Source organism: Serratia proteamaculans (genome assembly GCF_949794035.1).
Classification (GTDB): Bacteria; Pseudomonadota; Gammaproteobacteria; order Enterobacterales; family Enterobacteriaceae; genus Serratia; species Serratia proteamaculans.
Genome location: NZ_OX461105.1, coordinates 3781695 through 3837902 on the forward strand (window position 1 = coordinate 3781695; position 56208 = coordinate 3837902).

General features: G+C 55.7%; 55 protein-coding genes, 1 tRNA gene and 2 pseudogenes (2 of these 58 running past the window's edge). 18 read left to right on the plus strand and 40 right to left on the minus strand.

The annotated features are described in order from the left end of the window. Together QOT07_RS17600 and QOT07_RS17605 are read right to left on the minus strand one after the other, a co-directional pair. Window positions 1-185: the beginning of a protein-disulfide reductase DsbD family protein gene (locus tag QOT07_RS17600; RefSeq protein WP_283603657.1), read on the minus strand. The gene continues 1852 nt to the left of window position 1, outside the view; 185 of the gene's 2037 nt are visible here — the first part of the coding sequence; its start codon is at window positions 183-185; its stop codon lies off the left edge, out of view. Between the two features lie 49 nt (window positions 186-234). Next, window positions 235-600, minus strand: coding sequence for a copper resistance protein (locus QOT07_RS17605; RefSeq protein ID WP_099061639.1), 366 nt, complete (start codon window positions 598-600; stop codon window positions 235-237). Between the two features lie 178 nt (window positions 601-778). On the opposite strand from QOT07_RS17605, the gene flk reads away from it, so the two are divergent. Next, window positions 779-1807 (plus strand): flagella biosynthesis regulator Flk, encoded by a 1029-nt coding sequence (gene flk / locus QOT07_RS17610; RefSeq protein WP_283603658.1) that lies wholly within the window; start codon window positions 779-781, stop codon window positions 1805-1807. A 4-nt stretch (window positions 1808-1811) separates the two neighbouring features. Here the strand turns inward: flk and QOT07_RS17615 are convergent, their stop codons facing one another. Next, window positions 1812-2267 carry a rhodanese-like domain-containing protein gene (locus QOT07_RS17615; protein WP_099061640.1) on the minus strand — a complete coding sequence of 152 codons (456 nt, stop codon included), beginning with the start codon at window positions 2265-2267 and terminating at the stop codon, window positions 1812-1814. 92 nt (window positions 2268-2359) lie between these two features. On the opposite strand from QOT07_RS17615, the pseudogene QOT07_RS17620 reads away from it, so the two are divergent. After that, window positions 2360-2541 (plus strand): annotated as a pseudogene (locus tag QOT07_RS17620) (GntR family transcriptional regulator); the annotation flags it as partial. A 130-nt stretch (window positions 2542-2671) separates the two neighbouring features. Here the strand turns inward: QOT07_RS17620 and QOT07_RS17625 are convergent. Further along, a complete protein-coding gene (locus tag QOT07_RS17625) occupies window positions 2672-3568 on the minus strand; it encodes an endonuclease/exonuclease/phosphatase family protein (protein ID WP_283603660.1) in 897 nt (298 codons plus the stop codon). 267 nt (window positions 3569-3835) lie between these two features. Next, a pseudogene (locus tag QOT07_RS17630) lies at window positions 3836-4965 on the minus strand (RNA-guided endonuclease InsQ/TnpB family protein). Between the two features lie 107 nt (window positions 4966-5072). Between QOT07_RS17630 and pepT the strand changes: the two are divergent. Continuing rightward, entirely contained in the window at window positions 5073-6305 is a 1233-nt protein-coding gene (gene pepT / locus QOT07_RS17640) for a peptidase T (RefSeq protein WP_099065670.1), read from the plus strand. A 45-nt stretch (window positions 6306-6350) separates the two neighbouring features. On the opposite strand, the gene QOT07_RS17645 is transcribed toward pepT, so the two are convergent. Then, window positions 6351-7463, minus strand: coding sequence for an SLC13 family permease (locus QOT07_RS17645; RefSeq protein WP_283603663.1), 1113 nt, complete (start codon window positions 7461-7463; stop codon window positions 6351-6353). A gap of 155 nt (window positions 7464-7618) precedes the next feature. On the opposite strand from QOT07_RS17645, the gene apbE reads away from it, so the two are divergent. Then, window positions 7619-8650, plus strand: coding sequence for an FAD:protein FMN transferase ApbE (gene apbE, locus QOT07_RS17650; protein WP_283603664.1), 1032 nt, complete (start codon window positions 7619-7621; stop codon window positions 8648-8650). Window positions 8651-8699: 49 nt separating this feature from the next. Here the strand turns inward: apbE and QOT07_RS17655 are convergent, their stop codons facing one another. The 7 genes from QOT07_RS17655 to fabB form a co-directional block, all read right to left on the minus strand. Continuing rightward, window positions 8700-11819, minus strand: a complete 3120-nt coding sequence (locus tag QOT07_RS17655; protein ID WP_099065667.1) for an efflux RND transporter permease subunit — start codon at window positions 11817-11819, stop codon at window positions 8700-8702. Continuing rightward, entirely contained in the window at window positions 11816-13267 is a 1452-nt protein-coding gene (locus QOT07_RS17660) for an efflux RND transporter periplasmic adaptor subunit (protein WP_283603665.1), read from the minus strand. The genes QOT07_RS17655 and QOT07_RS17660 overlap by 4 nt, the downstream gene beginning before the upstream one ends. Continuing rightward, window positions 13264-14523: a TolC family protein gene (locus QOT07_RS17665; protein WP_112348808.1), complete on the minus strand. Its 1260-nt coding sequence runs from the start codon at window positions 14521-14523 to the stop codon at window positions 13264-13266. The genes QOT07_RS17660 and QOT07_RS17665 overlap by 4 nt, the downstream gene beginning before the upstream one ends. Window positions 14524-14533: 10 nt before the next feature. Continuing rightward, entirely contained in the window at window positions 14534-14857 is a 324-nt protein-coding gene (locus QOT07_RS17670; RefSeq protein ID WP_261427962.1) for a copper-binding protein, read from the minus strand. 68 nt (window positions 14858-14925) lie between these two features. Then, window positions 14926-15348 carry a hypothetical protein gene (locus tag QOT07_RS17675; RefSeq protein WP_099065663.1) on the minus strand — a complete coding sequence of 141 codons (423 nt, stop codon included), beginning with the start codon at window positions 15346-15348 and terminating at the stop codon, window positions 14926-14928. 206 nt (window positions 15349-15554) lie between these two features. Next, window positions 15555-15776, minus strand: coding sequence for a putative periplasmic lipoprotein (locus tag QOT07_RS17680; protein ID WP_283603666.1), 222 nt, complete (start codon window positions 15774-15776; stop codon window positions 15555-15557). 209 nt (window positions 15777-15985) lie between these two features. Further along, entirely contained in the window at window positions 15986-17200 is a 1215-nt protein-coding gene (gene fabB / locus QOT07_RS17685; protein WP_012146081.1) for a beta-ketoacyl-ACP synthase I, read from the minus strand. 170 nt (window positions 17201-17370) lie between these two features. On the opposite strand from fabB, the gene mnmC reads away from it, so the two are divergent. Continuing rightward, complete coding sequence (gene mnmC / locus QOT07_RS17690) at window positions 17371-19392, plus strand: bifunctional tRNA (5-methylaminomethyl-2-thiouridine)(34)-methyltransferase MnmC2/FAD-dependent 5-carboxymethylaminomethyl-2-thiouridine(34) oxidoreductase MnmC1 (RefSeq protein ID WP_283603667.1); 2022 nt, start codon at window positions 17371-17373, stop codon at window positions 19390-19392. A 44-nt stretch (window positions 19393-19436) separates the two neighbouring features. Here the strand turns inward: mnmC and QOT07_RS17695 are convergent, their stop codons facing one another. From QOT07_RS17695 to prmB, 6 genes are all read right to left on the minus strand, one after another. Then, window positions 19437-19718, minus strand: coding sequence for a YfcL family protein (locus QOT07_RS17695; RefSeq protein WP_099065661.1), 282 nt, complete (start codon window positions 19716-19718; stop codon window positions 19437-19439). 31 nt (window positions 19719-19749) lie between these two features. Next, window positions 19750-20307, minus strand: a complete 558-nt coding sequence (locus QOT07_RS17700; RefSeq protein WP_283603668.1) for an elongation factor P hydroxylase — start codon at window positions 20305-20307, stop codon at window positions 19750-19752. Window positions 20308-20370: 63 nt separating this feature from the next. After that, the gene (locus QOT07_RS17705; protein WP_261425381.1) at window positions 20371-21171 is read right to left on the minus strand and encodes a sulfite exporter TauE/SafE family protein; all 801 of its coding nucleotides are present in this window, start codon (window positions 21169-21171) and stop codon (window positions 20371-20373) included. A gap of 3 nt (window positions 21172-21174) precedes the next feature. Then, on the minus strand, window positions 21175-22002 hold the full coding sequence (gene mepA / locus QOT07_RS17710) for a penicillin-insensitive murein endopeptidase (RefSeq protein WP_099065658.1): 828 nt from the start codon (window positions 22000-22002) through the stop codon (window positions 21175-21177). Between the two features lie 5 nt (window positions 22003-22007). Beyond that, on the minus strand, window positions 22008-23093 hold the full coding sequence (gene aroC / locus QOT07_RS17715; protein ID WP_219016708.1) for a chorismate synthase: 1086 nt from the start codon (window positions 23091-23093) through the stop codon (window positions 22008-22010). 62 nt (window positions 23094-23155) lie between these two features. Beyond that, entirely contained in the window at window positions 23156-24088 is a 933-nt protein-coding gene (gene prmB / locus QOT07_RS17720) for a 50S ribosomal protein L3 N(5)-glutamine methyltransferase (RefSeq protein ID WP_037423765.1), read from the minus strand. A gap of 170 nt (window positions 24089-24258) precedes the next feature. Here prmB and smrB point away from each other — a divergent pair, with 170 nt between their 5' ends. Continuing rightward, entirely contained in the window at window positions 24259-24789 is a 531-nt protein-coding gene (gene smrB / locus QOT07_RS17725; RefSeq protein WP_099065657.1) for an endonuclease SmrB, read from the plus strand. Window positions 24790-24853: 64 nt separating this feature from the next. Here smrB and sixA read toward each other — a convergent pair whose 3' ends face one another. The 4 genes from sixA to QOT07_RS17745 all read right to left on the minus strand — a co-directional run bounded on the left by sixA (window position 24854) and on the right by QOT07_RS17745 (window position 29708). Continuing rightward, window positions 24854-25336, minus strand: coding sequence for a phosphohistidine phosphatase SixA (gene sixA, locus QOT07_RS17730; RefSeq protein ID WP_099065656.1), 483 nt, complete (start codon window positions 25334-25336; stop codon window positions 24854-24856). 406 nt (window positions 25337-25742) lie between these two features. Continuing rightward, complete coding sequence (gene fadJ, locus QOT07_RS17735) at window positions 25743-27908, minus strand: fatty acid oxidation complex subunit alpha FadJ (RefSeq protein WP_283603669.1); 2166 nt, start codon at window positions 27906-27908, stop codon at window positions 25743-25745. Further along, window positions 27908-29218, minus strand: coding sequence for an acetyl-CoA C-acyltransferase FadI (fadI, locus tag QOT07_RS17740; RefSeq protein WP_099065654.1), 1311 nt, complete (start codon window positions 29216-29218; stop codon window positions 27908-27910). The genes fadJ and fadI overlap by 1 nt, the downstream gene beginning before the upstream one ends. Window positions 29219-29411: 193 nt before the next feature. Continuing rightward, complete coding sequence (locus tag QOT07_RS17745; protein ID WP_099065653.1) at window positions 29412-29708, minus strand: YfcZ/YiiS family protein; 297 nt, start codon at window positions 29706-29708, stop codon at window positions 29412-29414. Window positions 29709-30115: 407 nt separating this feature from the next. On the opposite strand from QOT07_RS17745, the gene fadL reads away from it, so the two are divergent. Continuing rightward, window positions 30116-31438: a long-chain fatty acid transporter FadL gene (gene fadL / locus QOT07_RS17750; RefSeq protein WP_112348796.1), complete on the plus strand. Its 1323-nt coding sequence runs from the start codon at window positions 30116-30118 to the stop codon at window positions 31436-31438. A gap of 114 nt (window positions 31439-31552) precedes the next feature. Here the strand turns inward: fadL and mlaA are convergent, their stop codons facing one another. From mlaA to ccmA, 10 genes are all read right to left on the minus strand, one after another. Next, window positions 31553-32311, minus strand: a complete 759-nt coding sequence (gene mlaA, locus QOT07_RS17755; protein WP_129936593.1) for a phospholipid-binding lipoprotein MlaA — start codon at window positions 32309-32311, stop codon at window positions 31553-31555. A 34-nt stretch (window positions 32312-32345) separates the two neighbouring features. Next, a complete protein-coding gene (gene ccmI / locus QOT07_RS17760) occupies window positions 32346-33557 on the minus strand; it encodes a c-type cytochrome biogenesis protein CcmI (RefSeq protein WP_283603671.1) in 1212 nt (403 codons plus the stop codon). Continuing rightward, window positions 33557-34030: a cytochrome c-type biogenesis protein gene (locus tag QOT07_RS17765; RefSeq protein WP_085117898.1), complete on the minus strand. Its 474-nt coding sequence runs from the start codon at window positions 34028-34030 to the stop codon at window positions 33557-33559. The genes ccmI and QOT07_RS17765 overlap by 1 nt, the downstream gene beginning before the upstream one ends. Then, a complete protein-coding gene (locus QOT07_RS17770; RefSeq protein WP_112348792.1) occupies window positions 34027-34578 on the minus strand; it encodes a DsbE family thiol:disulfide interchange protein in 552 nt (183 codons plus the stop codon). The genes QOT07_RS17765 and QOT07_RS17770 overlap by 4 nt, the downstream gene beginning before the upstream one ends. Beyond that, window positions 34575-36545, minus strand: coding sequence for a heme lyase CcmF/NrfE family subunit (locus QOT07_RS17775; RefSeq protein ID WP_283603673.1), 1971 nt, complete (start codon window positions 36543-36545; stop codon window positions 34575-34577). The genes QOT07_RS17770 and QOT07_RS17775 overlap by 4 nt, the downstream gene beginning before the upstream one ends. Then, window positions 36542-37036, minus strand: a complete 495-nt coding sequence (gene ccmE, locus QOT07_RS17780; protein ID WP_012146100.1) for a cytochrome c maturation protein CcmE — start codon at window positions 37034-37036, stop codon at window positions 36542-36544. The genes QOT07_RS17775 and ccmE overlap by 4 nt, the downstream gene beginning before the upstream one ends. Continuing rightward, window positions 37033-37269, minus strand: a complete 237-nt coding sequence (ccmD, locus tag QOT07_RS17785; protein WP_012146101.1) for a heme exporter protein CcmD — start codon at window positions 37267-37269, stop codon at window positions 37033-37035. The genes ccmE and ccmD overlap by 4 nt, the downstream gene beginning before the upstream one ends. Continuing rightward, a complete protein-coding gene (locus QOT07_RS17790) occupies window positions 37266-38003 on the minus strand; it encodes a heme ABC transporter permease (protein WP_012146102.1) in 738 nt (245 codons plus the stop codon). Before QOT07_RS17790 ends, ccmD begins: the two co-directional genes overlap by 4 nt. Window positions 38004-38120: 117 nt before the next feature. Then, window positions 38121-38780 carry a heme exporter protein CcmB gene (gene ccmB / locus QOT07_RS17795; RefSeq protein WP_099063697.1) on the minus strand — a complete coding sequence of 220 codons (660 nt, stop codon included), beginning with the start codon at window positions 38778-38780 and terminating at the stop codon, window positions 38121-38123. Next, window positions 38780-39412, minus strand: coding sequence for a cytochrome c biogenesis heme-transporting ATPase CcmA (ccmA, locus tag QOT07_RS17800; RefSeq protein ID WP_283603674.1), 633 nt, complete (start codon window positions 39410-39412; stop codon window positions 38780-38782). Before ccmA ends, ccmB begins: the two co-directional genes overlap by 1 nt. 253 nt (window positions 39413-39665) lie before the next feature. Between ccmA and QOT07_RS17805 the strand changes: the two genes are divergently transcribed. The 4 genes from QOT07_RS17805 (at window position 39666) to dsdC (ending at window position 42656) form a co-directional block, all read left to right on the plus strand. Beyond that, window positions 39666-40595, plus strand: a complete 930-nt coding sequence (locus QOT07_RS17805; RefSeq protein ID WP_283603675.1) for a formate/nitrite transporter family protein — start codon at window positions 39666-39668, stop codon at window positions 40593-40595. A gap of 130 nt (window positions 40596-40725) precedes the next feature. Next, window positions 40726-40800: transfer RNA gene (locus tag QOT07_RS17810), tRNA-Arg, on the plus strand. A 169-nt stretch (window positions 40801-40969) separates the two neighbouring features. Beyond that, on the plus strand, window positions 40970-41509 hold the full coding sequence (locus QOT07_RS17815) for a DUF2058 domain-containing protein (protein WP_261141461.1): 540 nt from the start codon (window positions 40970-40972) through the stop codon (window positions 41507-41509). A gap of 217 nt (window positions 41510-41726) precedes the next feature. After that, on the plus strand, window positions 41727-42656 hold the full coding sequence (gene dsdC / locus QOT07_RS17820) for a DNA-binding transcriptional regulator DsdC (RefSeq protein ID WP_283603676.1): 930 nt from the start codon (window positions 41727-41729) through the stop codon (window positions 42654-42656). Between the two features lie 323 nt (window positions 42657-42979). Here the strand turns inward: dsdC and QOT07_RS17825 are convergent, their stop codons facing one another. Both QOT07_RS17825 and QOT07_RS17830 read right to left on the minus strand, forming a co-directional pair. Beyond that, window positions 42980-43903 carry a DMT family transporter gene (locus tag QOT07_RS17825; protein WP_099063691.1) on the minus strand — a complete coding sequence of 308 codons (924 nt, stop codon included), beginning with the start codon at window positions 43901-43903 and terminating at the stop codon, window positions 42980-42982. A gap of 90 nt (window positions 43904-43993) precedes the next feature. Beyond that, window positions 43994-44284, minus strand: coding sequence for a hypothetical protein (locus QOT07_RS17830; RefSeq protein WP_261427954.1), 291 nt, complete (start codon window positions 44282-44284; stop codon window positions 43994-43996). Between the two features lie 421 nt (window positions 44285-44705). Between QOT07_RS17830 and QOT07_RS17835 the strand changes: the two genes are divergently transcribed. After that, window positions 44706-45857 carry a porin gene (locus QOT07_RS17835; RefSeq protein WP_207978895.1) on the plus strand — a complete coding sequence of 384 codons (1152 nt, stop codon included), beginning with the start codon at window positions 44706-44708 and terminating at the stop codon, window positions 45855-45857. A 274-nt stretch (window positions 45858-46131) separates the two neighbouring features. On the opposite strand, the gene mltB is transcribed toward QOT07_RS17835, so the two are convergent. Next, window positions 46132-47217 (minus strand): lytic murein transglycosylase B, encoded by a 1086-nt coding sequence (gene mltB / locus QOT07_RS17840; RefSeq protein WP_283603677.1) that lies wholly within the window; start codon window positions 47215-47217, stop codon window positions 46132-46134. Window positions 47218-47509: 292 nt separating this feature from the next. On the opposite strand from mltB, the gene QOT07_RS17845 reads away from it, so the two are divergent. Then, window positions 47510-47950: a DUF805 domain-containing protein gene (locus QOT07_RS17845; RefSeq protein ID WP_099063687.1), complete on the plus strand. Its 441-nt coding sequence runs from the start codon at window positions 47510-47512 to the stop codon at window positions 47948-47950. A 78-nt stretch (window positions 47951-48028) separates the two neighbouring features. Then, a complete protein-coding gene (locus tag QOT07_RS17850; protein WP_283603678.1) occupies window positions 48029-48478 on the plus strand; it encodes a type II toxin-antitoxin system HicB family antitoxin in 450 nt (149 codons plus the stop codon). 264 nt (window positions 48479-48742) lie between these two features. On the opposite strand, the gene QOT07_RS17855 is transcribed toward QOT07_RS17850, so the two are convergent. After that, on the minus strand, window positions 48743-49507 hold the full coding sequence (locus QOT07_RS17855) for a CDP-diacylglycerol diphosphatase (protein ID WP_283603679.1): 765 nt from the start codon (window positions 49505-49507) through the stop codon (window positions 48743-48745). Window positions 49508-49871: 364 nt separating this feature from the next. On the opposite strand from QOT07_RS17855, the gene ypdK reads away from it, so the two are divergent. Then, the gene (ypdK, locus tag QOT07_RS17860) at window positions 49872-49946 is read left to right on the plus strand and encodes a membrane protein YpdK (RefSeq protein WP_112349011.1); all 75 of its coding nucleotides are present in this window, start codon (window positions 49872-49874) and stop codon (window positions 49944-49946) included. Between the two features lie 75 nt (window positions 49947-50021). Here ypdK and QOT07_RS17865 read toward each other — a convergent pair whose 3' ends face one another. From QOT07_RS17865 to QOT07_RS17875, 3 genes are all read right to left on the minus strand, one after another. Then, a complete protein-coding gene (locus QOT07_RS17865) occupies window positions 50022-50546 on the minus strand; it encodes a cytochrome b (protein ID WP_099063684.1) in 525 nt (174 codons plus the stop codon). Between the two features lie 111 nt (window positions 50547-50657). Next, complete coding sequence (alaC, locus tag QOT07_RS17870; protein ID WP_112348774.1) at window positions 50658-51878, minus strand: alanine transaminase; 1221 nt, start codon at window positions 51876-51878, stop codon at window positions 50658-50660. A gap of 121 nt (window positions 51879-51999) precedes the next feature. Further along, a complete protein-coding gene (locus QOT07_RS17875; protein WP_099063682.1) occupies window positions 52000-52539 on the minus strand; it encodes a GNAT family N-acetyltransferase in 540 nt (179 codons plus the stop codon). Window positions 52540-52727: 188 nt separating this feature from the next. Between QOT07_RS17875 and QOT07_RS17880 the strand changes: the two genes are divergently transcribed. The 3 genes from QOT07_RS17880 to QOT07_RS17890 all read left to right on the plus strand — a co-directional run. Next, window positions 52728-53972 (plus strand): DUF1479 domain-containing protein, encoded by a 1245-nt coding sequence (locus QOT07_RS17880; protein ID WP_283603680.1) that lies wholly within the window; start codon window positions 52728-52730, stop codon window positions 53970-53972. A gap of 109 nt (window positions 53973-54081) precedes the next feature. Then, the gene (locus QOT07_RS17885; RefSeq protein WP_221345010.1) at window positions 54082-55773 is read left to right on the plus strand and encodes a sensor histidine kinase; all 1692 of its coding nucleotides are present in this window, start codon (window positions 54082-54084) and stop codon (window positions 55771-55773) included. Continuing rightward, on the plus strand, window positions 55770-56208 hold the 5' portion of the coding sequence (locus tag QOT07_RS17890) for a LytR/AlgR family response regulator transcription factor (RefSeq protein ID WP_283603681.1). It continues 296 nt past the right edge of the window; the window shows 439 of its 735 coding nt (coding positions 1-439); its start codon is at window positions 55770-55772; the stop codon falls past the right edge of the window. Before QOT07_RS17885 ends, QOT07_RS17890 begins: the two co-directional genes overlap by 4 nt.

Consider the following 56208-nt stretch of genomic DNA (forward strand, 5'->3'; position numbering starts at 1 on the left):
CAGCCTTTTTGCAGCTCTATGCCCAGCAGCAAACGGGTTTCCCCATTGTGCGAAGTGTCGGCACGCAGCCGCACCTTGGCGTGATCGTTAGTCGGACTTTGTAGCCAGCCGCTGTCCGCCGCCTGCAAAGCAGGTAGCCACAGCAGTAACAGGCAGGCTAATGCCGACCTGATGATATTCAACATGTTTTTTCTCCATAAATAAGCCAATCACCAAAACAGACGGGTGATTAACTCATTCACGGAACACGCATAATCGCAGATGCACCCTGAGGGTGGTGGGGGAAATAACTCTGGGAGGGGGAATGCGCAGGCGCGCGGCCACGGTGGGTGCCAACAGCACCAGTAACAGACCCAGGCCGAACAGCAGGGTTTCGAACATCACCGGCGGCGAGGCCAACAACGATTTGGCACTCAGTTCGCAGGGCGTGGGTTGCAATTCGGCGGTGTCATCGGCGGGGGATTGAGCGGCGCTGGCGGCAGGCAGACCCGTCACTTGCTGCAACGCATGCAGGCTCGCCATGCGCTGAGTCATGCAGGTCAATACGACCAGGCAAGCCAGGCATAAAAACCATTTTGCAATCCGCTGCTGTTTAACCATGCCGTCCTCAATTCCAAGTCTGCGCTTATCTTAGCGGCGCAGACGCGTTTAGCAATGTTTTGCCTGTAAAGAAATGTCTGACGGCGGTATTGATGACGGCCATTTACAGGTATCATAAGCACAATCCTGCGCTTTTCGCCGGGTATGACGATTTTCTACACAGCGAAGGACAGGTGATATGCAACCTTTGAGTGGTCCGGGCACCCCGATCGCCAACGATCGTTCCCCGAGCCCGGACAAAACCACAGCCACTGACGGTAGTCCGCTCTCCCCGGCACAACGCACGACGCTGGAGAAGCTGGTCGTCAAGATCATGGCGCTCAGCCCGGCCAAGTCCGCTGAGATTTGGGTCACGCTGCGCCATGACCTGCAGACGGACAACAACAGCGAACTGCTGGCACGCCATTTCCAACCGGCCGAGCAACTGTTGCAAAACCGTCTGGCACAGGTGCAACAAAGCCATGCCAGCCGCCAACTGTTGCAGCAGCTTACCGAATTGTTGCCGCAGGGCAATAACCGCCTGGCCGTCAGCGACTTTATTCGCCAGCAGTTTGGCCATACGGTACTGAGCCAGTTGAGCCATCCGCAGTTAGAACAGGTACTGAACCTGTTGCAGACCCGCAGCCTGGCCATTCCTCATCCGCAGCAAACCACCACCAGCGATCGCCCGCTGCTGCCTGCCGAGCACCAGAGCCTGCAACAACAGGTGACCAAGCTCAGCGCCGCCACCGGCGAATCACCGGTCAAGATCTGGCAAACGCTGTTTGACCTGAGTGGGGTAAAAACCAACGATCCGCTGCCTGCACGCCACTTCCAACTGCTGAACCAGTTTTTGCAGGTGAAGGTCGCGCTGAGTCCACAGACTGCACCCACGCTGAACAACCTGTTGGCCGTGCTCAAACAGCCTGCAGACTCACAGGAGCAACAGCAGTTGAATGACTACTGCCAGTCACGTTTTCACTGCAATGCCAGCGCACCGCTGACCCATCCGCAGATGAGCGATATTATCAACCAGCTGTTTGCGCGCCGTCTGGAAAAGACCGGCCCGGCACAGCCACTGTCCGGCAGCCATGCCGAACCGCAGCCATTGCTCAACCCACTGATTGCCGCCCTGCCCCAACCGCTGCAAAAAGCGCTGAGCAAGCCGGCCGTGGCCTTTATCCTGTTTGTTCTGGTGCTGGCCCTGGTATTGGCGCTGGTGTTTTAACCCCTCAGGCGCAGCCGCAGTCTTCTCCAATAGCACTTCCCTGCAGCGAGCCCGGCTGTTCACCGGTGGCCAATGGATGGCCATCGCGTAGCCAGAAGTCCAACCCGCCAATCAACTCCTTCACCCGAAATCCTTGCAGCGCCAGCTTGTACGCCCCCTTGGTGGAGCCGTTGCAGCCAATGCCATCGCAATAAGTGACATAGACTTTATCGCGCGCCAGATGCGCCGTACCGGCCTCGTCCATCAGGCGATGGGGCAAACTGATGGCACCAGGAATATGTCCGGCCGCGTACAGGGCTTCCGCACGGGTATCGATCACCAGGATCTCACTGACGCCGTTGCGCAGATCTTCCGCCACGTCCCACGCATCTGCGTAATAACTCAGCTTCGCGGCCAGATAATCCAGACTCTGCGCCGCCGTCCCCGGTGGAAAGGCCAAAACCAATGAAGATACCGCCATGGAATTCACTCCTGTTAATAAACACTGATTAGCTCGAAAACCGCCTCCTTTCCTCCCCGGCCTGAAGGCCGAGGTTTCCCGGAGGCACTCTGATGATTGATACCCATTTTCGCCCATTGATAAGTCCCATTATGGCCAGCACGCTGCGCCGGGCTATCCATAACGGGACGTTGAGCAGCGTTTGCCCTCATCCAGAGTACTGGCGGCAGATTTAGCGGTCTCACGCGTGACCGCCGAGGCGGCCTACGGCCAACTGGAGGCCGAGGGCTATCTCACGCCAGCCGGGCGGCGCGACGGTTGGCTGTTGGGCTTTTCTGCCCTGACACCGGGTGAAATCCGTGCCGCTATCGAACGGCTGGCACAGATTTCCCCCGTTTAAACTGACAACGCCGTTTGCGATTAAATTACTGCTCGGTCAGGCGCAGTTCGGCAACCACCGGCAGGTGATCGCTGACCGCCGGCCAGTGAATGCCATTCCAGTCGCCGCTGGCGTTCGGCACCGTCAGGCTGTCCAGGTGCCAGCGTTGGGCATTGCCGCTAAAGATGTAGTCGACCTTGATTTCGGCGTTTTCTGCCGGCCAACTGCGGCCATCTTGCGCGCTGGGCATGATGTCGTTCCAGTAACGGCCCAGTTCGGTCCAGGTGACGCTGCCCGGCACGTCGTTCATATCGCCAAACAACAGCTTGATACCGCGCATCTCGATAGTGCGATCGTTCAACTCACGCACCTGCTCCAAACGCATGGCAGGATCTTCCTTGGTGTCCAGATGGGTATTGATCAGGGTGATCGGGGCCGGGAATTCAGGCACGTCAGTCTGGGCACTGAAGGCAATGCGCTGTTCACGCTGACCGGAGGGGAGCGGATAAATCTTGCTGTCATGCAGCGGGTATTTTGACAGGAACGCCAGACCATATTCACCGCCGTCAAAGTCAATCGCGCGCCCAAAGACCACGTGCATGCCGGTCAGCTTGGCCAACTCTTCAGCCTGATCCAATTTACCGCTGCGGCCGGTCAGCTTGTCCACTTCCTGCAGCGCCACCACGTCGACGTTCATCGCCTTGATCGCTTTGGCGATGGCGGTCATGTCACTGACCTTACCGGCGGCAATATTGAAGCTGGCGACGCGGATCTTCGGTGCCTGCTCCAGGCTATAGGTTTTGTTCTTCAGGCCGCCGAGCGCGCTGGCTACTTCGCGGCTATTGGCGTTGCTGTTGGCATGGCCGCCGTCGGTGGAAGACCAGGCGGTCTGAGATATTCCCAGGGATAACAAAGTAATAAGCAAAGCCTGACGTGAGCGCATGAATTCTCCTTTTAAGGTTAAGATTTTTGTTGGGGCACCCGCTCCCCACAGCTAACAACGATTTTGCCGCAGTTACCCGCGACTATTTCCTAGTTGTGCCGCTATTTTTTTATTCTGCGCGGCGTCTCGCATTCCGACAGCCGAAGTATTGCACCATTGGACAACCGGCTGATTTACCTTTAAAACCGATAGACCGCTTACCGAGAGGAACCCGCTTGACTGCTCCCCGCCCTAAAGGGCGATGATTCCCACTTCACTGAGTCGAACCTAAGCCGCTTGATGCGATTCAGGATTTACAGACTCTCCGTGGGCTAACGCTGCCAGCCCGGCAGCTTTTATATTCCGTGCCGCATTAATGTCACGGTCATGGCTTGTCTGGCATTCCGGACAATTCCATTTACGAACATCAAGAGGCAATTTTTTCATGGTGAAGCCGCAACAACTACAACGCTTTGAGGACGGGAAAAACGGGGCAATGGCGACCAGTGAACGCCCGCCCCATTCAGCCTTGTATGCGAGCTGGCGCACAAACTCGCCCCAGCTTGCATCGGCTATCGCTTTCGACAGCTTAGGGTTGCGGATCATGTTCTTCACTTTCAGGGATTCAACGCAAACAACTTGGTTATCGTTAATCAGTTTGCGGGACAACTTGTGCAAGTTATCCCTGCGGCAATCGGCAATTTTCGCGTGGAGTCGGGTCACCTTCAAGCGGGCTTTAGCGCGGTTTTTCGAACCTTTCGCTTTTTTGCTTAAACGGCGCTGAAGTCGCGCCAGGCGAGCCGCGTATTTAGCGGTATGGCGGGGATTGCCTTGTTTAAATCCAGTGTCAGTAACGAACAAATCCTTTAAACCCACATCAATGCCCACGGTTTTAGCGGAAATGGGCAGTGATACAGGTTCAAACTCGCACAGACAGGAAACGAAATATCGTCCGGCTGCATCTTTGGAAATAGTGACGGTTGACGGCACGGATGGGAGTTCACGGCTCCAGCGCACGTCCAATGGGGCTTTGCTCTTAGCCATATGCAGCTTGCCATCACGATATTTAAACGCGCTGGCGGTCAATTCAGCGACCTGTTTGTGGCGTTTGCTTTTGAATGCTGGATATTAGCCCGACCTGCAAAAAAGTGAGAAAAGGCCATCTGTTGGTGGCGTAGCGATTGTTGCAAGGGGACACAGGAAACGTCATTGAGCCATGCGCATTCAGGCTCTTTTTTAAGCGCGGTTAACCGCGCATTAGCTTGCAGATAGCCGATCTTCTCCTGGCGCTCATAGTAAGCATCAGTACGCCAGCGAAGGATTGAATTATAGACAAAACGCACACAGCCGAACGTTTGAGCCAAAAGCTCAACCTGATCGGCTGTTGGATAGAATCGGTATTTGTATGCGCGTTTCATATGTACAAAATTACAGGAGCCATCGTGAAAAGACAAAAAGAAGTTAGCTCGAAAAACGCCTCCTTTCCTCCCCGGCCTGAAGGCCGAGGTTTCCCGGAGGCACTCTGATGACCAGCGCCATAGCCGAACAGCTCACCGAACGTTTCTTCCGCTATCTGGCGGTGACCAGCCAGAGCGATGCCGCCGTCACCACCCTGCCCAGCACGCCGGGCCAGCATGATATGGCCAAGCTGCTGGCCGCCGAACTGCGCCAGTTGGGGATGAAAGACGTGCAAATTGATGAGCACGCCACCGTCACCGCACGCAAGCCCGGTAACCAGCCAGGTGCGCCGCGCATCGGTTTTATTACTCATATCGATACCGTTGACGTCGGCCTGTCAGCGCATATTCATCCGCAGCGCCTGCGCTTTAGCGGCCAGGATCTGTGCCTGAACGCGGAGCATGACATCTGGCTGCGCACCGCCGAGCACCCGGAGATCCTGGCCTACCCGAATGAAGAGATTATTTTCAGCGACGGGACTAGCGTGCTCGGTGCCGATAACAAGGCCGCAGTGACGGTAGTGATGACCCTGCTGGCTAACCTGAGCGCCACTGACCGCCACGGCGATATTCTGGTGGCCTTTGTGCCGGATGAAGAAATTGGCCTGCGCGGTGCCAAGGCGCTGGATCTGGCGCGCTTTGATGTGGACTTCGCCTATACCATCGACTGCTGCGAACTGGGGGAAGTGGTGTATGAAAACTTCAACGCGGCCGCGGCGGAGATCCGCATTGAGGGGGTGACCGCTCACCCGATGTCAGCCAAAAACGTGCTGATCAACCCGATTCGCATCGCCAACGACATCATCAACCAGTTCGACAGCCAGGATACGCCGGAGCATACCGAGGGACGTGAAGGCTACTTCTGGTTCAATGACATGACGGCCAATGCCAACCTCGCCACGCTGAAAGTGTCGATCCGTGATTTTGATCTGGCGAATTTCAATGCGCGTAAAGAGCGTATTCAGCAAGTGGTGCAGCAGGTGGCGGCAAACTACCCGCGGGCCAGGGTCAGTTGCAGCGTCACGGATATCTACAGCAATATCAGCAACTCTATCGGTGAAGACAAACGTGCCATCGAACTGATTTTCGGCGCACTCGCCGCCCATGGTATTCCGCCAAAGGTGATACCGATGCGCGGTGGCACCGACGGTGCGGCGTTGTCCAGCCGCGGGCTGGTGACCCCCAACTACTTTACCGGCGCGCACAATTTCCATTCACGCTTTGAGTTTCTGCCGATCAGCGCCTTTGTGAAGTCCTATCAGGTCACCCGCAGTATTTGTTTGCTGGCGGCTCGCGGTTAGTTGCTTGGCCAAGGGAGAGCGGTATTTCATACAAAAATACCGCTCTTAGGCCAACAGCCAGCCAAGCAACCCACCCCACGCCAGCAGTGGCAGCGAGTAATAATGGAATTTCAGCCAGATTTTTCGCTCGCCCGCCATCCGCAGTGCAATCAGATTGGCCAGTGAGCCGATCGCCAGACCAAAACCACCGGCGTTCACCGCATAGGCCAACAGTTGGCTGGAAGGCACGTAATTGAGCAGTAAAATGGTCGCCGGCACATTGCTGATCACCTGTGACAGGCCTATCCCCAGGGCATAAATACCGCCCTCGCTTAGCCTGGCAATGTCAGCAAACCAGGGCTGGACGACCTCTAGTCGAGTGAACAACCCCACGTCGATAAACATGGCGATAAAGACAAAAATCAGGCTCCAGTCGATCTGCAGCAATACCCGGCGCGCCAGCAGTAAAAAACCGGCGAATACCGCCAACAGGCCGTACAGCGGCAGGTCAATATCCAGACACAGCAGAAAAATCACGTACAACGCCACACAGCTCAGCAACAGACGTCGCTGATAAGGGTAGCCTTCGGTGTGCGGGGCCTTAACGATATCCCGCGCCGGGAAACTGAACCAGGTCAACAGCAGCAGGCTGGCCAGCATCGCCACACCAAAGGGTGCCATCTGGGCAATGAAACCCAGGAAGGACAACGAGGATTTACTCCACAGCAAAATGTTCTGCGGATTGCCAATCGGCGTCAGCAGCGAGCCGGCATTGACCGCCAGCGCCTGGAAGATAATCAGTCGACTAATCGGCAGCGAAGACAGTTTTTTCAGCGTGATGGTCAGCGGAATGACAATAAACAGCGCCACGTCGTTGGTCAGGAATGACGACAGTAGCGCGGCAGAAAACACCAAAAACAGCGCCAGCCGCCGTTCGCTGTGCAGCGTATTGACGATCTTGCGGCCGATAAAATCAAAATAGCCGCTGACCTCAACCCCCTTGGTCAACAGCATCAGGCCCAGCAGGGTAATAATGGTTCGCCAGTCAATAAAACCGCTGAGCACGGGCAGTGGCTGCGGATTAATGACCGCCATCAACACGCCGGCCAACAGCAGAATATGTAAAAAACGATCTTTCAGGAACGGCTGGATCAGCCGGAGAGCCGCGTTTGAACTCATGTTGAGCGCTTCAAAAATCAACCAGGGGTCGGGAGCCAGAAGTTAGCCCAAGCACGACGGGAACGCCAGCAAAATGCTATTTTACCTTTAACTGCTTTTCATTCGTCGCGCTTTACTTTATTGGTAGCGCCTTTCCCAGTTTTAAAGGATTTTTTATGGCTAACGTTTTCGCCAAAGGACTGTTGCTGAGTCTCGTGCTCGGTTTGCTGACCGCCTGTAATGACCAGAACTCCCGCCCGCAGACGGATATCGACGGCAAAACCATGGGGACCTTCTACAGCGTCAAGGTCAGCGGTGACATGGCAATCAATAAACAGCAGTTGCAACAGCAGATCGACGCCGTGCTGGAGCGGGCCAACGACGATATCTCCACCTACCGCAATGATTCGGTACTGTCGCGCTTTAATCAGACCCGCAGCGCCGATCCACAGCCGATCCCACGAGGTATGGCGGACATTATCCTGATGGCTCAACGCATCGGCCGCGATACTCAGGGCGCGATGAATATTACCGTCGGTCCACTGGTCAATTTGTGGGGCTTCGGCCCGGATAAAAAAGTGGTCAAGGTGCCGAGCCAGCAGCAAATAGAAGCGGCGCAAAAGAATGTCGGCCTGAAGCATCTCAAGCTGATCAGTGACGATCGCGGTGAGTGGCTGCAAAAAGACCTGCCGGAGATGTATGTCGATCTCTCAACCCTGGGTGAAGGTTATGGCGTTGACCAGTTGGTGCAGTTGATGGCGCGCAACGGCATCACCAACTATCTGGTTTCGGTCGGCGGTGCGGTTTCCTCACGCGGCGTTAACGGCCAGGGCAAAGCCTGGCGGGTGGCGATCCAAAAACCGACCGACCGCGAAAATGCGGTGCAGGCCCTGGTGGATCTGCAAGGGTATGGCATCAGCACCGCCGGCAGCTACCGCAACTATTTCGAACAGGACGGACAGCGTTATTCGCACGTGATCGATCCCACTACCGGCCGACCTATTACCCACCGTCTGGTGTCCGCCACGGTGATAGCTCCGACCGCGCTGGAAGCCGACGGTTGGGATACCGGGCTGATGGTGCTGGGAACGGAAAAAGCACTGAAACTGGCGGAGGAAAAAGGGCTGGCGGTGTATTTGATCAGCAAAACCGAACAGGGATTCAGCGCCGTGATGACGCCGCAGTTTAAAGCGTTTCTGGTGAAATAGTTTCTGGTTCAGTAATAAGGGGCGCAGTTCAATACCGCGCCCCGCTCCGTCATCCTTTACGGTGCAACAGCAAATAAACCACCGGGACCACCAGCATCGACAACAAGGGTGCGCTGACCATCCCGCCAATCATCGGTGCCGCAATGCGTCGCATCACCTCAGAACCGGCGCCATCGCCCCACATGATCGGTAACAACCCGGCCATGATGGTAGCGACGGTCATCACTTTTGGCCGCACTCGCAGTACCGCCCCCTCACTGATGGCCGCCATCAGTTGTTGCTGGGTGAGCGGCTGCCCTGGCTGACGGTGTTTTTCCAACGCGTGATTCAGATACAACACCATAATCACGCCGAACTCCGCCGCCACCCCGGACAGGGCAATAAAGCCAACCGCCCCGGCCACCGAAAGGTTGTAGTCCAACAGGTACAGCAGCCACACGCCGCCGATCAGCGCGAAGGGCAACGTCGCCATGATCAGCAGCGCATCGCGCACGCTGCTGAAGGTGACAAACAGCAAGACGAAAATGATCGCCAGCGTCACCGGCAGCACGATTTTCAGCTGGGCGCTGGCGCGTTCCAGATATTCAAATTGCCCGGACCAGCCCAATGACACCCCGGCCGGCAACTTGACCTGCTGCGCGACCGCCTGCTGCATCTCTTCCACCGCCGATTTAAGATCGCGCCCACGCAGATCGACATAAATCCAGTTGGAAAGCCGCGCATTCTCACTTTTTAACATCGGCGGCCCTTCGGTCACCCGAATGTCTGCCAACATCGACAACGGCACCTGGCCCCCGCTGGCGGTCAGAACCGGCAACGCCTGCAGTTGTTGCACCGAATCACGGATTTCACGTGGGTAACGCACATTGATCGGATAACGCGCCCGCCCCTCTATGGTTTCGCCAATGTTTTCGCCGCCCACCAACGTCGCCACCATAGATTGCAGCTCTTTGACCGAAACACCGTAGCGTGCCGCCCGCTGACGGTCGATATCAATATCCACGTAACGGCCGCCGGTAATGCGCTCGGCCAGTGCCGAGGTAACGCCCGGAACCCGCTTCACCACCTGCTCAATCTGCCCGGAAATCCTTTCGATATCGGCCATGTTATTGCCGTTCACCTTGATACCGACCGGGCTTTTTATCCCGGTGGCCAACATATCCAGCCGATTGCGGATTGGGGGAACCCACACGTTGGCTATCCCCGGCACCTTGACCACGCTGTCCAATTCCGCCACCAGCTTGTCCATGGTCATGCCCGGCCGCCATTGGTCACGCGGCTTGAAGCGAATGGTGGTTTCCAGCATGGTCAGCGGTGCCGGGTCGGTGGCGGTTTCCGCCCGCCCCGCCTTGCCGAATACCGTCGCCACTTCCGGCACGGTTTTGATCAACCGGTCGGTCAGTTGCAGCAGCCTGCTGGCCTCGCGCGCCGACATGCCCGGCAATGACGATGGCATATACAACAAATCGCCTTCATCGAGCTGCGGCATAAATTCACTGCCCAGGCGGCTAAGCGGATACAAGGTTAGCAACAGCAGCAGCAAGGAAACCCCGAGCGTGGTTTTCGGCCTTGCCAACACCGCCGCCAGCACTGGCTGATACAGACGGATCAGCCAGCGGTTGATTGGGTTGGCATGCTCGTCGGGAATGCGACCACGAATGAAGTAGCCCATCAACACCGGCACCAGCGTAATCCCCAGCCCGGCCGCCACCGCCATGGCATAGGTTTTGGTGTAGGCCAGCGGAGAGAACATCCGCCCTTCCTGCGCCTGAAGTGTGAACACCGGAATGAAGGACAGCGTGATAATCAGTAGACTGCAAAACAGCGCCGGCCCCACTTCCACCGCCGCCTGCTCCGAAATGCGCCAGTAATCTGCCGACGTCGGTTGTTGCCCAGGGTGGCGTTGTCGCCACTGCTCCAGCACCTTATGCATGTTCTCGATCATCACGATCGCCGCATCCACCATCGCCCCTATCGCGATGGCGATCCCGCCCAACGACATGATGTTGGCGTTCACCCCCTGATAATGCATCACCACAAAGGCACCGAGAATGCCGAGTGGCAGCGTGATCATCGCCACCAGTGCCGAGCGGAAATGGAACAGGAACAAGGTGCAGACCAGAGCCACCACGATAAACTCTTCCAGCAGCTTGTGGGACAAGGTTTCGATAGCATGCTCGATCAACTGAGAGCGGTCGTAAACCGTGACGATTTCCACCCCCGGCGGCAAAGTCTGCTGAATCTCCTGTAGCTTCACCTTCAGCGCGTTGATAGTTTCCAGCGCATTCTTACCGTAGCGCATCACCACAATGCCGCCTGCCACTTCCCCTTCCCCATTCAACTCCGCCACGCCACGGCGGATCTCCGGCCCTTCACGCAGCGTCGCCACCTGTGACAGCAGGATAGGTACACCGTCGCGCACGGTGATCACCACGTTGGCAAAATCACTCAGCTTTTTCAGGTAGCCCGAGGTGCGCACCATATATTCCGCTTCGCCCATTTCCAGCAGCGCCCCGCCGCCTTCCTGATTGGCGTCCTGAATGGCCGTCACCACCTGTTGATGAGTGATATTCAGCGCACGCAGGCTTTGCGGATCCAGCACCACCTGATACTGGCGCACCATGCCGCCCACGCTGGCTACCTCCGCCACATTGGGGACGGTTTTAAGCTCAAACTTCAACGTCCAGTCTTGCAGCGCGCGCAGGTCGGCCAGGCTGTGTTTGCCGCTTTTATCCACCAGAGCATATTCATACACCCAACCCACACCGGTGGCATCCGGCCCCAGCGCCACCTTCACCTGTTCAGGCAATGAAGATTGCACCTGGCTCAACGACTCCAGCACCCGTGAACGCGCCCAGTAAAGATCGGTGCCGTCCTCAAACAGCACGTAGACGTAGGCATCGCCAAACATGGAAAAGCCACGCACCGTTTTGGCCCCCGGCACCGTCAACAAGGTGGTGGTCAGCGGATAGGTGACCTGATCTTCAATCACCTGCGGTGCCTTGCCTGGGTAAGTGGCACGGACGATCACCTGCACATCCGACAAGTCCGGCAGTGCATCCAGCGGTGCTTTCTGCAGTGCCCAAACACCCCAGCCGGCCAACAACACCGAAGCCAGTAACACCAGCAGCCGATTACGCAGCGACCAGCGGATCACTAATGCAATCATAAGTGGCCTCCGTGTTCAGCACTCGCCGGCAGGACCTGGCTGATATGCGAACCGCTGTCGTCGACGCCAAAGCGGATTTTCACCCGGTCGCCTGGCTTGATGCCTGCCGGTAATCCCCCCGGCGGCAGAGCAAAATCCATGGTCATCGCCGGCCACTGCAATTCCGGCACCGGCCCGTGGGACAGCGTCATGCTGTCGCCATTCAGCGCCTCAATCACTCCCTCAGCCTGATACTGTTTAACCTCGGTTTCCGCCGCCATCTGCGGCAAGGCACTGCGCATGCTGGCCTCGGAGTCGATCAGGAACTGACCGGAGGTCACGACCTGCTGCCCGGCGTTCAGCCCACGTTTGATTTCGACCCAGCCGTCCTGGGCGCGCCCGGCCACCACCTCAACCGGCGTGAAATGACCATTACCTTCGGCGATCAATACCCGATTACGATCGCCACTGCCAATCAGCGCCTCCTGCGGGATTGCCAGCACCGGTTTACCGACGTGGCTCTGCGACAACGTCAGTTGCAGGTACATACCCGGCCGCAGCTTTTGTTGAGGATTTTTCAACAGGATCCGCGCTTTAAAGGTTCGGGTCAGCGGATCAACATTAGCCAGCAGTTCACTCACCTCGCCTTCAAAGCGCTCTCCCGGCCAACTGGCGGAGTTGGCCTGCACCCGGTCCCCCACTTTCAGCAACCCGGCTTGCGCCTGCGGATAATCAGCCACGATCCACACCGGATCGAGACGGGCAAGTTCAAACAGCCCCTGCGCCGCGGTCACCTGTGCGCCTTCGAGTACGCTCAACTTGTTCACATAACCGCTTTCCGGCGCCACTATCGTAATGCGAGGCTCGGGTTTACCCGTGCGCTCTACCTGCCGAATCACCGCTTCGGGCATAAACAGCAGTTGCAACCGCTGACGAGCAGCCGCAGTCAATGCGCGGTCACCCAGTTGGCGTATCGCCAGATACTCCTGCTGCGCCGCGCTCCAGTCCGGGATCCACAACTGTGCCAGCGCTTCGCCTTTTTTCACCTGCTGCTGGCTGGCACGGACATAGAGTTTTTCCACCAGCCCATTGGCGCGGGCGGCAATGATCTGCACCCCACGTTCATCGGTGGCCACGCTGCCAAAAACGTTAAGCTGCGGATCCAGCGGACGCAACTGGGCGGTTTCGATACGTACCCCCAGGTTCTGCTGCTGGCGTGCGCTGATGGTCACACCGCCCTCCGTCTCCGCCTCATCGGCATAGCGCGGCACCAGTTGCATATCCATAAAAGGCGATTTCCCCGGCTTATCAAAACGCTGGGCAGGCATCATAGGATCGTACCAATACAGTACCTGCCGTTCACTTTTGTCCACCTGCGGTGCGGTTTCACCCGACGCGCCAAACCAGTATCCGGCCAGCCCACCACCGATTAACGCCGCTAACAGCGCCAGCTTAAATGGCATTTTCATTGCATCGACTCCTGAGGGGTGAGGTAGCGGATAGCAGCCCAAATCTGTGCCAGTCCGCGAGCGGCCTTACCGGCGCTGAGACGGCTGTCGAGCAGCGCTCGCCTTGCTTCCAGCACCGCAGACAAGTCGCTTTTACCGCTGCGATATTGCGCCAACAGCAAGCTCACTCGCTGTTGCTGCAGGGGGATCGCCTGTTGTTGCTGACGCTGCCATTGCGCCTGTGCCGCCTGATACTGTGCCAACAGCGTATCGAGCTGCGCCTGATGATCGCGGATCAGCAACGTCAGTCGATCGTTGGCCTCCATGTTGCGGGACACATCAGCGGCGTAGTTCTTGTCCTGCCGTTGTGAGCGGAACAGCGGCAGATCGACGGTAAACATCACCCCAGCCAGATCTTCGTAATCATCGGCACGCTTGCCGTAATAGACCTCTACGCCGACGTCCGGTATGGCTGCCACCTCTGACTGCGCCGAACGCGCCTTGGCTACGTCGGCCTCACGGCTGGCCTGCAGCACCTCGGGATGCTGCCTGATCGCCTGCCGCAAGACGTCACTGTCGGCCGGCAAACGTTCAAAGCGCGGCAGGGTTCCGGCGGTATCCGTCGCCGCCAGACCGGTCAGTTGTGTCAGGCGTGCCTGCGCCACCGCGACGTCACGCTGCGCCTCGCTGATACGGTCCTGCATGGCCAACAGCGTCAGTCTGGCGTCCAGCACGCCGCTGGCAGGAGTACCGCCACCGGCCACACCAGCATGCTGAGTGGCAATTTGACGCTCACTCTCCGTGACCAGGGCAGTGGCATCGCGCAAGGTTTGCCGACTCAGCGCCAGTTCCAGCCATGCCTGTGCGGTTTGCTGCTGCAGACGGGTTCGGATGGTGGCACTGCCGGCGTCCGTCTGGCTGGCCTCGGCACGCAGGGTATCCGCCTTACGTTGGCGTTTGGTGCTGCTGACGTAATCCTGCATGATGCCAACCCGCCCCATCGTCATGCCTTCACGGGTGAAGCGTCGGGCGTTTCCACCCTGCACCGGCACGTTTTCAATACCGAACTTCAGCTTGGGATCGGGCAATTGCATCGCCGAATCCGCCATGTTCTCCAGGGCATTCACCTGATGTCGATTCGCCGAAAGCTCGGCCGAATAACGCTCGGCGGCCGTCAGCGACTGTTGCAGCGTCAACTCCGCCGCCTGGCTGGCCGGTGCCCAACAGGCAAGCAGCAGCCAGCCCACCCGCCAAGGGTGAGAAAGGATAATGGTCATGACGCCTCCGTTATTGGCGAGCGGCGGCGACAGCCACCAACTGATAACCACCGTCGACGGGCAGGAAGCTGAAATCCACCGCCGTTCCCGCAGGCAATGCGGTGAGCGATGGCGATGAAGGGAGTTGGAAACTCATGGTCATGGGCGGCCAGTTGAGCGCCGGAATAGCCTGGTGCGCGATGGACACCTTTCGCTCATCCCAGGCCTTGATCACGCCCTGGCTATGGATTTCGACGTCAGGTTTTACGGCAGAATGTTGCATCGCCATATCGGCGGCGCTGGCGGCAGAGGAGAAAAACAGGGTGATCAATACAACGGCAAATAAATTACGCATAACGGGTACTCCATTAAATAGTTAACAAACGCGGGTGGCCGTCAGGGACGGCAAAGCGGTTGTAAGAGCTATTCACGGAACCGACAGAAAACTATCTCTGTCGGCGGGCCTGTTATCGGGGGTGTTTGCCAGGTATTAACCGGGATAGAAAGTGACGGGGAAGGCGCAATAACGGCCCATTCGCTGCTGATCGGCAAGGCGGCTAACGTCAGGTTGGCGTGGTCCTGTTGGGCTGACTCCGGTACACAGTGTTTCTCACACAGTGGCCCCTGGGTTTGCATCTGTTCCGACGACGGCAGGCTGTTTTGCATATGCATCATATGCTGGGCCATCGGCGCTTCGCCGCTGAACTGCAGGTTACAATTATGGCTGGCCAGCGCCAGTTGGCTATTCAACAGCAGCCAGCAGACGACCAATAACCATGCGCCAGCCCGCTTTTTAGCAAAGCGCAGACGGTGCATGGATAAAGAGATGGACGCCAAAGCCGACATCAGGTCATTCCAGAGCGGGAGATGGCGGAAGTATATCGACCAAGTGCTTGCGCAGGAAATGGAATTTACACCCGCTGACAAAGCGGCATTCAGCGGCAAAGTGGAAATTAAAATTCTTTGATATCAATCAACCGGTGGCGTCTCAGCCAAAGAAAAAGCCCAGCGCGGAGGCTGGGCTTGATTCGGGGAAACTCACCGACGGAAGGTTATTTGGTTAACGCGATGATACCCAGCGTCAGACCGGCAACCGCCGCCGCACCACCGGCGATGGCGCCTGCGGTTTCCCAGTTATCCTGAGTGGTGCCTTTCATACAGGTGTTGGTGTGCACCAGACGCCCCTGATCGTCATAAACCGGGACACAAGGTGACTCAGTCGCGCACCCAGCCAGAAATGCCGACAGCAGCCCAACCGCAATTAACTTTTTCATACTTTTGCCTCAATGTTCGATCACTCTGAAATGCGACGCCGAGTGATATTCGCGCTATTGAGCCATTGTATGCGCAAAAGGCTGAACGAAGCGTTAATGATCCGTCAGAAGATGTAATTTGGGATAACTCCGAACGGTCCCCGCCAAGATCTGCAGGCAATAAAAAGCCCGCGAAAACGCGGGCTTGATCGACAACCTTGAGGCCGGAATTACTTCTGCAGTTTACGCATGACCAACGTGGCGTTGGTGCCGCCGAAACCGAAGCTGTTGGACATCACGGTAGTCAGCTCACGTTGAGTCGGCTGAGTCACGATGTTCATGCCTGCGGCTTTCTCATCCAGGTTTTCGATGTTGATGCTCGGCGCAATAAAGCCGTGCTCAACCATCAACAGACTGTAGATCGCTTCCTGCACGCCGGCGGCGCCCAGTGAGTGACCGGTCATGGCCTTGGTGGAGGAGATTGCCGGGGTGTTGTCGCCAAACACTTCACGGATAGCGCCCAGTTCTTTCACATCGCCAACCGGCGTGGAAGTCCCGTGCACGTTCATGTAGTCGATTGGGGTATCAACGCCCTGCATTGCCATCTTCATGCAACGCACTGCGCCTTCGCCTGATGGTGCAACCATGTCTGCACCGTCAGAGGTCGCACCGTAGCCGATGATCTCGGCATAGATGTGTGCGCCACGCGCCAGAGCGTGTTCCAGCTCTTCGACTACCACCATACCGCCGCCGCCGGCGATGACGAAACCGTCACGCGCTGCGTCGTAAGTACGGGAAGCTTTTTCCGGGGTGTCGTTGTAGCTGGTGGACAGTGCGCCCATCGCATCGAACTCACAGGCCATTTCCCAGCACAGTTCTTCACCGCCGCCGGCAAAGACCACGTCCTGCTTGCCCAGTTGGATCAGTTCAACCGCGTGGCCAATGCAGTGTGCAGAGGTTGCGCAGGCTGAGCTGATGGAATAGTTAACGCCACGAATTTTGAACGGGGTTGCCAGGCAGGCGGAAACGCCTGAAGCCATAGCCTTGGTCACCATGTACGGGCCAACGCCGCGCAGGCCTTTGGCACGCATGCCGTCGGATCCAGCAACCTGGTTGCGTGGAGAGCCGCCACCTGAGCCAACAACCAGACCGGTGCGATCGTTGGAAACCTGATCGGCAGCCAGACCTGAATCTTTGATGGCTTCTTCCATGGAAAGATAGGCATAAACGGACGCATCGCTCATAAAGCGCATCACTTTACGGTCGATCAGACCGGTGGTGTCCAGTTTAACATCGCCCCATACGTGACTACGCATGCCGGAATCTTTAAGCTCCTGGGAGAAAGTGATCCCAGAACGTCCTTCCTGCAGGCTCGCCAGGACCTCCTGCTGGTTGTTACCAATGCTGGAGACGATTCCCAGGCCAGTAATCACTGCACGTTTCATTCAGTACCTCTTCCACAATTTTACATTCGGGATTTTGCATCGCACTTTAGCGTACAGATGTACGCCGAACAAGTCCGATCAGCGTTTTTCAGCTTTATTCTTATCCAGTTTGCGCCATAGCGCCAGCGCCGTTAGAATCCCGTCACCCCTTGAGTTACGAGCAACCAACCGTGAGCCACGCCCCGATCCAAACCGCAGCGTTATCCTGGAATGAACAGGGTACACCTGTTTCGAAACAGTTTGATGACGTCTACTTTTCTAATCAGGATGGGCTGGAAGAAACCCGCTACGTGTTTCTCAAGGGCAACCGACTGCCACTGCGTTTTGCCGAACACCCTCGCCCGCTGTTTATCGTCGCGGAAACCGGCTTCGGCACCGGACTTAATTTTTTAACCCTGTGGCAGGCCTTTACCGGCTTTCGTGCAACCACGCCGAACGCCACGCTGCAGCGACTGCACTTTATCAGCTTTGAAAAATTCCCGCTGCTGCAGGCCGATCTGGCGGCGGCACATGCGCGTTGGCCGGAGCTGGCCCCCTATGCCGATGAGCTACGGGCCCAATGGCCGTTACCGCTGCCGGGCTGCCACCGCCTGCTGCTGGCGGAAGGCCGCATTACGCTCGACCTGTGGTTTGGCGACGTGAATACGCTGCTGCCGCACTTTGACACCAGTATGAACCGCCAAATCGACGCCTGGTTCCTCGACGGGTTCGCCCCGTCGAAAAATCCGGATATGTGGACCGAACAGCTGTTCGCCGCCATGGCACGCTTTGCCCGGCCGGGGGGCAGCCTTGCCACCTTTACCGCCGCCGGCTTCGTGCGTCGCGGGCTTCAGCAGGCCGGGTTTGAGGTCATCAAGAGCAAAGGTTTCGGTCAGAAACGTGAAATGCTGATTGGCGAACTGCCTGCCGATGCGCCCGCGATTGCCCATCCCACCCCCTGGCTGTTGCGCCCGGCGGCGGAGCATACCGACGATATCGCCATCATCGGCGGCGGTGTTGCCAGCGCCTTGACCGCCCTCGCCCTGTTACGACGGGGTGCGAAGGTCACGCTGTACTGTGCCGATCCGCAACCGGCCGAAGGAGCATCCGGCAACCGTCAGGGCGCGCTCTACCCGTTGTTGAACGGCCGGGGGGATGCACTGGAAAACTTCTTCAGCGCCGCCTTCCTGTTTGCCCGCCGTCAGTATGATGCGCTGGTACAACAGGGCGTGGCGTTCGATCACCAGTGGTGCGGCGTCAGTCAGTTAGCTTTTGATGAGAAGAGCGCCGGGAAGATTGCCAACATGCTGGCGGTTGAATGGCCGCAGGAACTGGCCATGGCGGCCGATCGCACCGCGCTCAGCGCCCTGTGCGGCATTGACAGCGGTTTTGGCGGCATTAGCTACCCTCAGGGCGGTTGGCTGTGCCCGGCCGAGCTGACGCGCAGTGCAATTGCCCTGGCGCAAGCTCAGGGGCTGAGCTGTCAGTATCAATCTGATGTCCGCGCTCTGACCGCCACCGACAGCGGCTGGCAGCTCAGCTTCAGTCAGGGTGAACCCCAACAGCATGCAACGGTGATCCTGGCCAGTGGCCATCGGCTTGGCGAACTGGCGCAAAGCGAAGCGATGCCAGTTTATGCGGTGCGCGGTCAGGTCTCCCATATCCCCACCACCCCGGTGCTGAGTGAGTTGAAACAGGTGCTGTGTTACGACGGCTATCTGACGCCGGTCAATCCTCATAACCAGCAGCACTGTATCGGCGCCAGCTACCAGCGCGGCGAAACTGCCACCGAATACCGCGAAGAAGAACAGCAGGCCAACCGTGCCCGCCTGCTGCGCTGCCTGCCGGACCAAAGCTGGCCGCTGCAGGTGGACGTCAGCGGTCACCACGCCCGCTGCGGCGTGCGTAGCGCTACCCGCGATCATCTGCCGATGATTGGCGCAGTCCCGGACTTCCAGGCGACGCTGGCCCAGTATCAGGATCTGCAACGCCAATATCAGCGCGGTGAGGCTATTGCCAATGCGCCGAGCTATCCCAATCTGTTTGTGATTGGTGCGTTAGGTTCACGTGGGTTGTGTTCGGCACCGCTGGCGGCGGAAATTTTAGCGGCGCAGCTGTTTGGCGAGCCCTTGCCGGGTGACGCTCAGATGATGGCGGCGTTGAATCCGAACCGGATGTGGGTAAGAAAATTACTGAAGGGGCGTGAGGTTTAATCGCCATTTTACAGGACGCTGTTGCCAGCGCCCTGTAAAGCGGATCAGGCGGTCGGCAACGCGGTTTGGTACAGGGTTTCCCACATGCCATATACCAGAACCTGGTCCGGTGGCGACAGTTCACCGGCGGCGATGGCTTTATGCAGGCTATTTTCCACCTGTGCCTTCAAGGCTTCAGCGGTGTGATCGCCCTGTTCTTCCACTTCGGCAACCGCCAGCGTCAGATGACCGCGCAGGTAGCCACCGGCAAACAGTTCATCATCGCTGGCGTGCTCTACCATGTCATCAATCAGCGCCAAAATGCGCGCTTCGAATTCTGCGATCATCAAATTTCCTCATTAAATAACAAACTGACGGTCAATTGAGATCTTCCGGATAGGGGAAAAGCTCGGCCGTCAGCGATGGCGTATTGTAAAACGATTGTAACGCCTGAATAAAGCGCGCAGGTCTTGTGGGTATTCCCTGTTCCAGCAGCAACAGTACCCGTTCGCGGACTTTACGCTGGAAGGCAATGCGATCCGGCTCGCAATCACCGTTCAGGTTGTCGCAACTGACGTTGAACGGAAAACCGGCCGCCACGCAGAACATCCACTCCAGCGACTGCGGCTTGATTTCTACCGCTTCGAATTCGCTTTGGGTCTGCGCGTCGCGCCCGTCCGGGCAGTACCAGTAACCGAAGTCGACCAGTTTGCGGCGCTGCTCACCGGCAATGCACCAGTGAGAGATTTCATGCATGCCGCTGGCGTAATAGCCATGAGCAAAGACGATGCGGTGGTATGGCAACTCGTCGTCGGCCGGCAGATAGATGGGCTCATCGTCGCCCTTGACCAGTCGGGTGTTGTAATCATCACTGAAGCATTGATTAAAGATATCAATCAGCTGTTCGTATTGATGGGTAGCCTGTGTGTCTGACATAAAAAATCCAATAACCACAAAAATAAAGCGGCAATTATTTCACTTTACCGCTCTCTTGGCATGCTAAATATGCAATGCCAGCCACTGCTGAATTTCCGTACCGTGATTGTCGTATATCAGCTTGCAGCTCATCACCAGCGAAACGATGACGATCATCGGACGGATCAGCTTTTGCCCGCGGGTCATCACCATATGCGCCCCGAGACGGGCCCCCAGCACCTGCCCTACCAGCATCACCAAACCGATACTCCACACCACTTTGCCGCCGATGATAAACAACACCAGGCTGCCAAAGTTGGAAGTGAAGTTCAGCACCTTGGCGTGGGCGGTAGACTTGGCCAGATTGAAACCACACAGCGTCACATAGGCCAGTGCGTAGAAGGAACCGGCACCGGGGCCAAAGAAGCCATCGTAAAAGCCTACGCAGCCACCCGCCACCAGGCCAAACGGCAAGGCGCTCAAACGGCGCTGCCGGTCACTTTCTCCCAGACGCGGGGTCAGCAGAAAGTACAGGCCGATGCCGATCACCAGTAACGGCAGCATTTGCCGCAGCAGATCGGCACGCATGTGCTGCACCAGGATGGTCCCAGCGACGGAGCCGATCAGCGCCAACAGGATCGTCAGTTTCTGATCCTTGAGATCGACGGCTCGCCGGCGGATAAAGTACAGGCTGGCGGAGAAGGAACCGCCCACCGATTGCAGCTTGTTGGTCGCCAGCGCCTGCGCCGGGGGAACGCCCACCGCCAGCAACGCCGGCACGGTCAACAGGCCACCACCACCGGCAATCGAGTCGATAAAACCCGCCAGCAATGCCACCACAAACAAGACCCCGAGCATCTCGGGGCCAACGACGAACCAATCCATTTATTATTCCGCAGCGAAATGGTTATTCAGCAAAGTCTGACAGGTTGGCGGTAAAGGCGGCGGTACCGGTTTACCCGGTTTGGCACTTGGCTGATGCGGGACGAACCAGCTTGCCAGTTCGGCACCACAGCCGTCACCCGGCGGCGGGGTATCCTGTTCTTTACACTCCAGGCTACCGGCAGGACAACGCAGACGCACATGCATGTGCGCACGATGCCCAAACCACGGCCGTACCTTGTGCAACCAGTCACGATCGGCACCGGCATCCAGGCACAGACGCTGCTTGATCGCCGGATTGACGAAGATGCGCGTCACTTCCTGATCCTGCGCCGCCGCTTTGATCAACGTTTCAATCTGCGGCTGCCACTGGCGTGCGACCACCTGCTTGCCGTCGCTGGAAACCAAATCGATCGGCTGCGGCTTCAACAGTTGTTGTGCACTCCAGCGTTGGCGCGGCAACTGTAGCCAGATGTCGACATCAAGCCCGGACTGGTGGCTGGCATGACCGCTGCTAAAGCGCCCGCCGGCCGGCATCGCCATATCGCCGATCAGCACCGTACCGAGGTTTTTTTGGTTCGCCTTGCTGCTCAGACGCTGAATAAACGCCAGCAAATCCGGGTGACCGAAGTAGCGGCGTTGATCGGGACGCATCACCTGATAATCCGGCGAGTTCAGCGGCAGCGGCTGGGCGCCGATCACGCAACCATTGGCAAAACCGCCCACCGCCTGCGGCGCACCGGCCACCGGGTGATCGATTTTCTGCCACGGCGTCAACGCCATGACAGAGCCCGAAGCCATCAGGGCAACGATGCCCAACATCCAGTTTTTCATGGTGATTACCAGCGTGGAACGTTAGAAACCACATCACCGTTCTGCGCACGTTGGCGCAACAGGTGATCCATCAGCACAATCGCCATCATCGCTTCGGCGATCGGTACCGCACGGATGCCTACGCAAGGGTCGTGGCGGCCACGGGTGACCATTTCCACCGCTTCGCCCTGGCGATTGATGGTTCTGCCCGGCACCATAATGCTGGAAGTCGGTTTCAGCGCCAGATGCGCAATCACCGCCTGGCCGCTGCTGATGCCGCCGAGAATACCGCCAGCGTGGTTGCTCTGGAAACCTTCCGGGGTGATTTCATCACGGTTTTCGCTGCCGCGCTTGGTCACTACAGCAAAGCCGTCGCCAATTTCCACGCCTTTAACCGCATTGATGCTCATCAGCGCATGCGCCAAATCCGCGTCGAGGCGGTCAAACACCGGTTCACCGAGGCCAACCGGCACGTTTTCTGCCACTACGCTGACCTTGGCACCAATGGAGTCGCCCTCTTTCTTCAGCGCGCGCATCAGTTCGTCCAAGGCTTCCAGCTTGTCTGGATCCGGACAGAAGAACGGGTTCTGTTCGACCTGCTCCCAGTCTTTCAGCTCACATACGACATCACCGATTTGCGCCAGATAACCGCGCACCTGTACGCCAAATTTCTGCTGCAGGTATTTCTTGGCGATTGCCCCTGCCGCAACGCGCATTGCGGTTTCACGCGCCGAAGAACGGCCACCGCCACGGTAGTCGCGCACGCCATATTTTTGTTCGTAGGTATAATCGGCATGTCCCGGACGGAACACGTCTTTGATGGCACCGTAGTCCTGCGAGCGCTGGTCGGTGTTTTCTATTATCAGCCCAATGCTGGTGCCGGTGGTCACGCCTTCAAACACGCCGGAAAGAATACGCACCTGATCCGGCTCGCGGCGTTGAGTGGTGTAACGCGAGGTGCCCGGACGGCGGCGGTCCAGATCGTGCTGCAAATCAGCTTCGGTAAGCGGAATGCCCGGTGGCACGCCGTCTACGATACATCCCAGCGCCACACCGTGAGATTCACCAAAAGTGGTGACGCGGAAAATCTGCCCAATACTGTTTCCTGCCATCGCGGATCCTTACCCTTGATTATTATCTTTGTTGGGCCCGCCACAGCAGGCCCGAAGAATGCTTAGCTGCGGTAGAGGCTGAAATGATCCTTGCAATCTACCAGTTGCTGTTTGGTCAGCATGAACACCCCGTCACCGCCGTTTTCAAACTCCAGCCAGTTGAACGGAATATCCGGATACTGTTCCATCAGATGTACCATGCTGTTACCCACTTCACAAATCAGCACGCCGTCGTCGCTCAGGTAATCCGGCGCACAGGCCAGAATGCGACGCACCAGCTTCAGGCCGTCGCTGCCCGCCGCCAGGCCCAGCTCAGGTTCAAAGCGGAATTCCTGCGGCAGATCGGACATGTCTTCCGCATCGACATACGGTGGGTTGGTGACGATCAGATCGTACTGGATCGCGGGAACGTCGCGGAACAGATCGGAACGGATCGGGGTCACCTGCTGTTCAACACCCAGCGCCTGAATATTGCGCTCGGTCACCGCCAGCACGTCGGCGGAGATGTCTACCGCGTCTACTTCTGCTTCCGGGAAAGCGTAGCCGCAGGCAATGGCGATACAGCCGCTGCCGGTACACATGTCGAGAATATGGCTCGGCGGATGAGGGATCAGCGCGCTAAAGCGATCGTTGATCAGTTCGCCAATCGGAGAACGCGGAACCAGCACGCGCTCATCGACATAAAACTCCAGGTCACAGAACCAGGCTTTGTTGGTCAGGTAGGCTACCGGAATACGCTCGTTGACGCGGCGGATCACGCGTTCAACGATGCGGTGGCGCTCGCTGGAGGTCAAACGTGCAGTGTGCATGTCCTCTGGAATATCCAGCGGCAGGAACAGGCTTGGCAGCACCAATTGCACCGCTTCGTCCCACGGATTATCGGTTCCGTGACCATAGTAGATATCGGCGGCGTTAAAACGGCTTACTGTCCAACGCAGCATATCTTGAATGGTGTGCAGTTCATTCACTGCTTCCTCGACGAAAATTTTGTCCAATTTGCCCTCCGGCAGGCACTGTGATTCATGATTTAGCCGCATAGTTTGCCATGAAGCCCGCGACAAATCACGCTAACCCCTTGCGCTTTTCATTTTGGCGCGAATTTTGCGTCGACAGATACCCGCGACACGGTAAACTACCGCGATAAATGATTTCCGGTGAATAAAAAATGAAGAACAAGCACCCTCTGAGCAAAGATGAATTGCAGCTCTTCAGAGAGTCGGTAGTAGACGCAAAAAAGCTGCGTCAGGACACCATTGTCCACCGTAAACCCAAGCCAAAAACCAAACAAATTGCTCCGCAGCGCCTGCTGCAGGAGCAGGTAGACGCCAGTTATTATTTCTCGGATGAATACCAACCGCAGTTGGAAGAGGAAGGGCCGACGCGCTATGTGCGCCCCGGTTACAGCGCCTTTGAGCTGAAAAAATTGCGTCGCGGCGACTATTCGCCAGAACTGTTTCTCGATTTGCACGGCCTGACCCAAATGCAGGCCAAGCAGGAGTTGGGCGCATTGATCGCCGCTTGTCGACGCGAACATGTGCACTGCGCCTGTGTGATGCACGGCCACGGCAAGCACATCCTTAAACAACAAACCCCACTGTGGTTGGCACAGCACCCCGACGTACTGGTATTCCATCAGGCGCCCAAAGAATGGGGCGGCACGGCGGCGATCCTGCTGCTGGTCGAACTGGCCGAGTAAACTGCAGAAATGACAAAGGGCGATGTTAAACATCGCCCTTTTGTTTGGGACCGGCCTGCGGCCCCTACACTTTAGCCATCACCTGTGACGGACTGACCTGCCATTCAAATTTACCGCAGCTGCCGTCAGCCGCCAGATCGACATTGGCGATCGCCGAGGTGGCAAACATCGGCGGGCATTCACCCGGGCAAAGTTCTGCCACCAGGTAACCCACCAGCGGTAAGTGGGAGACGATCAGCACCGAGGTAATCCCCTGCTGCGCCAGCACCTGCAGATAACTGCCTACCAGGCTGGCATCCCCGCCCGGCGTCAGCTCAGGCAGCACTTCTTCGCTTGCCGGCAAGCTTAAGGCTTCGCGCACCGTGGCCAGCGTCTGCTCGGCCCGCAGGTAAGGGCTGACCAGCACTCGTTCAATATCCACAGACTTGGTGTTTAACCAGGCCGCCATCTGACGTGACTCATCACGGCCACAAACAGTAAGAGGTCTTACCGAATCGCTGGCCGCATCAAGTGCCGCCTCTCCGTGACGCATAATCAAAACTTGCATATTGCACCGCTGTTGTTGACAAAATAACGCTATACAGAAACGCCGAGCGTGCTGTATCGCCGAGTTTTACAACCCCAAAGCAAAAGCTTTGAAACGATAACGCGCCGTCTCTTTATGGCGGCCGGGCATTTTGCCTGAAAGTTCACGTAAAGAAAACGCTGTTTTTTACATCAATGACGTCTTGATACCCATTAGACGCTCACTTAACAACCAATTCAACAGGTTAAATTTTAACCTTTTCATCATGAATTTTATTGATGGCGGCCAAGGTTTCACCGCCATCGGGTTACGTTACCTCGTCCCTATCTCCCTGTATAGGGTCCGGGATTACCGGTGTTGCAAGGAGTGATAACGATCACAATGCACCCTTGATCCTACTCTAGTACAAATCACGTCACCGTGCCGCTCATGCCCCCTGCGGGTAGAAGCGCTCACCCTGCTGAGCCATGCGCTGCAAGCGTTCACAGGGCGCAAAATATTCCCCGTGCTGTCGCTGCAGGTGCTCCAGCGTTTTAACCACCTTATCGGCACCCAGCTGATCCATATAGCGGAATGGCCCGCCAAGGAAGGGTGGGAAGCCAATGCCGAACACCGCGCCGATGTCACCGTCGCGTGCACTGCGGATCACACCTTCGTCCAGACAGCGCGCCGCTTCGTTCAGCATCATCATCACGCAACGCTGTGCGATAACCGCCGGCTGCAAATGCGACTTCGGTGTAATACCCAACAGAATATACAGCGAGGTATCGGCACGTTTGTTCCGCTGGCGCTGCTGGCCTTCGCTCGGATACAGATAGAAGCCACGGCCGTTTTTGCGCCCTTTTCGCCCGTCTTTCAGCACCGCCTCGAAAGCCGCCGGGGCGGCAAAGCGCGGCCCCAACTGTTCCACCAGCACCGGAATAATCTTGGTACCGACGTCAATGCCCACTTCATCGAGCAGGGTTATCGGCCCCACCGGGAAACCGAAATCGACCAGCGCCTTGTCCAGCGCTTCGATAGGCTCGCCTTCCAACAGGCAGCGCGCCGCTTCATTTATATAAGGAGCCAAAATGCGGTTCACGTAAAAACCGGCGCGATCGGCCACCACAATCGCCGTCTTGCCCTGCTTGTGCGCCAACGCCACGGTGGTGGCTATGGTTGCTTCACTGGTCGTGGCATGCGGGATCACCTCAACCAACGGCATTTTATCTACCGGGCTGAAATAATGCAGGCCGATCACCTGCTCCGGCCGCTGCGCCCTGGCGGCGATCTGGCCAATTGGCAGCGATGAGGTATTGGAGGCAAAAATGGTGTGCGGCGCAGCGTGCTGTTCGATCTCTGCCACCATCTGCTGTTTCAGGGACAAGTCTTCAAACACCGCCTCAATCACCACATCCACCTGTTCAAAGCCGGTGTAATCGGTCGAGCCGGAGATCAGCATCATCTGCTTTTGCCGCTCCATCGGGCGCATGCGTTTGCTGCGAACCCGCTTGCTGAGCACATCCCAGCTGTATTTCAACGCGTGGTTAATGCCCGTTTCGTTAACGTCTTTAATTCGTACCGGCAGGCCGCCGCGCGTGGCGGTGACGCACGCGATACCCCCGCCCATCAGGCCGCCACCCAAAATACCGATGCGGTGCAACTCATGGGGTTGAGCATTGCCACCGCGCTCTTTCTTCAGCGTGGTGGAGGCGAAGAACAGGCTGCGTAACGCCGCCGACTGCGGCGTCATGGCCAGTTCGCCAAAGGCGCGAGCCTCGGCTTCATAACCGCTGGCACTGCCGTGATCCAGGCCGGTGCGCACCACCTGAATGATGCGTTCTGCTGCTGGGTAGTTACCGTGGGTTTTTTCCCGCGTTTTCTTGCGCACAATGCTGAACAGCAGGCTTTTCCCCAATGGGCCGTTGAGCAGACGCTCCTGCCATGGCAGTTCACGTCGGCTCTGCCAGCCCTGTTTGACTCGCTCGATAGCAGCCTGCAACAAAATCGACTGAGGCACCGCATCGTCCACCAGACCCATGCGCAGTGCCTGACGCGCCCGAATATGTTTGCCAGTCAGGATCATGTCCAGCGCCTTGCTGGCACCAATCAACCTTGGCAAACGCTGGGTGCCGCCGGAACCCGGCAGCAAACCCAACTGAACTTCCGGCAGGCCGAGGGCGGTTTTATCATCCAGTGAACAGACGCGACCGTGGCAGGCCAAAGCCAACTCCAGCCCACCGCCAAGACAGGCACCGTGAATAGCCGCCACCACCGGAACCTGGAACGCGGCAATCTGAGCCAGGGTGCTCTGCCCTTTTTTCGCCAGCACCTCGGCTTCTTTGGCGGTGCTACAGGCGGCAATCATGGTGATGTCCGCACCGGCAATAAATGAGTCCGGCTTACCGGAAATGATCACCAGCCCTTCCAGTGCCGGGTGCTGCTGTGCGCGGATCAGTACGTCGTTAACCTGCTCGACAAACTCGGCCTTCAGCGTATTCACCTTGTCACCCGGAACATCAATGGTGATCACACCAATGTTGTCCGGACGTATCGTCAGTTGAAAGGCTGAGGGTTTGGCTCGCTGTTCGTGCAATGCATTTTCAAAACTCATTATTCCACCTCTACGATCATTGCGGCCCCTAACCCCCCGGCGGCGCAGGCGGTGGTCAACCCCAGTCCGCCGCCACGGCGTTTCAGCTCGTGCAGCGTTTGGGTGATCATACGCGCACCGGTAGCGGCAAACGGGTGGCCGTAGGCAATCGAGCCGCCCAATACGTTGAATTTATCCATGTCTACCACGCCAATGGCCCGGCTGCGACCCAATTTTTGCTGAGCGAACTCGTCGCTGGCAAACATCTTCAGGTTGGCCAGGGTTTGTGCGGCAAAGGCTTCGTGCATGTCGATCAGTGTCAGGTCGGCCAGACCGATGCCGGCGCGATCCAAGGCCAGCGGCGTGGCGTAAGACGGCCCGAGCAGCATGTCTTCCCACACGTCGATAGCGGAGAAGGCAAAGCTGCGCAGGTAGCCCAGCGGCTGCAGGCCCAATTCTTTCGCTCGCGATTCACTCATCATCAGTACCGCTGCCGCACCGTCGGTCAACGGCGTGCTGTTGGCGGCAGTAACGCTGCCATGCTTACGGTCAAATGCCGGTTTCAGCTTCGCGTAAGAAGCCAGGCTGGAGTCTTTGCGGACGTTATTGTCTTCGGTGATTTGCGTGCGGTATGGCGGCACGTAGGCGGTCATCACCTCATCGTGCAACAGCCCCTGTTCCCAGGCTTTGGCCGCCAACTGATGAGAACGGTGCGCCAGCGCATCCTGCTCTTCCCGGGTGATGCCGTGGCTTTTCGCCATTTGCTCGGCAGTATCACCCATACGCAGGCCGGTAGAGTATTCCGCCACCGCCGGGGGGACCGGCATCAGGTCACGGAACTTCAGTCGGCTGAACAGCTTGAGGCGCTGCGACAGGGTGCGGGCCTTGTTGACGTCCACCAATGTACGCGCCAGCGCCTTGCTGACGCCAATAGGCAGTACGGAGGAAGAGTCAGCGCCACCGGCAATGCCGATACTGATGCTGCCGGCCATGATGCTTTCCGCCACGTTGGCAATCGCCTGGAAGCTGGTCGCACAGGCACGCGACACGCTGTAGGCATCGGTATGCACACTCATGCCGGTGCCGAGCACGATTTCACGCGCGATATTCGGTGCTTCAGGCATTTGCACCACCTGGCCGAACACCAATTGTTCAATCAATGCAGGATCGATACCGCTGCGGGCCAACAATTCACTCACCGCCGTTTTACCCAAATCCACCGCCGGAATACCGTGATAAGCGGTCGCCTGTTTGGCAAAGGGGGTGCGCAGTCCATTTACAATCGCAATACGGTCACCGTGACGGGTCACCAACGGCAGTGCCTTACTCATAAACGCTCCTGAAGAGAATAACGTCAGCGCAACGGCTAAAAAGAGGTCTGACCTGATGGGGTCATTGTTAACCAAATGTTTATATTTGGCAAACCGGCAGAAGTGAAAACTGAGAGCAGGAGCAACTTTCTAAGCGGGGATAATCGGGGTAGTCAGCGGCGCGGGTGAACCCCGCACCGTTTTAAAGCAGCAATTAACGCAGGCCGAGCTGGAAAATAAAGGTTTCTGCCTGGCAGGCAAAGGTGAAATCAGCCACCAGTTCCACACCACCGTCAACCGGTTTAATGCTACTGCTGATGTCGCAAGGGTCGGATTCCACACTACGGGCTTTTTCAGTCAACACCGCCAGCATTTTCTCTGCATCTTGCTGATTAGCAAACACCTGGCTGTAGGAGGCGGTGCAATCGGTATTGTCCATGACGGTACCGACATCAACACAGCAACAAGCGGCAGTTTCCTGGGCGCTACATTTATTAAGTGCATTTGACATGATTAATTCTCCTCAGGGATCGCCATGACGCGGATCTGAATTGCCATTTAACTACTGGCGCAAAGACACAAGATTCTGCGCTCATTTTACTCTGCGACGAAACCGATCACTAGCACTTACTTTTTATAGGTGTTTTAAGTGATGGAAATCACAAATGAAAATCGTCGTCTGCTAAGGAATGGTAAGAATTTTGTTATCTATCGCTGGTTTTTTGTTAGCCAGATCTCTCTTTTGATATCAATTTGGAAATATTTCAAAAACAATGTTGCAACATTCTCACAGGTCGGACCTATAATTCAGCCACTGGTCTGATTTGTCTGAATGGGATCGGACCCTACAATCGCGCGCTTCCTTGTTACTTTATGTAACATGTTTAAATAATAAACACATAAAATGAGGTTTTGGTCATGAGCCAGAAAAACCTATTTACTAAATCAGCTCTCGCAGCTGCAGTGGCAATTATTTCTTCAAACGTGTCTGCCGCAGGATTCCAGCTGAATGAGTTCTCATCAGCTGGTTTGGGACGTTCGTATTCTGGCGAAGGCGCCATGGCAGACACTGCGGCTTCCGCCAGTCGCAACCCGGCCTTGTTGATGATGTACACTCGCCCAGAGCTGTCTTTCGGCGCGGTGTTTATCGATCCGGACGTGGACATCACCGGCAAGTCACCTTCTGGTGCCAGCCTGGATTCTAAAAATATCGCCCCTACCGCCTGGGTGCCGAACCTGCACTATGTGCAGCCGATTAATGACCAATTTGCCGTGGGTGCCTCTGTCACCAGTAACTACGGCCTGGCTACCGAATTCAACGACGGCTATACCGCAGGCGCTTACGGCGGTAAAACTGACCTGACCACCGTAAACCTCAACCTGAGCGGTGCTTATCGTCTGAACCAACAATTCAGCTTCGGCCTCGGTTTTGATGCGGTTTATGCCAAAGCCAAACTTGAGCGTTATGCGGGTGAATTGCCGAAACTGCTGGCAGGCTCGGGTCAATTGCCGCCTCAGTTGGCTGGCCCAGTTTCACAGATCCCGGCGGATACCCAAATATCTCACCTGAAGGGTGATGAATGGGGCTTTGGCTGGAATGCCGGTATTCTGTATGAAGTCGACGAAAATAACCGCTATGGCTTAACTTACCGCTCCGAAGTGAAAATCAAGTTTGATGGCGATTATAAGAGCAGCCTGCCATCGGCTTATAATCCAATCCTGGGCGCCGCAGGTCTGCCTATGGGCACCAACGGTAGCACCATTCCAGGCTCTCTGGATTTGAACCTGCCGGAAATGTGGGAAATCTCAGGCTACAACAAGGTTGCGCCGCAGTGGGCTGTTCACTACAGCCTGGCTTACACCAGTTGGAGTCAGTTCCAGGAGCTGAAAGCTACCGGCAACAACGGCCAGACGCTGTTCGAGAAGCATGAAGGCTTCAAAGACGCTTACCGCATCGCGCTGGGTACCACCTACTTCTACGACGATAACTGGACCTTCCGTACCGGTATCGCCTTCGATGACAGCCCGGTACCGGCTCAAAACCGTTCTATCTCTATCCCGGATCAGGACCGTTTCTGGCTGAGCGCCGGTACCAGCTACGCGTTCAACAAAGACGCTTCGGTTGACGTCGGTATCTCCTACATGCACGGTCAGAAAGTCACCATTAAAGAAGGCCCATACACCTTCGAATCGGTGGGCAAGGCCTGGCTGTACGGTGCCAACTTCAACTACCGCTTCTAATCCTTTCGACGATGAAGCCAAAGCGCCCCCCGGGGCGCTTTTTTATTGCCGACACATTCACAAGGCAAAAAAAAACCCGCCGGATGGCAGGTTCTTTATCTTCGCTAACCGAGGTTATTGCGAGTCGATCTCGTCCAGATCGCCCTGGATCGCCTGGGCGTTCGGGTTAACTTCCGGCTTCAGCGAGCCGCCGTTCGCCAGGAAGTCGTTGCGCTGGAAGTAGGCTTCACGCACCATCAGGTACGGATCGGAAGAGTTGTGCAGCAAGCCGTCGGAATCCAACAGTTCGGCGCGGGTTTCAATCCCCTCAACCACCCATTTGCCCGCCGACATCCAGAAGGTCAGGTAGCTCAGCACCGGATAAACGGTATCTGCCCAGTCACCGCCCTCTTCACGCAGAGTGAAGCTGCCATAGCCCGGCAACATCACATAAGGGCCATAACCGACACCATAATGCCCCAGAGTGCTACCGAAACGGTTCGGCTCTTCACGCGCCAGTTTCGGGTTAGCCATGCCAGCCACGTCGATCAGGCCGCCCATCCCCAGAAGGGTGTTGAGGAAGAAACGGTTGAAGTGGATCATCCCCTTGTACGGATCGCCCTTCAGGAAGGAGTTGACCATACTGGCCGGTTCTTCCAGGTTGGAAGTGAAGTTGCTGATACCATTACGCGCCGGCATCGGCAGATAGTCACGCCAGGCCACGGCCACCGGGCGCAGTACGTACGGATCCAGGACGTTATAGTTAAAGTTGAACATCGTCCGGTTAAATCCTTCCAGAGGATCGGATCGCCCTTGTGGTTCATCTTGTGGCGCGCTGGCACAGCCCACCAATAACACCGTTGTGAAAGCCAGCCCAGTCAGGCGAAAGTTCATATTCTTCTCCATGAAAACACGTTCGGTCTTTTATTCAGGGGACCTGTTTGTTTATCTGAACGTCAATTTGCTCTTTACCACTGAAATTCTGCAGCGCACTCTCACCGAACCAGTCACCCGTCTGTGGCGTGGCCAGACCATCCTGAGAAATCCGCACCCGTACCTTGACCTGATGCTGAGCCGAAAGCAGGCGCTCAGGCATCATGGCGTTGCTGTCATCCAGGGAGAATGACAGCGGGAAACGGCTTAAGGGCAGTTGTTTTACCGCCACCGGCACCGGGTTGGTGCCATCGGTCACAGAGATCACCAGCGTCCCCTGCGGCGGTAAAGCGTTACTCGCCTGCGGCGATAACGTCACGTTAATACCAAGTTTAACAGTTTCTCCGCCCGCCTGGGATTTTGCTTGTTCAATGCTGCGCTTTAACACCTCGGCGCGCTGATCGTTAGCCGGCAGCAGTTTCAACATCACCTGCCAGGCACCGATCGCCTGCTTGAAATCACCCTGTTCGAAGGAGTTAAAGGCCAATAAGCTCAGCACCCGCAGATTGGTATGATCTTCGGCGATCATTTTGCGCAGCATCTGCGTGGCCTGCTTGTTATCCTCTGGATCGTTGGATCGCGTCAAGACTTCCGCGTAGCCGAGACGAACTTCCAGACTATTCGGATCCAGTTGATAAGCATGAGCGAATGCCTGAGTCGCGGTGGTGGCGTTATTCAGTGCCATACCTACCCGGCCCAGCATCATCCAGTCGTTGATATTACGATCGTCCTGTTGGAGTGAGGTACGCAGGCCCAGGCCGAGACGGGCAATCTCTTCCATACTCAGCGGCTGAGCGCGTTCATTGGCAACCCGTGCGCGCAGATCCGGCATTTGAGCTTCCACCTGCTGCCAGTCCAGCACCTGCGCCAGCCCACCGGTTTTCAGATAAAAACCCAGGGTGACCACCACCAATAACGCGACGCCGGGTACCAGCGCCCAACGGTTGATCGGTTTCGCCTGCGCTTCCTGCTGACCGGGAATATCATTCAACAGGTTTTGCTGCAGCTCCTTCACCAACTCCGGACGTTCGGCAACCACCCCCTGCTCTTCGTCCTGCTCCAGCTCTTGCAGACGGTCCTGATAAAATGCTTTGTTCAGCGTATCGCGGCTAGCGGCAGTGCTTTTGTCGCTTTGGCGCATCGCCGGCACCACCAGCAACGCCGCAGCGCCAACCAGCAATACAATAATAATCAGCCAAAAAGCCATTAGGGTTTCTTCCTGTCAGTCTCTTTCAGCAGCGCCGCCAGACGCTGTTGCTCCTGCTCGGAGAATTCATCGTTAGCGTTAGCGGCACTGCTGCGGCGACGGCGGGTACGCAGTATCACCACCGCACCGCCGATCAACACAAACAGCAACGGGCCAACCCACAGGATCAGCGTCGCCGGGGTCACCGGCGGCTCATAGGTGACGAAATTGCCGTAGCGCGCCACCATGTAATCGATGATCTGCGGCTTGCTCTGCCCCTGCATCATCAGCTCGTATACCTTGGTACGCATGTCCGCCGCGATGATGGCGTTAGAGTCGGCAATGCTGTTGTTCTGGCATTTCGGGCAGCGCAGTTGCTCGGTCAGTTCACGGTATTGTTGTTCCTGCTCCACCGATTTGAACTGATAGGTATCAATAGCCGCAGCGGCGCTCCAGCTCAGCAGCGCGGCAAACAGCAGAGCAATGAGCCTCATGCCTCACCCCCGTACTTTTTGTACAGCGGCAAGACTTCCTGCTGCCAGACGCGTTCGTTCATATCCCCGGCGTGGCGGTAACGAATAATGCCTTGCCCGTCGATCAGGAAGGTTTCCGGTGCGCCGTACACGCCCAGATCCAGCCCGAGCATGCCGTCGCCGTCATACAGGCTGAGCGCATAAGGGTTGCCCAGCGAATTCAGCCAGGTCACCGCCTTGCTGCGATCGTCTTTATAGTTCAGCCCCACCACGCGAATACCGCGCGCGGCCAGCGTATTGAGGTATTGATGTTCGGCCCGACAGGTTGGGCACCAGGTGGCCCAGACATTCAGCAACATCGGCTTGCCATTGCGCAGCACCGCCTGATCGTAAGTCTTGCCGGGGTGATCGAGCGACTCCAGCTTGAAGGCCGGTACCGGTTTGCCGATCAGCGCCGACTCCAGCATGGTCGGATCCTCACCACCGGCATTGCGCGTCAGTTGCACCATAAACGCCGCCACCAGCAGCAGGAACAGGATTAACGGGATAAACAGCAGCTTACGGTTCATGCCTGCTCCTCCAGTTTACCTGCACGCTTGAGTTTTTTGCTCATCCGATAGCGCGGATCGAGAATACACAGGATGCCGCCAATCGCCATAAACACGCCACCGAACCAGATCCAGCGTACGAAGGGTTTATAGTACAACCGCACGGCCCAGGAGCCGTCGTCCAGCTCTTCCCCCAGCGCCGCGTAAAGATCACGGCTGAAGCCGCCGTCGATAGCCGCTTCGGTCATCATGCTGCGCGCCACGCTGTAGTAGCGTTTTTCCGCGTGCAGCGTCGCTTCCGGCTTACCGTTACGCGTAACGTCGATGATACCGACACCGCCGGTGTAGTTCGGCCCGCGAATATCGTGCACATCGCGGAACACAAAGTGATAGTTATGGATATCCACGCTGTCGCCGGCCTTCATGCGCACATCACGTTCCACACTGTAGTTCTGGCTGAAGGCAATACCGATCACCGTCACTGCTACGCCAAGGTGACCCAGTACCATGCCCCAGTGACTGCGGGAGAGATGGCTCAAACCACGCCAGAAACCGTGACGGTGGGTGGCACGCTCGTGCAACTCCATCAGCGTCAGGATAATCACCCAGACCGCCATGATCAGCCCCACCACCGTCATGCCGGCGATGCTGTCTTGCAACAGCCACGGCAGCAGGATCGACAGCACCAGCGTAATCACCAGCGCCACGCTCAGACGACGCCACAGCTTGGTTGGTTCATCACGACGCCAGCGCACCAACGGGCCGATGCCCATCAGCAACGCCATCGGCGCCATCAGCCAGGTAAACATGGTATTGAAGAAGGGTTCGCCGATAGAAATACTGCCCAGGCCGAGCTGTTTATGCACCAGCGGCAGCAGCGTGCCCAACAGCACCACCAGCATCGCGGCAATCAACAGTACGTTGTTACCCAGCAGGAAGGTTTCACGCGAGAAAGTCTCATGCTGCACCCGGCTGCGCACCTGCCCACCCTTGACGGCGTACAGCAGCAAAGAACCGCCGATCACAATCACCAGATAGGCGAGGATAAACATACCGCGCGCCGGATCGGAGGCAAAGGAGTGCACCGACACCAGCACGCCGGAGCGCACCAGGAAGGTCCCCAACAGACACAGCGAGAAGGCGGTAATCGCCAGCAGCACCGTCCAGGCCTTGAAAGTCCCGCGCTTTTCGGTCACCGCCAGCGAGTGCATCAGCGCCGTACCGGCCAGCCACGGCATAAATGAAGCGTTCTCTACCGGATCCCAGAACCACCAACCGCCCCAGCCCAGTTCGTAATAAGCCCAGGCAGAGCCCAGCACGATACCCATGGTGAGGAACACCCAGGCCGCAGTGGTCCAGGGACGCGACCAGCGTGCCCAGGCGGTATCGAGCCGGCCGGCCATCAGTGAGGCAATCGCAAAGGCAAAGGCCACCGAGAAACCAACGTACCCCATATACAGCAACGGCGGATGGAAAATCAGGCCGATATCCTGCAGCAGAGGGTTGAGGTCACTGCCGTCGATCGGGAAATTCGGCAAGGTGCGGGTGAACGGGTTGGAGGTCATGATAATGAACAGCAGGAAGCCTGCGGTAATCATGCCCATCACCGACAGCACGCGTGCCACCGCATCCTGTGGCATCGAACGGCTGCACAACGCCACCGCCAGCGACCAGCAGCTCAGCAGCAGCACCCACAACAGCAGCGATCCCTCATGGGCACCCCAGGTGGCGGCGATGCGGTAATACACCGGCAGTTGCGTATTGGAGTTGGCGGCCACATAGGCCACGGTAAAATCATTGGTGACAAAGGCATACACCAGGCAAATGAACGCCAGCGCAATAGCACCGAACATGCCGTAGGTCAGTGGACGCGCCACCGCCATCATACGGCGATCCTGACGCGCAGCGCCCCACTGCGGGTAAATACTCAGCAGCAGCGATATCGCCAGCGCCAGGCACAGCAGAAAACTTCCCGTTTCCGGCATCATGATTTGGCGCCCTCATTCTGTGGGGTAGCGTAAGCCGAAGCCGGCCCCTTATGATTTTCTTTCATCGCGTCGGCCACTTCCGGCGGCGTGTATTTTTCATCGTGTTTCGCCAGCACTTCACGCGCGTTCACCACGTTGCCTTCACCCAGCACGCCCTGCGCCACCACGCCCTGCCCTTCACGGAACAGATCCGGCAGAATGCCGGTGTAGGTGACGTCGATCGCACCGCGCGCATCATAGACCTTGAAGCTGACCTGCAGCGTTTTCTGATCGCGTTTCACCGAGCCGGGCATCACCATGCCGCCGATTCGCAGGCGTTGGCCCACCTCCGGCTTCTCATGATTTTCGCCCTTGCCCTGCAGAATTTCGCTCGGGGTATAAAACAGATCGATGTTGGAACGCAGCGCATACAGCATCAGGGTCGCGGTAAGCGCAACGCCGATCAGCACTACGATCGCCAGATACAGGCGACTTTTACGACGTGGATTCACAATGATTTCTCCCGCGGGTTGGCGGATTTTTGTTTCGACTGCTGCGACTGACGAATGCGTCGCTCGCGCGCCTGACGGCGGCCGATCTCATCGAGCAATTGCCGACGCTGCCAGAAAGTATGAGCCACCAGGCCCAACAACGAGAGCAGCGTGACGGCTACCGCCAGCCAGACGTAGAAGGCATAGCCCCCCATAGCGAAAAACGCCTGCCAGGAAGTAAATGCGGCATTCATGGTTGGCGCTCCTTATTGACCAGCCCGGCGACCCACGGGCGCTGACTTTCCTGAGACAAAATCAAATTGCGCAGGCGCATCAAAGTGAGGGTAATAAAGAACAGCAGGTAGCCGAGGATCGCCCAGCGCAGCGGGGTGCGCATACTTGGCGCGATACTCTGTTGCATATTGGTCGATCCCTGATGCAGCGTGTTCCACCATTCGACCGAGAAATGAATAATTGGGATGTTCACCACCCCCACCAGTACCAGAATACCGGCGGCGCGGCCCGCCAGGCGGCGGTCTTCAAAGGCGTTGTACAGCGCAATAATGCCGATATAAAGGAACAGCAACACCAGTTCAGAGGTCAGGCGCGCGTCCCACACCCACCAGGTGCCCCACATCGGCTTGCCCCAGGCGGAACCGGTGACCAGGGCAATAAAAGTAAATACCGCGCCGACCGGCGCCATGGCAGCCACCACCGTATCGGACATTTTCATCTGCCACACCAGACCGATGAACGCCGCTACCGCCATCGAACCGTAAATCCCCATCGACCACATGGCGGCCGGGACATGGATATACATGATGCGGAAGCTGTCACCCTGCTGATAATCCTTGGGGGCAAAGCCAAAACCCCATACCCAACCCAGCAGCAGGCAGGCCGCACCGGCCAGCCCCAACCAGGGGATAAAGCGGCCACAGACACGATACAGCCGTTCAGGCTGGGCAAATTGATGTAACCATTTCCACATTGTCGTCATTGCTCACGGTAAATTTATACGGTGGCCGCCCCGTTGACCAAGGCGACGAAAATTACAGTGCGGTGGAACACGCTCTTGATGGCGTTAACCCGCATTTCAATAAGTTAGCTAGTGCACGCTCACACGCAGCGCCGCTGCGGTGGCGAATGGCGCCAGCGTTATACTGCCCGCCAGCATCGCGCCCAGAATCGCCAGGTAACCGTCTATCGGCATGCCCATAGACGCAGCATCAATGGCGGCGGTGGAAAATATCAGCACCGGTATATACAGTGGCAACACCAACAGGCTCAGTAATACACCGCCCTTGCGCAGCCCGACGGTCAGTGCCACACCAATAGCGCCGATCAGACTCAGCGTCGGCGTCCCCAACAGCAGTGTAAACGCCACCGCCAGCCAGGTATTCATATCCAACGACAGTAACAACGCCACCAGCGGCGACAGGATTAACAGGGGTAAGCCTGTTACTACCCAGTGAGCACACACTTTGCCTAGCACCGTCATTGGCAGCGGCGTCGGCAGCAACAGCAGTTGCTCCAGCGAACCATCCAGAAAGTCATCGCGGAACAAACGCTCCAGCGACAACAACGCCGCCAGCAGCGCGGCGACCCAGATAATCCCCGGCGAAATACGCGCCAGTAACTGCGGCTCTGGCCCGATCCCCAGCGGAAACAAGGTGATAACGATCAGGAAGAACCACAGCGGATTAACGATTTCCGACCCTTTGCGAAAGGCAATCTTCAGCTCACGGCGCAATATAGTCAAAAACATCAAACACTCTCCGCGCGGTTTTCCGTCAGGCTGATTTTTCCTACCGCCTGCGTTACGCCGGCCAAATCCTGATGCGTGGTCAACAATACCATGCCGCCCTGCTGTGCATGTTGCTCAAAAAGGCTAATTAATTCAGCCACGCCCTGCTTGTCGATGGCCGTCAGCGGCTCGTCCAGGATCCACAGCGGGCAATCACTGAGCCACAAGCGCGCCAGTGCTACCCGGCGCTGCTGCCCGGCGGAAAGCTGCGCCACCGGCAAATCCTCGTAGCCCACCAGCCCGACCCGCTCCAGCGCCTGCCAAATGGCCTGACGATCGGGCGTGGTACGTACCGCCTGGTAAAACTGCAGGTTCTCAAAAGGTGTTAACTGGGCTTTAATTCCCGGCTGATGGCCGAGAAACAGCAGATCCTGGTAATAACGTTCGCGATGGCGCAACGTATTTTTCCCGTGCCAGCAAACTTCCCCCCCCTCCGGCCGCGCCAGACCGGCCAAAATACGCAACAGGCTGGTTTTGCCCGCGCCGTTCGGCCCTTCCACCTGAATAATATCGCCCGGTTTCACCGTAAAGCTTAACCCGCTAAACAGGGTGCGCTCATCGCGGACGCAACTCAGATTTTTAGCTTCCAGCATCGGGAGAACTCATATTTTTCTTTGGGATAGCGATCATAGCATAAGCCATGCTGCGGCACGTAGCCCGCCGCGGGTCACTCAGCTACTCCAATAGGGGTAATATTGCGCCCCAGATCAATAATGCGAAGAAAAAACCGACGGCGTTAAACTCTTGTTACTTTTTTCTGCAATTTGCGACATGGCTTTCGCCGTGCCGACACGCCAACTATGCTTAATCCGTGACCCAGACAGCAGTTAAAGGAGAGAGCAGATAATGAGCGACCCACAACAGCGCCCTGATACAGATAGCGACGATCATCTGCAGGTGGAGAGCAAGGAGCATGAACAGGGCAAGAGCGAAATAGAGGTAAAGGAACAAAACCTGCCCTCACGCGCGGCAGCGGTGCATGAGCAGATCCGCATGGAGGGTGAGAAAGAGCTGGAACGCGATTGGCTGGCTTTACTGTGGTCAGCGGTGGCCGCCGGGTTGTCGATGGGGGCTTCACTGATGGCAAAGGGCATTTTTCATGCCCGTTTACCGGACGACCCCAGCCGCTTCTTTATCGAGAATATTGGCTATACCTTTGGCTTTATCATTGTGATTATGGCCCGCCAGCAGCTGTTTACCGAAAATACCGTGACCGCCGTGCTGCCGATCATGCATAAACCGACGCCGAGAAATTTCATCATCCTGTTCCGCCTGTGGGGCGTGGTGCTGCTCGGCAACCTGATTGGCACCGGGCTGGTGTCACTGGCGTTTATTCACATGCCGATTTTTGATGAAAACACCCGCAGCGCCTTCGTTAGCCTGTCGGAAGAGGTGATGCAAAACTCACCGTCAGAAATGTTCGCCAACGGTATTATTGCCGGCTGGATCATCGCCACCATGGTGTGGATGTTCCCTTCCGCCGGCGCCGCCAAGATTTGGGTGATCGTCCTGATGACCTATCTGGTGGCGATCTGCGATCTGACCCATATCGTGGTCGGATCGGTCGAGATCCTTTATCTGGTGTTTAGCGGTGTGATCCCCTGGCAAGAATTTATCTATCCGTTCGCCATACCGACGCTGGCCGGCAACATTATCGGCGGTACCTTTATCTTTGCGTTAATCAGCCATGCACAGATCCGCAATGATATGAGTGATAAAAACAAAGCGGCGCGGCTGGAGGCAGAAAAACAGACTGCCAAGGCGAGAAAACCGTGATCGCGGTCAGCGCAGCACACGAAATTCCGCGCATATTGGCGAGGGAATGAGCAAACGCACCGCTAAGCGCTTATTCTGCGGGTAAAAAAAGGTATACTGCCCCGGCAGCCTCAGGTTGCCAGCCCGCAGCGTCCCCGTAGTTAAACGGATATAACAAGCCCCTCCTAAGGGCTAGTTACTGGTTCGATTCCAGTCGGGGACACCATTAAGCCTGCCTATTCAGCACTTTCGCCTCCCCAAGCTCCCTTGCCTCACCAGGCCTTAAAACTTCCCGTGTTATCAGCATGATGCATCACCCTGCCTCACAATCTGGCGCAAGGTCGACTATTAAAGGTATAATCTCACACACGATTTAATTGATTTTAGAAACGAACATGACAAAACTCACATTACAAGAGCAGATGCTTAAAGCCGGATTGGTCAACAGTAAGAAACTGGCGAAAGTGCAGAAAACCGCTAAAAAATCGCGAGTTCAGGCTCGTGAGGCCAGAGAGGCGGTGGAAGTCAATAAAAAGGCACAAGTTGAACGTGATAAACAGCTTAGTGAGCAACAAAAGCAAGCGGCCTTGTCTAAAGAGTATAAAGCTCAGGTTAAACAGTTAATTGAAATGAACCGGATCGTTATTTCAAAAGGCAATGTTAGCTATAACTTCACAGACAATAATTTAATTAAAAATATCAGTGTGGATAAAGCGACGCAATCCCAGTTAATCAGTGGTCGTCTCGCCATTGCGCGCCTGGTTGCTGATAATGGCCTTGATAACGATTACGCTATTATCCCCGCAATCGTGGCAAATAAAATTGCGCAGCGTGATGCCAGCAGCATTGTAGTCAGTAATGTGCTGAGTCAGGAGGATCAAGACGATGAAGATCCGTATGCCGATTTTGTCGTGCCTGATGATCTAATGTGGTAAGAAATGCTTGGGGCAACGGACAATAACCCTTGCCCTCACCTCTCAGTTCCGCCCGCCCTGGTCGGTAATAATGCCAAACTATATTCCCTGAAAATATTAAACCCAGCGCAAACAAATTATTCAAATATCGCCACCCCTCATAAATAAGTGAATTCTCATTTTATATCCATAAATTAAAATGCTAACATTGGTAACATGACGCGAATGGAGTAATAGCATGTTCCCCAACAAAAAATATTCACAACGAGCCAATCCGCTGACCAGTTATCAATTTTCACGCTTGCATACTTTTGAATGCGTCGCCCGTCACCTCTCCTTTTCATTGGCGGCAGAAGAACTGTCAATTACCCCCAGCGCCGTAAGTCACAGAATAAACTTGCTTGAGAAAGAGTTGGGCTTTCTTTTATTTCAGCGTTTTCACCGCAGAATTACGCTAACGCCGGAAGGCGAGCGGATGCAATGGTCGTTAAGCAGCTCCTTCGATGCCCTGACTCAGGAAATTCTTGATATCAGGAACCGTGAATTGACGGGTACCCTGACCATTTACTCCCCCCCCTCCATCGTACAGTGTTTGCTGATACCGAGGATCGGTGACTTTATTGCCCAGTATCCCACCGTTCATTTAAACATTCTCACCGGGCAGGAAAACATTAACCTGGCCAACAGAGGGGTTGATCTGGCTCTGTATTTTGGCCGGCTGCCGTCGGGCCAGCAGCTGGATGAAGCCTTTATGTCAGAGTCCATGGTCCCGGTCTGTACTGCGCAGTACGCCAAAACGCATAACCTCTACAATGCTCCTGAAAATCTGGCACACAGCACCCTGTTGCATGACAGATATAATTCCGGCGAAGACGAGTGGCAAACCTGGTCACAACATTTTGATTTGGGCCTGGATACCGACAGCAAAAGCATGGAGTTCGATCGTTCTGACCTGGCGGTGCTGGCGGCGACTCAACACCTGGGCGTTGCCATGGGACGGCTTAACCTGGTGCAAGACTGGATCAAAAGCGGCGAACTGATTATCCCATTTCCCCACATGATCCTGCCCTGCGAACACTGTTATTTTGTGTCGACCGTATCCGAACGTCAGTGGCCGAAGATCATCGCGTTCAAACAGTGGATGATGAAGATAGAGCCTCTGGCCTGATTGCCAGAGGTTTAAAATGATTACCACTTCTTTGGGGTATAAGAAAATTCAAGTGCGCAGCTGTACAACCGCCCGGCCTTTGAATAATAAATATGCTTGCGGCCGTTATCCCACACTATTGTAGCGTTATTAGAGAATTTTATTATCTCAACCGGTGTCTGGTTAGATAACCGACCGCGCTTAGTGCTTTTCACCACGAAAAAGTCACCATTATCACTGAGTGTAATCAAAGGATAACCCCAGGCATACTTTGATATTTGCACAGTAATGGTGAATTGACTTTCACAATTAATTTGATAGGTATTAACATCTACATCCATAGCTTATATTTTAGGTACAATTCCTCTATTGAGATAAAATAAATAAGAACAGCTCACGACAATCAATCCTAAAACGATCAGCACAGAACCCAATATAAACTCAATCTGCAGCGGCTCCCCCAAAATCACCACGCCGGCTAAAATTCCAAAAATGGGCGTCATAAAAGTCAAGATACCCAACGAGGACGCCTGATAATGACGCAGTAAAGAAAACCAGATCAAATAGCTGATAAAAGAGACCACTACCGTTTGGAATATCAGGCTGCTCCAGGCCACAGCACTCAAAGTGAAATGAACGTTCTCCGTGGTTAGCGCCAACAGAGATAGCAGAATGCAGGCACCCGAGAGCTGGAACAACAGGGTCTGTTTTGACGAGCAGTTTGCCAGCCCGGTGGTGCGAATGACGATGGTCGAACCGCCCCAGGACATTCCCGCCAGCAGGCCATAAATATCACCACGCAGTTGGCTTTCTGCGCCCGAGCTACCACTCATGCCGGAGATGGCCAGCACCACACCGCCGAAGGCGATGGCAATACCGACCCACTGTATCAACGACAGCCGTTCATGCCGAATAACAAAATGCAGCCCGATGGCGGAGAATAAAGGTGCGGTATACAAAAATACCGCCATGTGCGACGCGCTGGTATAGCGCAAACCTTCGGAGACGAAAAAGAACTCCAACGCGAACAGCCCCCCAACGCACAGGCCTGCTAGCAGCGTGGGGCGATCGAAAACGAACTTTTCGCTTCGGTAGCGCGCCAGGAGGTAAACCGCCAGGGCGGCAATGCCCGATCGAATGGCGATTTGCAGTACGGCAGAAATGTCCGGCTCGGCGGCCTTGATCGCCACCTGCTGCAGCCCCCATATGGCGCATATCATCATCATGGCGGCGGCAGCCCTGCTGTCTATGTTGTTTCTGGCACTCATCACACCACCTCAAGCCGCTTAAATAAAAATACACTCTTCCCTCACCGCTAATAAAAAGGTGATGGATAAATCTGAGGAAAATATAAAAGGTTAGTCTTTATAAACCACTATTTCCTGGTACATCTTAATCACTTCGCTATCACTGTCGACTTCACCGGTATATTCCGTTTGTTGCGCTACATGGGTCACCTTCCAGCCCCGTTTGGCCAGCTCAGGGATAGTGACGCGCCCAATATCACGACAGGTAAAGATCGTGTCATCACTCAGTCTAAGATTACCAATACTTGCATAATCATAAGCTTGTGACTGGCAAACGTGCGACTCGGCCGCCATCAACGGCAATGGCAACAGACCGATAATCAACATTAAATACTTTTTCATAACCCTCTCCATGATCCTTATTAGCCTTATCCATTTTGCAGATATCACCCTAGTCAATGACGTTATATCCGCTTATTTAAATCTCGTTCTGCGAGATGAAATTACACGGCATCTGCCCTTCACTGACAAGTGAAAAATATAAACCTTCGTGTTAGATGAATTCATCCGAGCATCATCGTCATTGTTGTGCCATTAAGTTAAGTTTTTCCATCGCCTGGCGGCATCGCAGCACCGCACTGCTGCCAGTTACAAAAAAACCAATAATTAGCAGGAAAAGTAACTTTTTGTGACGCACGTTGTGTTACATATGCATTTCGCTTTACCCACGCTAAAAGCAATGAAAACGCTCAGAAAACTTCCTGAGCAAATCACTGATGCCAGAAGGTTCAGTGAGGTTGGCAAGTACACACAGGGATATAAAATGACATACAAATTGCGCGCATTAACTCAGGCAATTGCTCTGGGATTGGTAGTTGGCAGTGCTTCTTTCGCTGCTCAGGCTGAAATCACCCTGCTGAAGCAGGATCCACAAGCGGGTGATCCGCTGAGCCGTCTTAACTTTACCGTCGGCGGCAGCATCCGCCCGCAGTTCAACAATATGACCGGCGATGGCGATAAAGGTTCTTACAAACGTAACGGTTTCGACGGCGGCACCCGCTTCCGCTTTGCCGCCGATTACTACCTGTTCGATGACATTAGCTGGATCAGCTACTACGAGTTGGGGGTGAATATCCCTGCGCTGTTCAACTGGGATAGCCACTATGCCGACGGTGCCAACAACACCAGCCGCCGCATGTTGTACACCGGTCTGAAAAGCAAAACCTGGGGACAATTGACCTTTGGTCAGCAGAACAGCGTGTATTACGACGTGGTCGGCGCCAAAACCGATATCTGGGATTACGACATGCTGGCCCAGGCTCCGGGCAACGGTATCAACGGGGATTACGACGGCTCCTACCGTTCACGCAAGATGCTGAAGTACAAAAACACCTTTGGTGATGCTGACGTTTATGCCTCATACCTGTTCAGCGATAACGAATACCTGCCGGGTAACGGCCTGCGCTACAAGCGCGAGGGCGGGGGTTCACTGGGTGTGGATTACCACCTGACGCCGGACCTGACCTGGGGCACCGCGTGGAACTATACCCGCGCCGAAATGCGTGATCCCTCCAGCAACAGCACAAAAGATTACGACCAAAACATCCTGGGTACCGCGCTGAGCTGGAAACCGGATAACTGGACGTTGACCTTTGGCGGCGGCTGGTACAACAACTTCCTGACCACCAAAAAAGCCAACCTTGACGACTACTTCGCCGGTGACGCCTGGGGTATTGAGTATCTGGCCGGTTATACCGTGCCGGTAGGGCAATATGCGGTGAAATCCGTAATGCCGTACTTTATGGGCGACCGTTTGGAGTACGTCAGCGGCCGTGACTATCAACGCATTGATAACGGCCTGGGCGTTACCGTGCAGTTTGATTACGGTTTCCGCGTAGATGTGGAACACGTGCTGACTTCAAGCACTGACAACCTCGGCGATATGACGCTGGTGCGTCTGCGTTACGATTTCTAATTGCTACCGACGTAAAAAAGGCCGCTTAAGCGGCCTCAGACTACGGACAAAGCCCGTTATTAGGGAGAGCGTGCCGAAGGGGTCGTAGCGGCTTGCCCGCCGACCAATTTGCCGGGAGCAAATTGGAACGACTCCGTCGGCCCGTAGGGTGGGACACACGGACGTGTCCCATAATGGCCCCTCGGTGCGCTAGGCCCGGGTATCTCGGATTCAAAAACAACTTTGTCATCAAAATCAGGCCGCTTCTGCGGCCTTTTCCATTATTTGCCCAGCATCAGAATCCGCCACGCACCGAGCGACCCACCGCTTCGCCCAGTTGCCACACCGCCATCGCATAATGGGTGCTGTGGTTGTAGCGGGTGATGGTGTAGAAGTTAGGTAAACCGTACCAATACTGGTAACTGGTCCCCATATCCAGGCGCAGCAGGCTGGCTTCCTGATTGCCGCCAAGCGACCCTTGCGGCGTCAGCCCGGCCTCAGACAAACTGGCAACCGAGTAGCGGGTTTTAAAGCCATTCTCCAACCCCGGAGCCTGACCGTTGGCCGGCACAGCAACGGGCTCACCCTTGGTCCAGCCGTGCGCTTTGAAGTAGTTGGCGACGCTGCCGATGGCATCCACTGGATCCCACAGGTTAACGTGGCCGTCACCGTTGAAATCAACCGCATAACTCTTGAACGAGGACGGCATAAACTGGCCGTAACCCATTGCTCCGGCGAAAGAACCGCGTAACTCCAGCGGATCATCCCCTTCAGTACGCGACATCAGCAGGAAGGTTTCCAGCTCGCCGGCAAAGTAATCGGCACGACGTGGGTAGTTGAAGGCCAGAGTAGACAGCGCATCGATAATGCGGGTTTTACCCATCACGCGGCCCCAACGGGTTTCAACGCCGATAATGCCGACAATGATCTCTGGCGGCACGCCGTAAACCTGGTAAGCACGTTGCAGCGCGTCCTGGTACTGATTCCAGAACTGCACGCCATTTTGCACGTTATCCGGCGTGATGAACTTATTGCGGTACCGCAGCCAGGAACCGTTCGGGCCGGACGGCGCCTGAGTGGTTGGCGTCGGTGCCTGGCGATCCATCAGCCGCAGTACAGAGTCCAGGCGTTTGGCCTGGGCCAGCACGTCATGCAGTTGCTGACGATCAAAACCGTGTTCCTGCACCATTTTATCGATAAAACGGGCGGTGTTCGGATTGTTGGCGAAATCACCGCCCAGCGGCTGGCCGGAATGCGCTGGCGTCAGCAAAAAACCGCCTTTGACGCTGTTGTCCTGAGGCGTGGCTGGGGTCGACTTCGGCCCGCTGCTACAGGCAGTGAGTAAGGTAAGCAGGGGGAGAAGAACAACTAAATGACGCATCGGATATCCATATAAGCCAGGCCAGTGATAAGTGTGGGTTATGTTAATCCATTGTCAGGTGCGAACAAACTGGATTATGTTGCCGATCATGGCGTCTTGACGCCAAAACCTTATAAAACGTGACGGGAAGCACAGAAACAAGGAATTACTTAGGGTAAGCAACCGCACAAACAGAACCTAAACATTGAATAAATGAGAACAATTATCATATTGACTCAAAAAAAAGCATCACTACACTCCCCTCTTTGGCTGACTGCGCTGGCAGCCATCACTGAAACAACGGAATGTCACTGTGGAAACTCTAGGACAGATCGCTAAAAACATCTTTAAACGCCGTATTACCCGCAGGGAATATGTTTTCTCGGTGGCTGTGTTCGCCGCCGGTCTGACGTTGCTGTCATACCTGTCGCCCTATCTGGATAAAAATCTTTTCCGCGCCTATGCGCACAGCGACATTGCCGAGTTCTTTTCGGTATTTGTCTATTTACTGTGCATTATGTTCTGGTCACTGAGTTGGATAAGTTTAACCGTCTGGCTCGTCGCCCGTACCGCCTTTCGTCTCAATGACGTCGGCACGCCTGGCTGGCCGCTGGCACTGGTGATGTATCTGCTTAGCGTGGTGAATAACTATTATCCCGGCCCGATACAACGCTGGCTGGTGGTTATCAGTCTGATTGGCGTGGCCTGCGCACTGTTGTTACCTACCGGATGGCGCACGCGCAAAGCGGGTTAGCCGTCAGTATCGCCACTGGCTATCTGTGGGGCAAGCGGTCACAATGCCGCATCATTCCCGGCCCAAACAGGAAATACCATGTCTTGCCACTATCCCGCCCACTACGCCTTTGATAACGACAGCGATGCCTGGCAGATTCACTTTCGTGATTTCCCTGAACAACAGGCCGCCTGCTATAAACGTGAAGACATAGAACTGGAAGCGCAGGAAAGCCTGCTGATTGCCATTGCGCTGGAAATGGAAGAAGGCCGCCCGGTGCCGCCCCCTTCCCGCCCCCTGCAGGATGAACTGGCAATCCACCTGCCGGTGCTGGTTAAACTCAAGCTCGAACTGCATAACATTATGCTGGCCGGAACCACCTCAAAAGCGGAACTGGCACGTAAACTGGGCTTTAACGCCGGGCAAATGGATCGCCTGCTGGACGTTGCCTATGCCTCCAAGGTCGAAGCTTTGGAACAGGCTCTTTACCTGTTGGGCTATGAGGTGAATACGGAAGTTATAGCTACGCCATCACCGCAGATTAAATAAAAACTAAACTTTTTCTGCGGCCGGCCGATGTGGTTGTTACTGGACATCATTCACATCATCAAAGGCCGTAAAATGCACTGGAGCCGCCGTGAGATTTGGATAGCCATGATGCTATCCTGTGCGCTTTTTTTGACCATTGTCGCTATCGGTATTGCTACAGCACTTGAGTAAAATCAAGCGGCCTTGTACATGATCTGATGTGGCTAAAATATTACCTATCTTTATCGCGGCAGCCTGAGCAGGCTGCCTTTCTTAGGTTAAAAACTACCTGGTAAATCCTTTACAAGTAAAATCAAGCAGGTTTTCTGTATGCCCAGTATTATTTTTTACGCGCCTTGCCTCATCTGCCAATAAAACAAAGCCTTGCTGTTTGTTCTCGAATAACACGGGGACGACTGCAACTCCAAATTTTTTCATTTCACTACCATTTTTAGCCAACTGCCGACCAATTTGAACAAAGGGATAAACCCCGTCCAAATTATCCTGCCTGATACGTTTACCCAGATAATGCTGCCCAACCAGATTATCGGACAATTCAGTCCAGTCATCGCCAATGCTGGAGAGTTGCCTGTCGATACTACGCCGGATATGCGGCTTCAAACATGCAATATGAATATGCAACTGCCCTTGTGTGCGACCTCCCTGAGAATTTATCGTCAAGGCAAAAGCATTGCGAGGTAACTCTTTACCATAAACCTGGTCCAACACGTGACGATTCCGCCAGGCAAGGGAAAAATAATCAGGCGTGGTGGATAACAGCAATTCTGGGCTTTCAACACCTTTCAATTTCAAAGTTGGAACCAGTAAAAAGTGGTATCGAGTTTCCAGATCGCGCACTACCGCATAGCCTTTCTGTTGGCCCTCATCCAAATAGACTTTTTCGCAAGGAAATGCAGAACCAAGTAGTTGATAATTAAAAACACAAAGATTATTAACTACCCGCCATAACGCACTACTGGCAAACGCGGGCAACGCTGAAAATAGCAGTATCAATGCTAAAAATAATCGTAATTTTTTCAATATCAACACGTTCTATTTTTCCTATCCGAATTGCAGTCCTTAGAATATCACTGCGCAACAGTGAAACTGAACCCTACTCTCAGAAATAAAAATCGTTTAAAAACAGTCTACGCTGGTTAAAAAACCGTCAAAAAGTGTGATCAAAAACACAGTATTGTAATCTGGCTGGTATTGGGAGTACATTAACGCCGATCCTGTCGTGGTTCATGTTTTACCTCACGGACTTTGAAGCACGACAACCGGGTAATCTGTGGTCAAGGACGTTGTTCTTCCTATTGAAGGATCCGCCTCTCCACTGCCGACTACCCACAAAATACTCAGCACAACAATCGGGATCATTGGCTTGCGAGGGACTCCAGACGGGAGTTGTTCAGTGAAATATTTTGTATTTGGCGTTTCATTCATGTTGGTTACATGGATTGGCACCTTTATGCTGATGGTTGCATAACCACGGCATGACCGGGAATATAGATACATAGATAAAGGGGCGCACCTGCGCCCCTTTGTTGTTTCTGAATCTGGGCTATTTGCCCGGCATCATGCGACGTAAGGTGTCATCCTTGCGCAGATAATGGTGGTAAAGCGCCGCCAGCGTATGTGCACCAATGATGAAATAACCGGTATTGGCCAGGGTCTCATGAGTACTTTTGATGAGCCGACGCAGCAGGGGATCCGGCGTAACGAACTGCGGCACCTGCCAACCCAGTAGCACCCACTCCTTCCCGCCATAAGCCAGCGTCAACACCCCCAGCACCGGTAAAGCCAGGAACAACAGATACAGCAACCAGTGGAAAATTTTGGCGCCCCATTCCTGCCATTCTTCAAGCGGCGGTGTGGTGGCCGGCGTGCCATGTCGCCGACGTAACCCCAGCCGGATGAACATCAGCAAAAAGACCGCAAGGCCAAAATTAAAATGCAGATTTTTTACCAGCGATGCCAGGTCATCCGGCACCGAATCCTTTAACAGCATCGCCGCATAGGTGAGGATCACCATCAGTAGCGTCAGCCAGTGCAACACAATTTGTGATTTTGCATAACGGTTACCCATACACTCATCCTGATAAATAAAGAAAATCTTATTGGATCATAGTGGGTAAATGATGAAGAAAACCTTAGCGGCGAGAAAAAAGGCCGGTGCGAATGCGCCGGCCTGAAGCAATTATTTGGTGGTGCTCGGTTTGATCAACCCATCCGCCCGGAACATGGCTTTGATACCGCGTACCGCCTGACGGATGCGATCCTGATTTTCTATCAGCGCGAAACGCACATGGGTGTCACCGTAGTCACCAAAGCCGATACCTGGCGATACGCAAACCTTGGCCTCTGCCAACAGGCGTTTGGCAAACTCCAGTGAACCGAGATGCGCATAAGGCTCGGGAATTTTGGCCCAGACGTACATCGCAGCCTTCGGGTTTTCCACCATCCAGCCCGCTTCATGCAACCCTTTCACCAGCACATTGCGGCGCTGACGGTACTGTTCCGCGATATCCCGCACGCACTGCTGATCGCCTTCCAGCGCAGCTATGGCGGCCACCTGCAGTGGCGTAAAGGTACCGTAGTCGTGGTAACTCTTGATACGCGCCAGCGCGTTGACCAACTCCGGGTTACCGACCATAAAGCCGATACGCCAGCCCGCCATATTGTAACTTTTCGACAGGGTGAAAAATTCCACCGCGATGTCCTTGGCGCCAGGCACCTGCATAATCGAGGGTGCTTTCCAGCCGTCATACACAATGTCGGCATAGGCCAGATCGTGGACCACCAGCACGTCGTATTGCTTGGCCAGCGCGACCACGCGTTCAAAAAAGTCCAGTTCCACACACTGAGCGGTCGGGTTCGAAGGGAAGCCGAGGATCATCATTTTCGGACGAGGAATGGTTTCACGAATGGCGCGCTCCAACTCACCAAAGAAATCCACGCCCTCCACCAACGGCACCGAACGCACCTGGGCGCCGGCAATCACCGCACCGTAAATGTGAATCGGATAGCTCGGGTTCGGCACCAGTACGGTATCGCCGTGGTCAAGCGTCGCCAGCATCAGGTGTGCCAGCCCTTCTTTTGAACCTATGGTGACAATGGCTTCGCTTTCGGGATCGATCTCCACCTGGTAACGGTCGGCGTACCAGCGTGAAATAGCACGACGTAAACGCGGAATACCCCGCGAAGTGGAATAACCGTGGGTGTCGTCACGCTGGGCAACGGTGCAGAGTTTTTCCACAATGTGCGGCGGCGTTGGCCCGTCGGGGTTACCCATGCTGAAATCGATAATATCCTCGCCACGACGGCGTGCAGCCATCTTCAGTTCGGCGGTGATGTTGAATACATAAGGGGGAAGACGTTCAATACGCGTGAAACGGCGTTGCGGACTATTATCAGCCATAGATACCTCGAAGAGACGTTAGCGCCCGGACCATCCGAGCGACGCTGGCCAACCTAAAGATTGACCGGATATTGAACATATCCCAGCTTCAGCAGGGTTGTCGATACCCGGCACAACTTTTTTATTTTCCGGCCTTAAACTCCCTGGCCAACAGCCCGAACTGCCAGTCATCACGCCACTGCCCCGCCAGCCGGTAGTTATCACGCAGCGTACCTTCCAGCAGAAAGCCACAAGACTCCAGCAACCGGCGCGAAGCGATATTGCCCTCGGTCACGGTGGCAGTCAGCTTATGGAAACCACAGGCGTTAAAACCAAAATCCAGCACTGCACGCAGTGATTCCTTGCCATAGCCCTTACCTTGCGCGGACGGCAGCAAGGCGTATCCCACTTCCGCCTGTTGGTAAGGCAGCCACATCGAGCGAAAACCGGTCATGCCAGCCACTTCTCCGCTTTCTTTCTCTCGCAACACCAGGCACAACCATTGATCCAAATGCTTGTCCCAGGTTGGTAAACGGGCCTCGAAACGACTGAGGATACCTTCCTCGCAGTACGGGTCGGAGATGTAACGGATCACATCAGGATCCTGATACAGGCTTAAAAACAGCGGCCAGTCGTCGGCCGTCAGCGACTCCAGGGTCAAACGCTCAGTGACCAACTTCATTGCTTTTATCTCCTAAAAACGTGGATCTCCGAAAAACGAAAATAAGGAAGTTACGAATGAAAGATATCCCTTTATTTTCCCCTATTAAATCCAGATAATCATTAACGTCAAAACAACAAAACCATAACGCCTTACCCGGTCACCTACAACCGTCCGTCGTTGCCCATCCGCAGCGCGAGGAGAACACCATGGCTTCCTTACAGATTGACGATATTCCAGGCACAATTAAAACCGTCAAACAGCAGATCCGCCAGGCATTGCCTGATTACCGTGAGACCTTTTTGGCGCTGGAAGAAAACATCCGCCAGCAGGTTGAACAAATCCGCCGGGAACTGGCCGCCGGTCAAAGTCCGGTGCCGCAAGTCGATGCCGAAGATATCCTGCAACAACGCGTCAGCGAGCAGCAAAAAGCGCTGATCAAACAGCGCGGTGCCTGTGCCATTCGTGGCGTGTTCCCCCGCGATAAGGCCGCAGCCTGGAATCAGGAAATCGGTGACTATCTCGAGCGCAACAACTTCGTCGAACGCCTGAAAGGGGCTGCCGAAGACAATTACTTTGGCAAACTGGCCGCCAGCAAGCCGCAAATCTACGGTATTTACTGGTCCAAACCGCAGGTGGAAGCCCGTCAGGACGCCCGCATGCACGCGGTGCAGGTGTTCCTCAACAGCCTGTGGGAAACCGAGAGCAACGGCAAACAGCATTTTGACCCAACGCGCGTGACCACCTACGCCGATCGCACCCGCCGCCGCCCACCGAACTCCTCGTCACTCGGCCTGTCGCCGCACGTAGACAGCGGCACCATTGAGCGCTGGCTGGATGAGAACTTCCGCTACGTTTACCGCCACGTGTTCTCTGGCAACTGGCAGGATTATGATCCCTTTGCCGCCGACGGGCGCACCGAAGTCCGTGAAATCGCATCACCGGCGGTGTGCTCAATGTTCCGTACCTTCCAGGGATGGACGGCACTGACGCCACAGCGCACCCACGCCGGCACGCTGAATCTGGTCCCGATTGCCAACGCCATGGCCTACGTGCTGTTGCGTGCGTTACAGGATGACGTCGCCGACGACGATTTGTGCGATGCCGCCCCGGGCCGTGCGCTGTCGATCTCCGAAAAATGGCATCCCCTTTTAATCAGTGGGATTTCCCCTATTCCTGATTTAGAACCGGGCGACACGGTTTTCTGGCATTGCGACGTGATCCACGCGGTGGAAAACGAGCATAACGGCGAGTTCGACAGCAACGTAATGTATATCGCTGCCGCGCCGGGCTGCGAGAAAAACGATGCCTATCTGCAGCGCCAACTGCCCAGCTTTATTGCCGGTAAAACCCCGCCGGATTTCGCTCCCGACGATTTCGAAGTGGATTTCATCGGCCGCGCCACGCTTGAACTGCTGACACCGCTCGGCAAGGAACAACTGGGCATCAAATAGCGCCGTTCCCCGTGGCGCACCGCCAGGCCGCCACGGGGTTCATTCGCTGTGATATACTTCTCACTTATTTCCGCCGCAGCGAGAGCCCGTCGTGCACCCTTTTTTTGAAATGCTGTTAGCGGTATTTGATCGCGCCGCGTTGATGTTGATCTGCCTGTTTTTCCTCACCCGCACCCGGTTGTTCCGCCAGTTGCTGCAAAAAGAAGACCATACGCCGCTGGAACTGGGCATGGTCACCGCCATCTTCTCGCTGTTTGCGCTGTTCAGCACCTATTCCGGCGTCAACGTTGAAGGCTCGCTGGTCAACGTGCGGGTGATCGCCATCATGGCCGGCGGTATCCTGTTCGGCCCCTGGGTGGGGATCATTACCGGTATCATCGCCGGGGTGCACCGTTATCTGATCGATATCGATGGCATTACCTCGGTTCCCTGCCTGATCACCAGCATCATTGCCGGTATCAGCGCCGGGTATATCAACCTGAAGGTGAAAAAAGAGCAGCGCTGGCGCGCCGGGATCATCGGCGGCATGCTGTGCGAATGCCTGACCATGCTGTTGATTGTGCTGTGGGCCAAGCCGACCGAACTGGGGCTGGATATCGTCTCCAAAATCGCGCTGCCGATGATCCTCGGTACGGTGTGCATCGGTCTGATTGTGCTGCTGGTGCAGAGCGTGGAAGATGAAAAAGAAGTGATCGCCGCCCGGCAGGCCAAACTGGCGCTGGATATTGCCCGCAAAACGCTGCCGTATTTCCGCAATATCAACAGTGAATCGCTGGCCACCATCTGTGACATTATTCGCCAGGACATTCAGGCCGATGCGGTGGCTATCACCGATACCCATCAGGTACTGGCCTATGTCGGCGTGGGTGAAGAGGCTTACCCGATCGGCCGTGAAGGGCTGAGCCGGGTGACCCGTGAAAGCATCCGGCACGGCAAGATCATCATCAAAAATAATCTGGAAAACCCGGCCACGCCGCAGATCCACTCGCAATTGGTGATCCCGCTGTGGGAAAAAGGCGAAGTGACCGGCGCGCTGAAAATTTACTACTGTCATGCACACCAGATCACCAATACGCTGAAGGTGATGGCAGTGGGCCTGTCGCAGATTATCTCCACCCAAATGGAGGTGTCGCGCATTGAACATCTGCGGCAAATGGCAGACAAAGCGGAAATGCGCGCTCTGCAAAGCAAGATCAACCCGCACTTCCTGTTCAACGCACTGAACGCCATTTCGTCCTCGATCCGCATCAATCCGGACACCGCGCGCCAACTGATTATCAACCTGTCCCGCTACCTGCGCTATAACCTGGAGCTGAACGACGAGTTGATCGACATTCGCAAGGAATTGCACCAAATTCAGGATTATATCGCCATCGAGCAGGCGCGCTTCGGTGCCAAGCTGACGGTGATTTATGACATCGATGACGATATCTCGGTGCGCATCCCCAGCCTGCTGATCCAGCCGCTGGTGGAGAACGCCATCGTGCACGGCATTCAACCGTGCAAAGGCAAGGGGGTGGTGGTAATTGCGGTGAAAGATCAGGGTGACCGGGTCAGGATTTCGATCAAAGATACCGGCCACGGCATTGACCCGCAGGTCATCGAACGGGTAGCGCGCAACGAGATGCCTGGGCACAACATCGGCCTGCTGAATGTACATCACCGGGTGTCCCTGCTGTACGGCGAAGGGTTGCGCATTCGTCGCCTGGAGCCGGGCACCGAAATTGCCTTTTATATCAGCAAAAATGGCGGCAAACTGCCGGTAGAGAACAACGCACTGCCGGCCGGGGAACCCTCATGAAAGCCATCATCGTTGAAGACGAGTTCCTCGCGCAGGAAGAACTCGGCTATCTGATCAAAAAACACAGCAATATCGTTATCGAAGCCACCTTCGAAGATGGTCTGGACGTGCTGAAATACCTGCAGAACCATCAGGTCGATGCCATTTTCCTCGACATCAATATCCCGTCGCTGGATGGGGTATTACTGGCGCAGAACATCAGCAAATTCGCCCATCGCCCTTCTATTGTGTTCATCACCGCCTATAAAGAGCATGCGGTGGAAGCCTTCGAAATCGAGGCCTTTGACTACATCCTCAAGCCTTATCACGAAGCGCGCATCGTCACCATGCTGCAAAAGCTGGAGGCGCTGCATAACCGCCCCGCCAGCCTGCCGGAACAGGCCAGCGCGCCGAACCGCAGCAGCCACAGCATTAACCTGATCAAAGACGAGCGGA

What these genes read in the sequence shown, in the direction of transcription:
- QOT07_RS17605 (WP_099061639.1), bottom strand. Translation starts at nt 600, where the DNA reads ATGGTTAAACAGCAGCGGATTGCAAAATGGTTTTTATGCCTGGCTTGC.
- flk (WP_283603658.1), top strand. Translation starts at nt 779, where the DNA reads ATGCAACCTTTGAGTGGTCCGGGCACCCCGATCGCCAACGATCGTTCC.
- QOT07_RS17615 (WP_099061640.1), bottom strand. Translation starts at nt 2,267, where the DNA reads ATGGCGGTATCTTCATTGGTTTTGGCCTTTCCACCGGGGACGGCGGCG.
- QOT07_RS17625 (WP_283603660.1), bottom strand. Translation starts at nt 3,568, where the DNA reads ATGCGCTCACGTCAGGCTTTGCTTATTACTTTGTTATCCCTGGGAATA.
- pepT (WP_099065670.1), top strand. Translation starts at nt 5,073, where the DNA reads ATGACCAGCGCCATAGCCGAACAGCTCACCGAACGTTTCTTCCGCTAT.
- QOT07_RS17645 (WP_283603663.1), bottom strand. Translation starts at nt 7,463, where the DNA reads ATGAGTTCAAACGCGGCTCTCCGGCTGATCCAGCCGTTCCTGAAAGAT.
- apbE (WP_283603664.1), top strand. Translation starts at nt 7,619, where the DNA reads ATGGCTAACGTTTTCGCCAAAGGACTGTTGCTGAGTCTCGTGCTCGGT.
- QOT07_RS17655 (WP_099065667.1), bottom strand. Translation starts at nt 11,819, where the DNA reads ATGATTGCATTAGTGATCCGCTGGTCGCTGCGTAATCGGCTGCTGGTG.
- QOT07_RS17660 (WP_283603665.1), bottom strand. Translation starts at nt 13,267, where the DNA reads ATGAAAATGCCATTTAAGCTGGCGCTGTTAGCGGCGTTAATCGGTGGT.
- QOT07_RS17665 (WP_112348808.1), bottom strand. Translation starts at nt 14,523, where the DNA reads ATGACCATTATCCTTTCTCACCCTTGGCGGGTGGGCTGGCTGCTGCTT.
- QOT07_RS17670 (WP_261427962.1), bottom strand. Translation starts at nt 14,857, where the DNA reads ATGCGTAATTTATTTGCCGTTGTATTGATCACCCTGTTTTTCTCCTCT.
- QOT07_RS17675 (WP_099065663.1), bottom strand. Translation starts at nt 15,348, where the DNA reads ATGTCGGCTTTGGCGTCCATCTCTTTATCCATGCACCGTCTGCGCTTT.
- QOT07_RS17680 (WP_283603666.1), bottom strand. Translation starts at nt 15,776, where the DNA reads ATGAAAAAGTTAATTGCGGTTGGGCTGCTGTCGGCATTTCTGGCTGGG.
- fabB (WP_012146081.1), bottom strand. Translation starts at nt 17,200, where the DNA reads ATGAAACGTGCAGTGATTACTGGCCTGGGAATCGTCTCCAGCATTGGT.
- QOT07_RS17695 (WP_099065661.1), bottom strand. Translation starts at nt 19,718, where the DNA reads ATGATCGCAGAATTCGAAGCGCGCATTTTGGCGCTGATTGATGACATG.
- QOT07_RS17700 (WP_283603668.1), bottom strand. Translation starts at nt 20,307, where the DNA reads ATGTCAGACACACAGGCTACCCATCAATACGAACAGCTGATTGATATC.
- QOT07_RS17705 (WP_261425381.1), bottom strand. Translation starts at nt 21,171, where the DNA reads ATGGATTGGTTCGTCGTTGGCCCCGAGATGCTCGGGGTCTTGTTTGTG.
- mepA (WP_099065658.1), bottom strand. Translation starts at nt 22,002, where the DNA reads ATGAAAAACTGGATGTTGGGCATCGTTGCCCTGATGGCTTCGGGCTCT.
- aroC (WP_219016708.1), bottom strand. Translation starts at nt 23,093, where the DNA reads ATGGCAGGAAACAGTATTGGGCAGATTTTCCGCGTCACCACTTTTGGT.
- smrB (WP_099065657.1), top strand. Translation starts at nt 24,259, where the DNA reads ATGAAGAACAAGCACCCTCTGAGCAAAGATGAATTGCAGCTCTTCAGA.
- sixA (WP_099065656.1), bottom strand. Translation starts at nt 25,336, where the DNA reads ATGCAAGTTTTGATTATGCGTCACGGAGAGGCGGCACTTGATGCGGCC.
- fadJ (WP_283603669.1), bottom strand. Translation starts at nt 27,908, where the DNA reads ATGAGTTTTGAAAATGCATTGCACGAACAGCGAGCCAAACCCTCAGCC.
- fadI (WP_099065654.1), bottom strand. Translation starts at nt 29,218, where the DNA reads ATGAGTAAGGCACTGCCGTTGGTGACCCGTCACGGTGACCGTATTGCG.
- QOT07_RS17745 (WP_099065653.1), bottom strand. Translation starts at nt 29,708, where the DNA reads ATGTCAAATGCACTTAATAAATGTAGCGCCCAGGAAACTGCCGCTTGT.
- fadL (WP_112348796.1), top strand. Translation starts at nt 30,116, where the DNA reads ATGAGCCAGAAAAACCTATTTACTAAATCAGCTCTCGCAGCTGCAGTG.
- mlaA (WP_129936593.1), bottom strand. Translation starts at nt 32,311, where the DNA reads ATGAACTTTCGCCTGACTGGGCTGGCTTTCACAACGGTGTTATTGGTG.
- ccmI (WP_283603671.1), bottom strand. Translation starts at nt 33,557, where the DNA reads ATGGCTTTTTGGCTGATTATTATTGTATTGCTGGTTGGCGCTGCGGCG.
- QOT07_RS17765 (WP_085117898.1), bottom strand. Translation starts at nt 34,030, where the DNA reads ATGAGGCTCATTGCTCTGCTGTTTGCCGCGCTGCTGAGCTGGAGCGCC.
- QOT07_RS17770 (WP_112348792.1), bottom strand. Translation starts at nt 34,578, where the DNA reads ATGAACCGTAAGCTGCTGTTTATCCCGTTAATCCTGTTCCTGCTGCTG.
- QOT07_RS17775 (WP_283603673.1), bottom strand. Translation starts at nt 36,545, where the DNA reads ATGATGCCGGAAACGGGAAGTTTTCTGCTGTGCCTGGCGCTGGCGATA.
- ccmD (WP_012146101.1), bottom strand. Translation starts at nt 37,269, where the DNA reads ATGAATGCCGCATTTACTTCCTGGCAGGCGTTTTTCGCTATGGGGGGC.
- QOT07_RS17790 (WP_012146102.1), bottom strand. Translation starts at nt 38,003, where the DNA reads ATGTGGAAATGGTTACATCAATTTGCCCAGCCTGAACGGCTGTATCGT.
- ccmB (WP_099063697.1), bottom strand. Translation starts at nt 38,780, where the DNA reads ATGTTTTTGACTATATTGCGCCGTGAGCTGAAGATTGCCTTTCGCAAA.
- ccmA (WP_283603674.1), bottom strand. Translation starts at nt 39,412, where the DNA reads ATGCTGGAAGCTAAAAATCTGAGTTGCGTCCGCGATGAGCGCACCCTG.
- QOT07_RS17805 (WP_283603675.1), top strand. Translation starts at nt 39,666, where the DNA reads ATGAGCGACCCACAACAGCGCCCTGATACAGATAGCGACGATCATCTG.
- QOT07_RS17815 (WP_261141461.1), top strand. Translation starts at nt 40,970, where the DNA reads ATGACAAAACTCACATTACAAGAGCAGATGCTTAAAGCCGGATTGGTC.
- dsdC (WP_283603676.1), top strand. Translation starts at nt 41,727, where the DNA reads ATGTTCCCCAACAAAAAATATTCACAACGAGCCAATCCGCTGACCAGT.
- QOT07_RS17825 (WP_099063691.1), bottom strand. Translation starts at nt 43,903, where the DNA reads ATGAGTGCCAGAAACAACATAGACAGCAGGGCTGCCGCCGCCATGATG.
- QOT07_RS17830 (WP_261427954.1), bottom strand. Translation starts at nt 44,284, where the DNA reads ATGAAAAAGTATTTAATGTTGATTATCGGTCTGTTGCCATTGCCGTTG.
- QOT07_RS17835 (WP_207978895.1), top strand. Translation starts at nt 44,706, where the DNA reads ATGACATACAAATTGCGCGCATTAACTCAGGCAATTGCTCTGGGATTG.
- mltB (WP_283603677.1), bottom strand. Translation starts at nt 47,217, where the DNA reads ATGCGTCATTTAGTTGTTCTTCTCCCCCTGCTTACCTTACTCACTGCC.
- QOT07_RS17850 (WP_283603678.1), top strand. Translation starts at nt 48,029, where the DNA reads ATGTCTTGCCACTATCCCGCCCACTACGCCTTTGATAACGACAGCGAT.
- QOT07_RS17865 (WP_099063684.1), bottom strand. Translation starts at nt 50,546, where the DNA reads ATGGGTAACCGTTATGCAAAATCACAAATTGTGTTGCACTGGCTGACG.
- alaC (WP_112348774.1), bottom strand. Translation starts at nt 51,878, where the DNA reads ATGGCTGATAATAGTCCGCAACGCCGTTTCACGCGTATTGAACGTCTT.
- QOT07_RS17875 (WP_099063682.1), bottom strand. Translation starts at nt 52,539, where the DNA reads ATGAAGTTGGTCACTGAGCGTTTGACCCTGGAGTCGCTGACGGCCGAC.
- QOT07_RS17880 (WP_283603680.1), top strand. Translation starts at nt 52,728, where the DNA reads ATGGCTTCCTTACAGATTGACGATATTCCAGGCACAATTAAAACCGTC.
- QOT07_RS17885 (WP_221345010.1), top strand. Translation starts at nt 54,082, where the DNA reads ATGCTGTTAGCGGTATTTGATCGCGCCGCGTTGATGTTGATCTGCCTG.